Here is a 52767-nt window from a genome sequence, read left to right on the forward strand (position 1 = left end):
CCTCCAGTACCAGGCGCCGAACCTGGCACCCGCGAGCAGGCCCGCGGCGACGGCGATCGGGGCCACGAAGCCGGCGACACCGAGGATCGGGTTGGGAAACCCGAGCACGGATGCCTGCCAGCGCTCGAAGAGAGCGCCGCACGAAACGAATGGGCTGAGGTCGCAGCTGAGAGCCTCGCCGGGGTTCTGAAGGTTGCGCAGACGCTCGACGAGCAAGATCACGGACGCTACCCAGCCGATCACACCCGTGACGAGCAGGACGATCGCGAGCGATGACATCGACCGGCGTGCCGGGAAGCCATCCTTGGTGGTATTCATTCGCCCTCCAGCTCTCGAGTACCGCTACCCCCGAGCCTACGGAATCGATTGCCGAGGAGGCGTCGTTCGCCGGTCAGAGGTGCATCTGCAATACTGTTCATATGTGCAATCAAACAGATGCCGGGAACTGCTGATGGGTGCCGGTCACACTCACTCACCCTCCAGCGCGGGCGGGAAGCATCGCCGCCCGCTGATCATCGCATTCGCGTTGACCGGCAGTTACATGCTGGTCGAGTTCATCGTCGGCTTCGCCGTCAACTCGCTCGCGCTGATTTCCGACGCCGCGCATATGGGCACCGATGTTCTCGGGCTCGGGATGGCGCTAGCGGCGATCACCCTGGCGAGCCGGCCCGCCACGTCACAGCGCACCTACGGGCTGTATCGCCTCGAAGTGTTGGCGGCGCTGGCTAACGGAATCCTGCTGTTCGCCGTGGCCGGCTATGTCCTCTTTGAGGCGGTGCAGCGGTTCAGTGAGCCACCGCAGATCCCCGGCGTGCCGTTGCTGGTGGTGTCGAGCATCGGGCTGGTCATCAACCTCGTCAGCTTCCGATTGCTGATGGCGGGGTCCAAGGAGAGTCTGAACGTGAAGGGCGCCTACCTCGAGGTTCTCGCCGACCTATTGGGGTCGGTCGGGGTGATCGTGGCGGCGATCGTGTTGCTGACGACCGGGTGGGCCTACGCCGATCCGATCATCGGCGTGGGCATCGGATTGTTCATCCTGCCGCGTACCTGGAAGCTGACCCGGCAGGCGTTGCGGATTCTGCTCGAGGTCGCCCCACCCGGCATCGACATGGAGGAGCTGCGCGCCGCGGTGCTCGCCGTCGACGGCGTGGTCGAGGTTCACGATCTTCACGTGTGGACGATCACCTCCGGGATGGAATCCGCGAGCGGTCACGTCGTCGTCGCCGATCGTGACTATCGGAGCGTCCTTGAGGAGGTGCGGATCGTGCTGCGGGACCGGTACCACATCGAGCATGTGACGATCCAGTGCGAGCCGGCAGCCTTCGACGAGCCCACCAACCTGGTTTGATCAGGTAGAACGAGTAGCGTGAGGATCATGGACAAGATCGGCTCGGGGGGGCGAGACAGCGCAGCGTTGCGGGGTGTTCATCCGGAACAGGTCGAGGAGGTCCGCGCGAGCATGCCGGGCATCGCCGACATCACCGATCTGGCCGACGTGTTCAGCCTTCTCGGCGACCCTGGCCGCGTTCGCATCCTGATCGCCCTGTTGGCCGGGCGGATGGCGGTGCGGGACATCGCCGCCGTGGTCGACCTGAGTGAGTCGGCCGTCTCGCACGCTCTGCGTCTGCTGCGCGCCCACCGGGTCGTCGATGTCACGCGTGACGGCCGGAACGCGTATTACGCGCTGGCCGACTCGCATGTGCGGATCCTGCTCGAGCTGGGCCTGGAGCACGTGGGACACACGGTGCTGCTGCATCCGGCGAACGAGCCCGGCCTCGACGAGCGTTCGGGACACGACGGCCCGCACTCGGCCCATTAGGTTGAGTCCGGTGACCCCGACCCTCATGTTGCGCGTCGCGACCGTTCCGCGGCCTGCTGTGCTGATTCGACTGGTCACCATCGGCGTGACGCTCGTGCTGGTGATGCTGGTGGTGCTGGGCGTGCACCACGTGCAAACCTCCCAGGGTGAAAGCGGCCACCCGGTTCTCACGGAATTCGGCACCGCGCATCAACCGGTCGCCGAACCCGACGCCGACGCACCCGAGATCGCACTCGCCGAGCAGACCGCGATGGGCCAGGCTGGCGGTTGCACGGCGCTGATCATCTGCGGGGTGTCGGGCCTTGCTCTGCTGGTGGTCGGTGCCTGGCGGGCGGACCTATTTCGACGTCTCGGCATTGCGGCTCCGCCCCTGCGCGCCATCGTCATCGCCGCTGCGCCCACCGCGCTCGGAGTCGGCGCGCCTCCCGGCCTGATCGCTCTCTCCATCAGTCGCACTTAGGCCGGCCCCGGCACACAAAGGCTCGCGGCGCTGTGCCGCCGTCGTGCTCGTGCCGCTGTCCCCCGCGCCCCGATCACGCTCGGGTGCGCTCGACCTGATGTCCGAATGAGCTTGGAGAGAGCCCGCATGAACACCAATGTCAAAGTCGCCATCGCTTTCAGTGGCGCGATCGTCCTTATCGTGGTCGGCTTCCTTGTCGCCGCGATCCTGCAAGCACCACAATCCCGCGATCCCGAAACGGGCTCTACCCCGGGGGCCGCGCCTGCCGCCGCGATCCGGGACGACACTCACATCCTGGATGACGCCGGCGACGGCGCGGTCACGGTGGTGGAGTTCCTTGATTTCGAATGCGAGGCGTGCGGCGCCTTCTACCCGGTGGTGGAGGACCTTCGCGAGGAGTTCTCCGGCCGGGTGACCTTCGCCTTCCGCTACTTCCCGCTGCCCGGGCACGGCAACTCAAAGAACGCCGCGATCGCCGTCGAGGCCGCCGCGCAACAGGGGCAGCTGGAGGCGATGTACACCCGGATGTTCGAGACGCAATCCGAGTGGGGCGAGGCGCAGGAATCACGGGCACCGCTCTTCCGGCAGTTCGCCGACGAGCTCGGGCTGGACCTTGCCGAATTTGACGCCGCCGTTGCGGACCCGGCGACCCTGGAACGGGTGGAGTCCGACTTCGACGAGGGGGTCGCACTGGGCGTGGGTTCCACCCCGACCTTCTTCGTCAACGACCGAATGGTGCAGCTGACCTCCTTCGAGGACCTGCGCGCGGCGATCGAAGCGGAGCTGGGCCGGTGACACCGCCGCGAGACATCGCCGCTGGAGACGCTCTGGATGAAGCGAGTGATCGTCGTGGGCGTCGACCATGACGCGGAGCGGTCTGGCGGGCGGAGCGGCAGGGGTTGTCGTGGCAGCTTCTGTACTGCTATCGCCCACCGGGTGTTCGCGGTCGACGACGGAGGCGAGCCGATCGGCTTCACGGGGCAGACCGACACCGAGGAGACGATCAGCGCGGCGCAGTATCGCGGTGAGTTGCTCGTCGTGAACTTCACCGTCTCATCGGCTCCTTCACAACGGTGATCTGAACGTGATCGCCCCACCAGAGCAGCCCCGGGCGCCCTTCGGCGCGCGTCTGGACGTCTGCGCCGACCAAGGATGCCGTCTGGCAGAAGGAGAACGCCGGATGAAGAAAGTCTCCCCGTCGTGAATGAGGACTGGGCGATCATTCCCGATGCTCCACCGGACATCGGGGAATTCCTCGCGCTGAATCTCCAGCCGCTCCCCGTCATCCCCGTGATCGGGGTGGTGCTGGCTGGACTGTATTTGCTGGGCGCCGTCCGGCTCTGGTCGACCGGCCGGCGCTGGTCGATAGGCCGGGCGGTCATCTTCCTGCTCGGGTGCGTGGTGATGGTCCTGGTCACCGGCCTCGGGGTCGAAGGCTACGGGTACGTGATGTTCTCGGTGTTCATGTTCCAGCAGCTGACCCTGATGATGCTGATCCCTCCGCTGTTGGTGCTCGGCTCCCCGGGAACCCTGTTGCTGCGCGCGACGCCGCACCTGGGCTGGGGACGCGTGGCGTTGCGGCTGGCCCTCTGGGGGCTTCGCAGCCGGGTGGGCAGATGGCTGCTGCATCCGGCCTTCGCCGTCCCGCTGTTCCTGTTCTTCTTCTACGGGCTCTACCTGGCCGGCCTGGCGGACCCGATCCTCGCGCTCCCGCTGGGCCATCTCGGTTTGGAACTCGGCTTCCTCGCCGCGGGCGTGCTGTTCACCATCCCTATCCTCAGTAGTGACCCCCTTCCGATCCGAATGTCCTACCCGGCGCGGATCATCGACCTCGCGGCCGAGGTCGCCCTGCACGCATTCTTCGGGGTGTTCATCATGGTCAGCCCCTCGCTCATCCTGGACTCTTTTGCGAGCCCGCCGCTCTCGCTCGGTATCGACCCCCTCGCCGATCAGGGCGTTGCCGGCGGGCTTGCCTGGTCCTACGGCGAGGGTCCCACTGTGCTCATGCTGCTCTACATCCTGCACCGCTGGTTCCGCGACGACACTTCGAAAGCCGCCGCCGCCGACCGGCGGGCCGCCCGGGAGGGCGATCCCGACCTGGACGCCTACAACGAGTACCTAACGCAACTGCGACAACGCGATCAGCAACGGCCCCCATCGGGCACGCCGTGATAAGGCCGCGCCCCGTCAAAGAGGATATCCACCCTCTGCCCCGCGATCTTCCGCGCCGACCGGGCCGACCGTCCCGCCCGCAGTCCGGTCGAGATCGCTCACGATGAGAGAGAGTAATCAGAAGATTTGGAGATCCAATGAATGTCCCATCCGCTCGTCCCCGTCGCCGCACCATCGTGGGCGTCGCCCTGGTCATCGGCCTGGTCCTCGCGGTTCCGGCCCCGGCGGCAGCACACGAGGGCCTCGTGTCCAGCTCTCCGGCGGCGGGCAGCACCGTTATCGCACCGCCGGAGACCGTGTCGTTGGGCTTCAGTGACGAACTGCTCGACATCGGCGACTCCAATGGGGCGTTCGCCATCCAGGTGATCGGACCGGATGAGCTCTTCTACAACCGGGGCTGCGTGCAACGGCAGGGGTCGACCGCTTCGACAGCGACCGTCATGGGAGAGTCGGGCACCTATCGGGTCATCTGGCAGGTCATCTCTGCGGACGGCCATCCCACTTCCGACTCCTTCGACTTCGTGTACCAGAAGCCCACCGACGAGATCCCGACCGAGGGTGCTGCCACCGCGCCGTGTCGACCCGGCGACAGCATCCCTCCCGGCGATGGTGCGGACGACGCGGCTGGAAGGGAGAGTTCGGAGCAGGGTGGCGAGGACCTTACGTTCACGGGCATCTGGATCGTCGGCGGCGGACTGGTCGCCTTCCTCGTCCTGTGCGCCATCGTTGTGGCCGTGATCGGTGCCCGCAGTCGCCGCCGACACCAACCCTTCGATCAGCGGTCGCTCGATGAGCGGCAGCCCGAATGACGCGGACGACGGCGGCCATCCGGGGCAACGGCCCGGTCGGCCCTTCCACCACGAGGCCCCGTCATCGGAGCAGCGACGGATGAATGGTGATTTCGAACCGCCCACGACCGGCGAACGCCCACCTAGAACCGCGAGCCGGGGTGCGACCCGGGTGATATTGGCTGCCGCTGCGGTCCTCGTCTTCGTCGCAGGGCTCGCCGCGGACCAGCTCAGCAAGTCATGGGCGCTTACAGCATTGGTGGACGGCGCGACGATCCCGCTTCTGCCGACCGTCAGCTTGCGACTCGCCTTCAACCCCGGAGTCGCCTTCGGCCTCGGTGCCGACCAGGGCCCGGTAGCCGCGGTATTCATCCTCGTGATCCTCATCGTGCTTGGCTTCTGGATCTGCTGGAACCTGGTGCGCGGCACAGCACGACCCCACATCCTTCTGCTCGTCGCGGTCGCCGCGGGAGGGTCGGGGAACATGTACGACCGTCTCAGCCGCGCTGATGGCGCGCCCTTCACCGGCGCGGTCGTCGACTTCATTGCAGTCGACTGGTTCGCCGTGTTCAACGTCGGCGACATCCTCACGGTGGTCGGCATCCTGGCGTGGGTTGTCACGGGCCCGCTGCTGCACTCGAGAGAGACGACGGCGGCATAGCGATCGCGTCAGTCGTCGAGCGATGCCAAGGGTGCGGAAGGAACTGACCCCGCCACCGGCGCGTGAGTCTGTGAATCTGCCCGCCCGGATTACTTCCATCGTTGCCGATTTGTTACCCTGGGTGGATCGAGGCGGCAAGTATGCGCCGCCAGCCCGAGTAGTCCGGTTGCGTTTCGTGGTCGGTCGCCCCCCGAGGAGTTCTGCCCGTATGACCGCGGATCCACCGTTCTCGGCTTCCCGTGAGGTCGTCTCGCCACCGTTGACGAGGCGTGAGCTGCGGGAACGGGAGCTGCGGGGGCGTGAGCGTTCCGCCGAGGTCGCTGCGCCTACGGCGTCGCGTCGGGAATCGGCGTCGCCGACAGCTCGTGCGAAGCCGCGTCGCCGGGACAAGAGCACCCCCAGACGGGACGCCGTTCGGGTCGCCGCGGTCAACAAGACGCTCGGCAAACGTCTGCTCTCCTTCGGCGCGATGCTCTTCGCCGGCACTCTCGCTTTCGGCATGACCGTGCCGGCCAACGCGTTCAACACCCGTCCTGACGAGACCGCCCTCGCCGAGTCGCTCGAGCTGGAGGCACAGACCGTCGAGGTTGACCCCACCCTCGTGTCGTTCGCACAGCGCGACGCCTGGACCGTGACGTCGTGGGCTGAAATGCTCCGCCTGCGCTACGGCAACCGCAGCTTCGACTACACCATCGGCACCGGCCCGATCCGCTGGCCGTTCCCGTACGCCGTACCCATCTCGAGCGGATTCGGTGCACGAGCCGCTCCCTGCCGCGGATGCTCGACCGATCATTCCGGGCTCGACTTCGGCACCGGCTACGGAGCGGCGATCTTCTCCGTCGCTGACGGTGTCGTCGTCGAGCGCAGCACCGGCGGCGGCACCTGGGGCAACTTCATCGTCATCGAAAGCACCACCCCCGACGGTCAGGTATTCCAGGCCGGATACGCGCACATGGCCAGCGACTCCTCCGCCCTGGTGCTCGGCGACCAAGTCAAAGTCGGCGACTTCATCGGACTCACCGGCGCCACCGGACAGGTCAGCGGCGCGCACCTGCACTTCACGATCAAGATCGACGGCTCATTCGTCGACCCTTTCACCTTCCTCAAACGCTACGCAGGCTAGCCTCACGCTGGGCCCGACACGAACGTGGGGGTCGTCCTGGCAGACTGGAAAGCGTGTCGAAGCGCAAGAAGAGAACACTGGGCAACCCTGCCCGTTCCCGACCGCACGTGGGAGCGCAGGCCGTCATCCGCGGGTTCGCCCACTGGATGGGCGACTCCCCGGAGACGTTCACCGATCCTGCGGCCGCGCGCGCCGGGCTTGAAGCCCTGCTCGCGGTGACCGCGAGGTCGGGGCTCGACCTCCACGATCCGGATGAGACCGAGAACATCCTCGATCTGCTCATCGAAGGCGGCCATGAAGGCGGCCTGTTCGACGTTTTACACGACTACCTGCATTTCCGCCTGGACACGTCACCCGAGGGCGGATGGGTCGATGCACACGAGTTGCTCGAAGCGGCGCTCTCCTCCTCCGACGACGTGCTTCCCGACGTCGTTGCCGCCGCCCTGGAAGACGCGGGCCGGCTTGATCCCGACCAGCGCCGTCACGCGCTCGCCGAGGTTCCGATCGTCGCGCGCGTTCGGGACATGCTGGAATGGATCGGGTCAGGCCGAGCTATCACCGCATCGGGAGCGCTGCGTCGGGCCGATATCGCGCCGGTCGCCGCACTTCTGGGTATCGCGGCGCGTGGCGTCGCGAAGTCACCGCATTGGGGCGAGTTCCGCGACGGCGCGGTGGTGGTGGAGGGCGAAGCGCACGTGCAGTCGATGTGGGAGCTTCCGACCCTGGCGGCATGGTGGGAAGCGTTGAGGGTGGCCGATCTCATCGAGATCACCCGCACGCGCGTGCGGCGGGGGTCGGCGGCATCCGACTGGCTCGACGAAGCGATGCCGCAGCTCGACGACGCCACCGCGGTCGTGGCGGTCTTCGTCGCGCAGGAGCTCACCGGCGCGCTTCAGAGCGATCCGGATGACTGGAACACCACGATCTTGCGTCTCACCCTGGCCCACGCCGTCGCAGCGCTCGACCCCGACGAAGCGGTAGACCTCGCCGGGGGGCACACCGCGCTCGATGAGCTACTGCGGCCGCGTGCTGAGCGCACCCTCGAGCATCTGGCCGGGGCAGGCCTCGTGATCGTCGATGATGCCGGGCGATACCGTGTTCCCGACCTGTTGCGCGGTGCCTTCGCGCGAGGTGTGGTTCTTGCGATGACGTTCATTGCGGGACTGGTCGACGACGACCAGGAGGCCTTCGATCCTGGGGACGACGATGACTCCTCCCCGTTCGACGACCCCGAGGTGAGAGCGACGATGGCCAGGCTCGGCATCGTTCACACCCCGGGCATGGCCGCCGAAGTGATGAGCGAATTGGCCCCACTGCTGGCCGAGGAGGGAATCGACCTTGACAACCTCGTCGTCGAGGACCTGGATGTCGTCAACGCGGCGCTCGCGCGAGCGACGGAACGCCGCAACCTCGATCGGTTCACACCGGTCGGGCAGCATCGCGCGATGGCTCTGACCGTGCATCGATTGGTGACCGAGGCGCTCGCCGAGAACGGCGTCGAGCTGGCACGTGCCGTCATGGACGGCGTGCAGCCCGACCCGGTCGGGAACCTGCCGTCGGTGGCCCAGGTGATCGGCGTGGGACTGGGGACCCTCGACGAATGGCATCGCGACCCCGCCGTCGCTCGGGTGGTCGTGCGGGCGCAGGTGCCCGAGTGGGATGCGGCGGAAGTCCGCGCGGCGCGCGACATCCTCAAGGCGGCACGCAACGGCGCCGCGTTCGATCAGCTGGGCGCCTTGATCGGTCGCCATCGCGGCAAGTCGGTGTTGGAAGGCACCCTGCTGGCGGTTGCGGGGGCGGCCATCGCGCGTGCCGAGCACGAGGGCGTCACCGTGCGCGACCTCGTCGGTCGAGTGCTCACCGACGACTGACTCTTCGTCAGAGTCGGCTGTAGAGCTGCGCCGGATGCTCGATCGCATCGACGATCGTGCGCAGGAAGCCGGCCGCATAGCCGCCGTCGCAGACGCGGTGATCGAACACGAGCGACAGCTGCACGATCCGGCGCGGCACGATCTCGCCGCTGACCACCCACGGGCGCTCGAGCATGCGCCCGACCCCGAGGATGGCGACCTCGGGGTGGTTGATGATCGCGGCGGAGCCGTCGACCCCGAGGGAGCCGTAGTTGTTGAGGGTGAAGGTCGACCCGGCGAGCTGCTCCGGGGTCGCGGAGCCGGAGCGCGCCGACTCGGCGACCCGGCGTAGCTCGGCGTCGAGGTCCGCGATGCTCATCTCGTGGGCGTTGCGCACGACCGGCACCATGAGACCGCGCGGGGTGTCGGTGGCGACGCCGAGGTTCACGCCGGCGAACTCGATCAGCTCGGCGCCGTCGTCGCTCAGCCGGCCGCCGAGCGCGGGGTAGGCGGCGAGGGCGATGAGCACGTACTTCGCGAGGATCGCGGTGAACGACGGGCTCTTACCGTCGACGGCCATCGCGGCGCGCAGGGTCCAGAGGTCGGTGGCGTCGACATCCACCCACACCGTCGCCTCGGGGATCTCGGCGCGGCTGCGGCTGAGCTTCGCGCTCACCGCTTTGCGCAGCATGCCGAGCGGCTCCCGCTTGGCGACCGCGAGGCCGGCGATGAGTTCGCCCGACGCGGCGGGCTGCCGCACCGAGAGGGCGCGCAGCACGTCGCCACGGGTCACGGCGCCGTCGGCTCCGGTGGCCGGGATGCTGCGCAGGTCGAGCCCTTCGGCCTGCGCGAGGCGACGCACGATGGGCGACCGCACGGCGACCGGCCCGGTGCGGGTGGGAGGGGAGGCGACAGCGGATGCCGCGACAGCTGCGCGCACCGACTTGCGTCGCCGGGTCCCACCGGAGTGTCCACTCGTGCCGTAGCCGATGAGCACGTTGCCCGAGCCGCCCCTCTCATCCGTCACTTCCAGCAGCGGGGCGCCGACGGCGAGGGTGTCGCCCTCTGCGCCGTGCAACGCCGCAACGGTGCCGGCATACGGGGAGGGCAGCTCGACGACGCTCTTTGCGGTCTCGACCTCGGCGATCGGCTGGTCGACCCGCACGGTGTCGCCGGGCGCGACGAGCCAGCGGATGAGCGCGGCCTCGGTGAGCCCTTCGCCGAGGTCGGGTAGCCGGAAGACCTGGTTCCCCATCAGTCGTCACGCTCCATCAGTCAACCCAGTGGAGCGAGTCGACGGCGTCGAGTACGCGGTCGACGTCGGGGAGGTAGAACTTCTCGAGCTTCGGCGGCGCGAATGGAACGTCGAATCCGGTGACCCGGCGCACGGGGGCTTCGAGGTACTCGAAGCAGCGCTCTCCGACGCGGGCGGCGATCTCGGCGGCGACGCTCGCGAAGCCCGAGGCCTCGGCGATGACGACGGCACGTCCCGTCGACTTCACGGCGGCCATCACGGTCGCGTCGTCGAACGGGGTGAGGGTGCGCACATCCACGACCTGCAGGCTGCGACCCTCCTCCTCGGCGGCCGTCGCGGCGTCGAGGGCGACCTGCACCGACGTGCCGTACGCGATGAGGGTCCCATCCGTGCCTTCGCGCACGACGCGGGCCTGACCGATCTCGGCCGTCAGGCTGGTGTCGACCTCGCCCTTCGACCAGTACAGCTTCTTCGGCTCGAGCACGACGACCGGGTCGGGGAACTCGATTGCGGCCCGCAGCAGCGAGTAGGCGTCTTGCGGCGTCGCGGGGGCGACCACCGTGAGGCCGGGAGTGTGCACGTAGTACGCCTCCGACGAGTCGCAGTGGTGCTCGACCCCGCCGATGCCGCCGCCGTAGGGGATGCGGATGACGATCGGCAGCCGCACGGCGCCTTGCGTGCGGTTGCCCATCTTGGCGACGTGACTCACCACCTGCTCGAAGGCGGGGTAGGCGAACGCGTCGAACTGCATCTCGACGACCGGAATCATGCCGTTCATCGCCATGCCGACGGCCATGCCGACGATGCCCGACTCCGCGAGCGGGGTGTCGAAGCAGCGAGTCTCGCCGAACCGGGCGGTGAGCCCGTCGGTGATGCGGAACACTCCACCCAACGCGCCGACGTCTTCGCCGAACATCAGCACGCGCTCGTCGGCCGCCATCGCGTCGGCGAGCGCGCGGTTGAACGCCGCCGCCATCGACAGGGTCTGGGTGGTGCCGGTGGGGGTGGGTGCGGCCTCGAGCAGCGTCATTCGGATGCCTCCCTCGCGAGTTCGGCGGAGAGCGACTGCCACTGCTCCTCGAGCTGCGACGTTCGGGTCGCGTAGACGTGGCGGAACAGGTCTTCGGGGTCGGGGGTCTTCTCGGTGTTGAGGGCGTCGCGCAGGGCGGTGGCGACGACCTCGGCTTCGCCGGCGAACTGCTCCTCGGCAGACGCGGTGAGCGCCTTGCGGCCGACGAGGTGGGCGCGCAGCCGAAGCAGCGGGTCGCGGTCGAGCCAGTCGGTGACCTCGGCGCTGTCGCGATAGCGGGTGTCGTCGTCGGCGTTGGTGTGCGCCTGCATCCGATAGGTGTGGGCCTCGACCAGGCTCGGACCGCCACCAGTCCGAGCCCGGCCGACCGCCTCACCGAGAACCGCGAGGAGTGCGGCGAGGTCGTTGCCGTCCACCTGTTCGCCCGGCATCCCGTAGCCGATCGCCTTGTGGGCGAGCGACGGGGCGGCGGACTGGCGGGAGAGCGGAACCGAGATCGCCCAGGCGTTGTTCTGCACGAAGAACACGACGGGCAGGTGGAACACGGCGGCGAAGTTGAGGGCCTCGTGGAAGTCGCCTTCACTCGAGGCGCCGTCGCCGCACATCGCGATCACGACGGTGTCTTCGCCGCGGAGCTTGGCGGCGTGCGCGAACCCGACGGCGTGCAGCAACTGGGTCGCGAGCGGCGTCGCCTGCGGGGCGACCTTGTACTGGGTCGGGTCGTAGCCGGAGTGCCAGTCGCCCTTGAGCAGCACCATGGCATCCGCCGCCGGCACCCCGCGGGTGATGAGGGCGACCGAGTCGCGGTAGGTGGGGAACATCCAGTCGCCGTCACCGAGCACCATCGCCGCGGCGACCTGACAAGCCTCCTGCCCGTGCGACGACGGGTAGACGGCGAGGCGACCCTGGCGCACGAGGGCGTTGCACTGGTCGTTGATGCGGCGACCGATCACGAGCCCGCGATAACCCTCGCGCAGGCGGTCGACCGTTGGGGGCCGGTATCTCGCGTCAGTCACCTTGGCGCCGGCGGCATCGATCAGCTGCACCGGCTCTTCGCGCGGCAACAGCTCGACATCGTCGCGGGTCATCGGCGGCCCTTCATTGGGTGGCGTTCCGTCTTACCAGGATCGGCCAGTTGCGACACTTGGTGCAACGAATTCCCGTCGGTCGAGACAGGATGCCGTGCAGAGCCGTGATCGGTTACGATTCGTCTACACGGCAGCGGTGTCTGAGGAGGCGGCATGGATCTCGACGAGACCGATCGACGCATCCTCGCGGAACTGCAACGCGACGGCCGCACCTCCATGAGCGCGCTCGCCGAAGCAGTGCACATCTCGCGGGCGAACGCCTACGCGCGCGTCAACCGGCTGGTCGACGCCGGCGTCATCTCCGGCTTCGGCGCTCGGGTCGACCCGGTGAAGGCCGGGTGGCACTCGTCGGCCTACGTGACGCTGTCGATCGAACAGTCGTCGTGGCAGCTCGTGCGAACGCGCCTGCTCGAGATTCCCGAGGTCGAGCACATCGCGCTCGTCGGCGGCGACTACGACGTCATCCTGCTCGTGCGCGCCCACGACAACAGCGAGCTGCGGCGCGTCGTGCTGGAGCGGCTGCAGGCGATCCCCGAGGTGCGCACGACGAAGACGGCCCTCATCTTCGAGGACTTCGACCCCGTGCGAGCCGATGCGTGATGTGTGATGCTTGATGCATGCGCACCACCGCCAATATCGATGACGACGTCCTGGCGGCCGCGCGCCAGTACGCCGATGTACGCGGCCTCACACTCGGCGAGGCGTTGTCACAACTCGCGCGGAGCGCCCTCAGCGAGCGAGCGCCCGGTGGCACGCGAAACGGTATCGTTTTGCTGCCGACGCGCCCGGGTGCACGTTCCGCAACTCTCGAAGATGTGAACGCACTGCGCGACGAGTTGCCGTGACTCGACATCTGCTCGACGTCAACGTCGTGATCGCGCTGATCGATCCTCTTCACGTGCATCACGAGCGCGCACATCGATGGTTCGCCGCGCGCGGTGCAGACTCCTGGCACACCAGCCCGACGGTGCAGAACGGTGTTCTGCGCATCGTCGGCCACGCGAAGTACCCGACTTCGCAGCCCACTCCGGTGGTCATGGCCAGCGTAGAGAGTCTCGTCGCCCATCCGGGCCACGTGTTCCTACCCGACGCGGTCAGCCTGCTCGACAGCGCGGTGAATGCCGAGCGGTTGTTGTCGAGCGGACAAATCACTGACACTTACCTGCTGCACCTCGCGTCGTCGAACGGCGCACAGCTCGCGACTTTCGACGCCCGCCTGGTCACTTCGGCCGTGGCCGACGGTGACGCTGCCTTGTTCCTGATTCCGTGAACGACCCCGAAGGCTACTCGCGCCCGGTGAACACCGGCGGACGCTTCTGCTGGAAGGCCGCGAAGCCCTCCCGGTAATCGTCGGTATCGCACAGATCGGCCTGGGCGCGGTTCTCGTCGCTCATGCTCTGCCAGAGCCCGAGCCGCTCGTCGCGCAGCGCCGCGACCAGCTTCTTGCTCGCGAGGAACGCGAGGGTCGCCCCGGATGCCGCGGTACGCGCGGCGGTCATCGTCGCCTCCCCGACGTCGGCTGCGGGGAAGACCCGGCTGAACAGCCCGGACTGCACGGCCTCCTCGCCCGACATGAGCCGGGCGGTGTAGATGAGGTCGAGCGTGCGGTGCGCGCCGAGCCGTTCGACGAAGAGCGCGTGACCCCCGGAGTCGAGGGTCGCGCCGAGGTTCGCGAACGGCGATCCGATCTTGGCGGTGTCGGCGACGTAGACGACGTCGGTGGCGATGAGCAGCCCGAGGCCGACGCCGAGGCACGCGCCGTGCGCGGCAGCGAAGGTCGGCGCGGGGAACGCGCTCATCTTCTTGAGCAGCGGCTCGACGCGACCGCCGAGGAAGCCGAGCACGTCGTCGTCGCGCGGGTCGACCCCGGCGATGTCGCGGCCGGCACAGAACGCCCGGCCCTCGCCGCGGAGCACGAGGGCCCGCACGCCCGCCGCGGCGGCCTCGTCATAGGCGGCGTCGAGTTCGTCAAGGGCTGACTCGTCGAGGGCGTTGAGCTTGTCGGGCCGGTCGAGGGTGACGACGGCCACCCCGTCGTCGATCGTCAGGTTCGGCATCGTCGCTCCTCTGCGGCAGCTCGGTCGGTCAGAAGTCGTAGTCGACGGCGACGGCGTCGCTCGTCGGGTGGGACTGGCAGGTCAGCACGTAGCCGGCATCCAGCTCGTCGGGTTCGAGCGCGAAGTTCTCGGTCATGCGCACGGTGCCGTCGACAAGCTTCGCGCGGCACGTTCCGCACACGCCGCCGGCGCAGGCGAACGGCACGTCGGTGCGCACCCGCAGGGCGGCATTGAGGATGCTCTCCGCCTGTCGCTCCGGCAGCACGACGGTCGAGGTGCGGCCGTCGAGGGTGAACTTCACCGTCGACGCGTGGATGCCGGCCTCGCGGTCGACCGGACGACCCACCGCTCCGGCGGAGCCGTACTCGGGGCGATCGGTGGTGAACAACTCGAAGTGCACGGCAGATCGGTCGACCCCCGCGTCGCCGAGCTTGCTGCGGCACAGCTCGACGAGATCGAAGGGTCCGCAGAGGAACCATTCGTCGACATCCGCCGGGGGCACCAGGTATTCGAGGATGCCGTCGATCTTGGCCTCGTCGATGCGGCCCGAGAGCAGCTCCGAGGTGCGCTCCTCGCGCGACAGCACGTGGTGCAGGGCGAGGCGCTCGCGGTAGCGGTCTTTGAGGTCGGCGAGCTCTTCGAGGAACATCACGTCGAGCGACGTGCGGTTCGTGTACACGAGGCTGAAGCGCGCGTGCTCGGTCGCGCCGAGGATCGTGCGGATGAGCGCCATCAGCGGCGTGATGCCCGAGCCCGCGGCGATCGCGGCGAAGTGCTTATGCTCCGCAGCGGTGAGGTCGGTGGTGAAGGTGCCCTGCGGGCTCATCACGTCGATCTGCATCCCGGGCTCGAGGTGCTCGTTCGCCCACGACGAGAAGACGCCGCCGACATCTCGCTTGATCGCGACGCGCAGCTCACCGCGCACGGGCGGTTGGCAGATCGAGTAACTGCGACGTAGCTCGGCGCCATCGGGGCTGGCGAGACCCGACCGCAGGGCGACGTACTGGCCGGGCGCGTAGTCATAGTCGTCGGCGAGGTCCTCGGGCACCGCGAAGGTGACCTCGATGCTGTCGGCGGTGAGTCGACGCACCTCGCGCACGGCGAGGGAGTGGAAGCGGGCGCGCCGCCGCGTGCCGATGTTCAGGGCTGCCATGGTCAGAGCACCTTGAAGTAGTCGAACGGCTCGAGGCAGGCCCGGCACTCGTAGAGGGCCTTGCAGGAGGTCGAGCCGAAGCGCGAGACCTCGACGGTGTCGGCCGAGCCGCAGCGCGGGCATCTGGTCGCAAGGGTCAGCCGCACCGGCCCGCGGGTGACGCTCGAGTGGCCGCTCGGCGGGGCGATTCCGTACTGGGCGAGCTTCCGCTTGCCGTCGTCGCTCATCCAGTCGGTGGTCCAGGCCGGCGAGAGCACGAGGCGCACGTTGACATCCTCGATGCCTTCCCGGCGGAAGACGCCCCGCAGGTCGTCGCGGATGGCATCCATCGCGGGGCAGCCCGAGTAGGTCGGGGTGATCGTGACCGTCACGCCGGCGTCGGTCGCCGAGACGTCGCGCAGGATGCCGAGGTCTTCGATCGTGAGCACGGGGATCTCGGGGTCGACGACGGTCGCGGCGAGTTCCCAGAGCCGCCGCTCGTCGGTGAGTACGGCGCTCACCATGTCGCCCCCGGATGCTCGCGCGCGAGCACCTGCATCTCGGCGAGCAGCAGCGAGAGGTTCTCGGTGTGCATGCCGCGGCGTCCGCCGCCCCGGGCGGTGTCGGCCGCCGGGAAGACGATGCCGGTCTCGTCGGCGAGGGCGTCGATGACCGCGTCGAACCCCGGTAGAAGCGTCGAGGGCCGCACGGCGATGCCCTCGAGCCGGTCGAGCAGCGCCTCGTCGCGGAACAGGTCGCCGACGTACGGCCAGACGTGGTCGAGGGCGACCTCGAGGCGGCGCCGCGACTCGTCGGTGCCGAGCGCGAGTCGGCGGAACCACTCGACGCAGTGCTCGCGGTGGTACTCCACTTCTTTGACCGCTTTCGCGGCGATCGCGGCGAGGGTGGCATCCGTCGAGGTCTGCAGGCGTGAGTACAGGTCGTACATGTAGACGGCCGCCGCGAGTTGTCGCACAATCGTGTGCGCGTAGTCGCCGTTGGGCTGCTCGGCGAGCTGGCTCGAGCGAAAGTCGCGCTCGCCGCGCCAGTAGGCGAGGTCGTCTTCGGATTGACCGCTCGCGCTGCCCGCGTACGACAGCAGTGAGCGCGCATGCCCGAGCAGATCGAGGGCGATGTTGCCCAGGGCGATGTCTTCTTCGAGTTCGGGGGCGCGCGAGATCCACCAACCGAGCTGCTGGGCGAGCACGAGGGCGTCATCGCCGAGCCAGAGCGCGTACTCCGCGATGTCGGAGGTCGCGACGCCTTCACGACGAACGATCTCGTCGTCGAGGGTCAGCTCGTCGAGTTGGATGTCGCCGTGGTCGCCGTGTTGTCTAGAGGCTGTAGTCACAGGTGCTTCACGCCCTCGGACTTCGTGTAGTAGATCGCGTGCCGGTAGTTCTTGCCCGCGGGCGATTCGAAGTAGGCGCCCTTGGCATCCGGGTCGGAGGTCGTGATGAACTCGGCCGGCACGACCCAGATCGACACGCCCTCATTGCGGCGGGTGTACAGGTCGCGGGCGTTCTTGACCGCCATCGTGGCGTCGGGGGCGTGCAGCGAGCCGGCGTGCACGTGCGAGAGGCCGCGGTTGGCGCGCACGAAGACCTCCCACATGGGCCATTCCTCGCGGTCGTCGGCCGCTCCGGGAGTCGTCATGACGCGACCTTCTCGAGCGTGGCCTGCTTGCGGGCGTAAGCGGCGGCGGCCTCGCGCACCCAGGCTCCCTCTTCGAACGCCTGGCGCCGGTGGGCGAGGCGCTGGCCGTTGCACGGGCCGCGGCCGGCGAGCACCTCGTGGAACTCGTGCCAGTCGAGCTGCCCGTAGTCGTAGTGGCCGGTCTCGTCGTTGAAGCGCAGGTCGGGGTCGGGCAGCGTGACGCCGAGCGCCTCCGCTTGCGGCACGAGCATGTCGACAAAGCGCTGCCGCAAGTCGTCGTTGCTGAAGCGCTTGATGTTCCACGCCATCGACTGTTGCGAGTTGGGCGAGTCGCCATCCGGCGGCCCGAACATCATGAGGCTTGGCGCGTACCAGCGGTCGACGGCATCCTGCGCCATCGCCTTCTGCGCGTCGGTGCCGTTCATCAGCTCGAGCAGGATCTCGAAGCCCTGCCGTTGGTGGAACGACTCCTCCTTGCAGATGCGCACCATCGCGCGACCATAGGGGCCGTACGACGCGCGGCACAGCGGCACCTGGTTGCAGATCGCGGCACCGTCGACGAGCCAGCCGATCGCGCCCATGTCGGCCCAGGTGAGCGTCGGGTAGTTGAAGATCGACGAGTACTTGGCCTTGCCGTCGACGAGCGCCTGGAACATCTCGTCGCGCGGGGTGCCGAGCGTCTGCGCCGCGGAGTAGAGGTAGAGCCCGTGGCCGGCCTCGTCTTGCACCTTCGCCATGAGGATCGCCTTGCGCTTGAGGCTCGGGGCGCGGCTGATCCAGTTGGCTTCGGGCTGCATGCCGATGATCTCGGAGTGCGCGTGCTGCGAGATCTGCCGCACGAGCGTCTTGCGGTAGGCATCCGGCATCCAGTCGCGGGGCTCGATGCGCGAGTCGGCGGCGATCAGTTCGTCGAAGCGCTGCTCTTCGAGCGTCGGCATCGGTGCCTCCCTAGATGCGGCGGTTGCTGGAATACTTACCGGGCGTTCGGTTAGTATATCGACATGATGGATGGCGCGGTACCCCTCCGGCCCATGCTGCGAACCGACCGCGCATCCGAAGCGCTCGGAATGCGGGTGCTCGTCGATGACCCCGGGCACGCCGTCGTCGAGATGCCCATCCGGGCCGACATGCTCAACGGATTCGCGATCACCCACGGCGGGCTCGTCTTCGCGCTCGCCGACACCGCCTTCGCGATCGCCTGCAACGAAGACGACCGGGTGGCCGTCGCAGCCGGAGCCGACGTGACCTTCCTGAAGTCGACCACCGAGGGTGACCTGCTCACCGCGACGGCCGACCGCCGCATCCGCTCGGGCCGCACCGGTCTGTACGACGTCACCGTGCGCGACCAGACCGGGGATGTGGTCGCCGAGTTCCGTGGACGCAGCATTGCGACCGACCGCCCGGCGCCGTCGGGGATGCGACACTGATCGGATGACGACGGTCGGCGAGAGCAGGCGAGGTCGCCCCGGATACGACCAGGGCGGCATCCTCGAGATCGCGGTCGCCGCGTTCAACCAGTACGGCTACGAGGCCACCTCGATGGGTCTGCTCGCGGAACGCCTCGGCCTGTCGAAGGCCGCGATCTACCACCACGTCTCGTCGAAGGAAGAGCTGCTCTCCCTCGCCCTCGACCGCGCGCTCGGCGCCCTCGAAGGCGTGCTCGACGAGGAGGGCGCCCGCACCGGATCCGCCGTCGACCGCCTCAGCCACGTGATCGACCGCGCCGTGCACGTGCTCGTCGCCGAGCTGCCCTCGGTGACCCTGCTGCTGCGTCTGCGCGGCAACACCGAGGTGGAACGTCAAGCGCTCACCCGGCGCCGCGAGTTCGACCGTGCTGTCACCGCCCTCGTCGTTGCTGCCCGCGACGAGGGGTCGCTGCGCTCCGACATCGACCCGCGCATCGCCGAACGCCTCGTCTTCGGAATGATCAACTCGATCGCCGAGTGGTACCGCCCCGACGGCTCCGAAGATGTCGACCGCCTCGCCGCCGACGTCATCGCGGTCGCCCTCGACGGCCTCCGCAGCTAGGGCGCGCACTCAGCTCAGGGTCGGCCGGGGGCGTTCACCGGATGTTTCACTACGGACGACCGCAGCGGCGAGGTCGAGCCACTCGCGACGCAGCCGATCGAGCCACTTGCGATCCTCGCGATTCGTCGACCCGCGTTCGGCGACGAGCCTGAATGCGTCTTCGATCTGGGCCGGCAAGTCCCCATGGGGTCCATCGGCCGCCTCGGCGAGCACCTGCACTGCGGCGGCGGCATCCACTCCCTTTCGGAGGAGAGCGAGGATCTCGTTGGCGTCCTTGATGCCCTTCACACTCGACCAGCGGTCGAGCAGAGCGGCGATCTTCGAGACCGTGTGCGCTTCGATCGTGAGGAGGAGCCACCGCTGCGATTCGTCATCTGCCGGCTCGACGTAGCGGGCCAGCACCTCGACGCGGAGACGCAGCCGAGCGCCGAGCATCGATTGGTACGGGATGTAGATGTCCAGGTGAACGCCCTCGACTTCGCCGCTCCACTTCGTACCCTGCAGATGGGAGTTCGCGTTCAGCTCATCGAGGCGCTCGCGCAGCTTGGTGCGCACCGTGTCGTCGCCGATGATGAGGTCGATATCGTGGCTGATCTCTCCGCCGACCCGGAGGTACGTCGCCCAGCCCCCGATGAGGATGGATGGCTCGAGGTCGTGGCCGAGGTGGTCGACCAAGGCCCGAAGCGTTCCGTCGGGGTCTTCGACGAGGCTAGCCACGGAGGGCCTCCACGTTCTGTCCCCGGCTCTCGGGCGGGAACAGAACGCGGTGCAGAGCGCGCCGGAACTCTTCTGCCTGCCAGCCGGGGAGCGCGAACAGGTCGGCGTAGGTCTGCGCACGTGATGTGTAGCCGTCGTACCAGTCGAGCTGCGCGCGCTTGTCCATTCGCAGGATGATGACCTCGTCGCCTGCCGGCAGGTCGTGAGCGAGCGGTTCGTCCTTCACGTAGACCAGACGAGTGGGATGGGTCGCGATCGTGTTGCGTCCGGAGGCGCCAGAGACGTAGGTGATGGCGGCATTGGACCCGCCGAGGGCGTAGTGGCCGTTCGCACGCTCGATGAGCATCGTCGCCCCCCCGAGCGTGGTGCGGCCGATCTCGTCGGCCTTGAGGTTCCGCCATGCGGCGAGGACGAGAAGGATCTTCTCTGGGTTGACGGCGATCACGCCGCCGTTGCGCCGTCGCTCCGTAGCGCCGATGTCGTGCATCCTCTGGAGCGCGAGCGAGGCCGTGGATACCGGAGTTCCGGATGCGTGCGCGAGGTCGGCGACGCTGCTCCAGTCGCGGCGCCCGGTCAGGGCGGCGTCCGCGAGCGCGCGCCAAACGAGTTCGTTGCCCTTCACTTCTTGCCTCCCAGGATTTCCTGAGATCGATGCTACAGGTATTCCCGTGCTAGGCATCCAGGAATACCTGGCAGGGGCGCTACGTCGCCCTTTCGCGACGCCGCGCCGGACGGAGCGCGAGCCACTCCCGCGGCGTTGTGATCGCGATGCCCTGGTATTCCCCGAGAACGAGCAGATCCTTGTCCACGGAGACGATGGCGGCGGCCTCACCGAGGACCGCGGTTTCGAGCACGCGGTTGTCGTCGGGGTCGCGACAGACGTCGATCGTGATCGAACCGAGCGAGACGGAGTCGAGGTGATCTTGCATCACCCCGATGAGGGCTTCGACGTCATCGACGAAGCCCGGAAACTTCACCGCGACGACGCGACGGACTTCGGTGAGGATCTCGGCGCTCACGACGAGACGTGCCCCGTCGTGCACGATCCCCTCGAAAACGTGCCGAGGTGCTCCGCCGAAGACGAGGCCCGAGATCCAGACGTTCGAATCGACGACCAGCCGGCTGGGAGTGTCAGCGGTCGATGGCGTCATACACCTGCTGCTCGGATCCGTAGCCGAGGCGGCGACCCTTCTCATTCGCCCGATCCAACACGGCAGAGAGTGCCTGTTCGGTGCGTAGCTGCTTCACGACCGCGCGACGGATGTACTCGCTGCGCGACGAGAACTCGCGCCGCGCCTGATCGTCGATCTGCTCGACGAGCTCCTGCGGGAGTGAGATGTTGAAGGTCTGCGAGGCCATACAAGAAGTGTATGTAATCGGAGCAGGTCGCGCGAGCCCTCGACTAAGCCGCTTCCAGCTCCTTAGCAACCAGGGTGAGCACGTCGTAGGTGGCGACCACGGCATCCTCTTGGTTCTTCAGCACCGCATCCCATCGCACCTCGCCATACTCGTCGGTCTCGCGCGGGGTGATCTGCTTCGCCGTCAACTCGACGCGGATGCTGTCGCCCGGGGAGACGGGGGTGAGGAACCGCAGGTTCTCGAGGCCGTAGTTGGCGAGCACCGGCCCCGGCTCGGGGTCGACGAAGAGGCCCGCGGCCCACGACACCAGCAGGTAGCCGTGCGCGACGCGACCCGGGAAGAACGGGTTCGCCGCTGCGGCCTCCTCGTTCATGTGCGCGTAGAAGGTGTCGCCGGTGAACTCCGCGAAGGTCTCGATGTCTTGCAGCGAGACGGTGCGCGACTGCGAGATCACCTGGTCGCCGAGGCGCAGCTCCGCGAGGCTCTTGCGGAACGGATGCCGCCCGCCCGGTTGCGACGCGGCGCCCGTGTGCCAGACGCCGGTGAGGGCGGTGAGCATCTCGGGCGAGCCCTGCACCGCCGTGCGCTGCATGTGGTGCAGCACGGCGCGCATCCCGCCGAGCTCCTCGCCGCCGCCGGCGCGACCGGGCCCGCCGTGCACGAGGCCCGGCAACGGCGAACCGTGCCCGGTCGACGAGCGCGCGTCGTCGCGGTCGAGCAGCAAGATGCGCCCGTTGTACGCGGCGGCGCGGTTCACGAGGGCGACCGCAAAGGCGGGGTCGTGCGTCGCGACGCTCGTCACGAGCGACCCGCCGCCGCGCGCGATGAGGTCGGCCGCCTGGTCGACGGTGTCGTAGGTGAGCAGCGACGAGACCGGCCCGAAGGCTTCGGTCGAGTGCACGACGGCGTCGGGTCCGGGCGCGAAGCGCAACAGCAACGGGGCGACGAATGCACCCTCCGGCGAGAGGCCGCACGACCCGTCGGCGTGCGTCACCTCGGGGGCGTCGGTCGAGCCGAGCACGATCTCGCCGCCCGCGGCTTCGAGCTTCGCCACCTGGCGCAGCACCTCGTCGCGCTGCTCGAGCGACGCGAGCGGACCCATCGTGACGCCTTCGCCGCGCGGGTCGCCGAGCACGGTGCGCTCCGCGATGCGGGCGGCGACCGCGTCGACGACGGCGTCCGCGGATGCCGTGGGCACGATCGCGCGCCGGATCGCGGTGCACTTCTGGCCGGCTTTCGAGGTCATCTCGGCGACCAGTTGCTTGACGTACGCCTCGAACTCCGGAGTGCCGGCCACGGCATCCGGACCGAGCACCGAGGCGTTGATCGAGTCGGTCTCGCTCGTGAACCGCACGCCGCCGGTCTGCACGGAGTCATGCGAGCGGAGTCGCTCGGCCGTGGAGGCCGAGCCGGTGAAGGCGACGAGATCGCCGAGGCGCAGGTGATCGAACAGCGTCGGCACACTGCCCGACACCAGCGACAGGGTGCCGGCCGGTAGCAACCCCGACTCGACGAGGATGCGCACCCAGGCCTCGGCGAGGTACCCGGTCGGCGTCGCAGGCTTCACCACGGTCGGCACGCCGGCGAGGAACGCGGGCGCGAACTTTTCGAGCGATCCCCACACCGGAAAGTTGAAGGCGTTGATCTGCACGGCGACGCCGGGCAGGCGGGTGTAGATGTGACGGCCGAGGAAAGTCCCGTCTTTCGAGAGCACCTCGGTGGGTCCGTCGACGTACACCGTCGTGTTCGGCAGCTCGCGACGGCCCTTCGAGGCGTAGGTGAACAGCACGCCGATGCCGCCGTCGATGTCGACCCACGAGTCGGTCTTCGTCGCGCCCGTGCGAGCCGAGATCGCGTACAGCTCCTCCTTGCGCTCGGTGAGCGCGAGCGCCAGCTGCTTCAGCAGCAGGGCGCGCTGGTGGAAGGTCAGCGCGCCGAGGCTGGCCTGCCCGACGGTGCGGGCGTGGTCGAGCGCGACGCCGAGGTCGAGACCTTCCGTGCTGACGTGCGCCACCGTTTCGCCGGTCGAGGCGTCGCGCACCGCGGCGGTCTCGACGCCGGCGGCGGGCGTCCACCACGAATCAGAAACGTAGCTCGGCAGAATGGTGGTCATCGGGGCACTCCTCAGACGCAAGGCGGAACATGACGGACAAGTGGACGATCGAACTCGGCGAGCTCGACGTGAAGATGGGCGTGACGGTGCTCGAGCAGAGCGCCGAGCGCGTCGTGGCGACGATGCCCGTCGAGGGCAACCGCCAGTCGTTCGGCCTGCTGCACGGCGGCGCGTCGGTGGCGTTCGCCGAGGCCCTCGGGTCGTGGGCGGCGGTCATTCACGCCGGCCCCGGCCGCACGGCGGTGGGCGTCGACATCAACGCCACGCATCACGCGAGCGCCCGGTCGGGCATCGTCACCGGGGTTGCGACGGCGATCCGGCTCGGCCGCACGATGACCTCGCACGAGGTGGTCGTGACGGATGAAGACGGCCGGCGGCTCTGCACGGCGCGGCTGACGAACCTCATCCTCGACAAGCCTCACGGCTGATCCCGATCCCAGACGAAGAACCCTTCGCCCGTCTTGCGGCCGAGCTTCCCCGCCGCGACCATCTCCCGCAGCAGCGCGGGCGGCTCGAACCGCTCCCCGAGCTGCGCGTGCAGGTATTCGGCGATGCCGAGCCGCACGTCGAGGCCGACGACATCCGTCGTGCGCAACGGACCGGTCGCGTGCTTGTAGCCGAGCACCATCGCGGCGTCGATGTCTTCCGCACTCGCGACGCCCTGCTCGAGCATCCGGATCGCTTCGAGCGCGATCGCAACCCCGAGCCGGGATGACGCGAAGCCGGGAGCATCCCGCACCGTCACCGGCGTCTTGCCGAGCGCGCGCACCCAGTCACCCGCAGCCTCGACGAGCGCGGGGTCGGTCGCGGCGCCGGCAACGACCTCGACGAGGGTCGAGACGGGCACGGGGTTGAAGAAGTGCAGCCCGAGGAAGCGCTCGGGGCGTGCCAGGGGTGCGGCAAGGTCGTCGATCGACAACGACGACGTGTTGGTCGCGAGCACGGCGTCCGCACCGAGCAGCGCCTCGACCTCGGGCAGAGTCGCGGCCTTCAGCTCGGGGATCTCTGGGATCGCCTCGACGACGAGGTCGCGATCGGCCAGCACCGTGCGGTCGCTCGAGACCCGCAGCCCGTCGTCGAGCTCCGCCCGCGAGCGGGTGGCGGTGCCGCGTTCGACACTCGTGGCGACCGCCCGTCGGATGCCGGCCTCGGCCGCCCCGAGCGCGTGCGGCTGGTCGATCACGACGACCTCCGACCCGGCGAGCAGGAAGGCATGCGCGATGCCGCCGCCCATCCGGCCGCCGCCGAGTACCCCGACCTTCTGCGGCACGCTCACGACTTCTTCTTTCCCTCAAGGAACGCGGTCATCCGCCGGTGTTTCTCGGGGGAATCGAACAGCAGCGCCTGAGTCTGCTCGTCGATCGCCGGGTGCGCGCTCCGCGGTGCAGCGAGCACCGCCTTGGTGAGGCGGGTGGCGAGCGGGTCGTTGCGGGCGATGCGGTCGGCGATCTCGTGGGCCGCCCCGAGCAGCTCCGCCGAGGGCACCACCCGACTGACGAGGCCGGCCGCGAGCGCCTCGGCGGCATCCAGCGTGCGCCCGGTGAGCAGCAGTTCGGCGGCAAGCGCCGGCCCGACGATCGCCGGCAGTCGCCAGGTCGCGCCGGCGGCGGCGATGATGCCGAGCCCCGTCTCGGGGTTGCCGATCTTCAACCCCTCGCCGGCGATGCGGATGTCGGCGGCGTAGGCGAGTTCGCCACCCCCGCCGAGGCACCAGCCGTCGATCGCGGCGATGACGGGCATCGGGAGTTTCGCGATGCGGTCGAAGGCCCGGGAGTTGATTCCTTCGAGAGCGTCGGCTGCGGTGCGGTCGCGCAGCTCGGCGATGTCGGCACCCGACGCGAACACCTCCGGGCTGCCGGCGATGATGAGGATGCGGGGGTCGGCTTCGAGGTCGGCGCAGACGGCGTGCAGCTCGGCCGCCATCGCGCGCGAGATGGCATTGCGCGTCTCGGGCCGGTCGAGAATGACCTCGACGCGGTCCGCTGACGCGGTGACGCGTAGCTCGCTCATGACGCCCGCTCCACGATGAGGGCCTGCCCTTGGCCAACGCCGATGCACATCGTGGCGAGCCCGCGCGTCGTGCCGGCGCGCTCCATGCGGCCGAGCAGCGTGATGACGAGGCGGCTGCCGCTTGACCCGAGCGGATGCCCGAGCGCGATCGCGCCGCCGTCGGAGTTGACGATCGCGGGATCGAGCCCGAGGCGGCGCATGCTGGCGAGCGACTGCGTCGCAAACGCTTCGTTGAGTTCGACGGTTTCGATGTCGTCGATGCTCAGCCCCGCCTTGGCAAGCGCCTTCTGCGTCGCCGGCACCGGCCCGAGGCCCATGATCTCGGGCGCGAGCCCGGCGGCGGCTCCCGCGACGATGCGGGCGCGGGGGACCAGCCCGTACTTCTCGACGGCCGCGGCACTCGCGACGATGATCGCCGAGGCGCCGTCGTTGAGCGGGCTCGCGTTGCCGGCCGTGACGACCGTTCCGCCCGTGACCACGGGCTTCAGCCTTCCGAGGGCTTCGAGGTTCGTGTCGCGGCGGGGCCCTTCGTCGACGGTCACCTCGCCCGCCGGCGTCGACACCGCGACGATCTCCGCGTCGAACCGACCCGCGTCGATGGCGGCAGCGGCAAGTTGGTGCGAGCGCAGCGCGAAGGCGTCGGCATCCTCTCGGCTGATCCCGTCGAGCCGGGCGACCTCCTCGGCGGTCTCCGACATCGAGTACGTCGCCTTGTCGCGGGCGAGCAGCCGCGGGTTGGCGAACCGCCAGCCGATCGAGGTGTCGAACGACGCGCCGGGTTTCCCCCACGCCTTCTCGGGCTTGGCTTGCACCCACGGCGCCCGGGTCATCGACTCGACGCCGCCGGCGACGATGAGGTCGGCATCCCCGGCCCGCACCGACAGGGCAGCCTGGGTGATCGCCGTCATGCCCGAGGCGCAGAGCCGGTTCACGGTGTAGGCCGGGATGTCGTCAGGGAGCCCGGCCAACAGCACCGCCATGCGGGCGACGTTTCGGTTGTCTTCTCCGGCCTGATTCGCGGCGCCGAGCACGACCTCGTCGAGGTCAGCGGGGTCGATCCCTGCGCGAGCGACTGCCTCGGAGACGACGAGTGCGGCGAGGTCATCGGGTCGCACCGCGGCGAGGGCGCCTCCGTAGCGACCGACCGGGGTGCGCGCGCCACCGACGAGAAAGGCCTCTGCCACGTCGTATCGCCCTTCGAATTACTTACTTACCGTTCGGTCAGCATACCGATAGCCTCGGGGTGGCGCTACAGCGACCGATCCGCGTTCCGTGAAAGATGAAGACATGCCCGACCTCGACGGCACCGCCGCTCACTCCGTCTCGGCGCACGTCGCGCACGCGCTCGCCGGCCAGGTCGACCACGTGTTCGGCGTGATGGGAAACGGCAATGCCGCCTTCCTCGACGCCCTGATCCGCTCGACGTCGGCGGGTTTCACCGCGGTGCGGCACGAGGCCGGCGGAGTCGTCGCCGCCGACGCCTACTTCCGCGCCTCCGGACGGCTCGCCGCGGCGACGACCACATACGGCGCCGGCTTCACAAATACCCTCACCGCGCTCGCCGAGGCCGTGCAGGCCCGGGTGCCGCTCGTGCTCGTGGTCGGCGACGAGCCCACCTCGGGATCGCGGCCGTGGGGTGTCGACCAGATCGCCATCGCCTCCGCCGTCGGCGCGCGCACCTACACGGTGGGCCGAGCGGATGCCGCCGCCACGACCGTCATCGCGATCGAGCACGCCCTCGTCTACGCCGTTCCGGTCGTGCTCGCGATCCCCTACGACGTCGGCGGTCGTGACGCCGGCCCGTTTCCGCAGCTGCCTGCGCCGCATGCCCCGGAACCGTTGGCGCCGAGCGGACCCTTCGCCGACGGGGCGATCGACGACATCGCCGCGGCCCTCGCCGGCGCTCAGCGACCGTTCCTGCTCGCCGGTCGCGGCGCGTGGCTCGCGGATGCCGGCGGGGCGCTCAGCGAGATCGCGGATGCCGTGGGCGCCGTCACGGCGTCGACCGCACTTGCGCGGGGGATCTTCCGGCGCAGCGCGTTCGATCTCGGCGTCACCGGTGGGTTCGGCGCCGACGGCGCGATGGAACTGATTCGGCAAGCGGATGTCGCGGTCGTCTTCGGGGCGTCGCTCAACCAGTTCACCATGCGGTTCGGTGAGCTCTTCGCCCCCGGCACGAAGGTGTTCCAGGTCGATGTCGCTGCCTCGGCGACGCATCCCTATGTCGCCGGCTACGTGCGGGGCGACGTTGCTCTGGTCGCGCGTGCTGTCGTCGAGCGACTCGACCGGCACGCGACAGCACCGAGCCGGTGGCGCGACAGCATCGACCTCGCCACGGCGTTGAGCCGCGACACCGGCGACGCGCTGGCACCCGACGGTCGCCTCGATCCCCGGGCGGTCGCCCACCGCATCGGGCAGCTGCTTCCCGACGACCGCGTCGTGGTCTCCGACGGCGGCCACTTCATCGGCTGGGCCAACATGTACTGGCCCGTCGCCTCACCCGACCGCATGATCATGGTGGGCACGGCCTACCAGTCGATCGGCCTCGGCTGGCCGTCGGTGCCCGGTGCCGCCCTCGCGCAGCCCGATGCGACGGTCGTGCTGACGACGGGCGACGGGGGTGGGCTGATGGCGCTCGCCGATCTCGAAAGCGCCGTGCGAGTCGCCGCCGGCCGCGGAATCGCGGTCGTCTGGAACGACGCCGCCTATAGCGCCGAGGTGAACGTGTACGGGCGCAACGGCCTGGCTCTCGAGCCGATGCTCATCCCCGAGGTCGACTTCGCCGCGCTCGCGACGGGCGTCGGCGCCGAGGGCGTCGTCGTGCGCGAGCTCGCCGACCTCGACCGGTTGGCGTCGTGGGCAACCGAGGATCCCGGCATCCGTCGCTTCCTCGTGCTCGACTGCCGCGTCTCGGGCGACATCGTCGCGCCGTACCAGGAGGAGATCGCCCGGGCCAACGCCCGCTGACTTCTGGCCGGCCGGAGCGCTGATATAGTCGTCAGGTTGACCGCCGATCCTCAAGATCACAGTCGACCAGCCACGCGCCCGTAGCTCAACGGATAGAGCATCTGACTACGGATCAGAAGGTTGGGGGTTCGAATCCCTCCGGGCGCACTCTTCGAAGCGGCGCTACGTCGTCGCCTTGACGCGAGCTGCCGGATTGGGCTTCCCGATGTTCCTCCCGGAGGCGACATCGGCGTCAGTGGCATTCCCGACGCTGGTGCCTTCGCGCATGACGAGCAGCCCGCGCGGGCTGTTCGCCGACAGCGTGAGTTCTTCGAGCCAGTCGGTGTTGATGCTCGGCACCTTGCTGCCGGCGAACTTGAAGTAGAGGTTCTGCGCGGGGTGAATCCAGATCGCGCTGTGGCCGTCGCCGGTCTCTGCGGCGTCCCGCCACGACATGAGGAAGCTTTCGCCGCGGCGGATCTTCTGCACGATGACGATCTGCAGGTGCGCGAGCAGACGGTCTTCGAATTCGACCAGAACTCCGTCGTACTGAAGTGTCCCCACGCTGTCCAGCCCTTCACTCGGGCCTTCGCGTCGTGAAGGCCGCCCTCCCCGGGGAAGAATCGCCAGGACAAGTGTGGCACGTTGTCCCCCCGTTTGGGGGGCAGATTGTCGAGAGGCGTACTCCGTGCTACAGGGCGGGGTCGCCCCCCGGCTCCGGCCACGACAACGCGGCCGCCTCTTCGGGCGTGAAGGCGTGCGCTCGTCGCCAGGACACGGCGTGCGCCTTGGCGTCGAGCGCGAACGTCGTGCCGACTTCGACGAGCTCCTCGCCGTCGGAGATGCAGGTCACGGAGCGGGCCTCGTAGCGCCAGCCGATCGTGAAGAGGGCGCGCCGCACCCCACCGTCGCCCACGAACGGGATGTCGACGAGATCGATGTCACGACGCCTGGCGAGCGCGAGGCCGTAGCGCACGACCGCGTCGGCGATCTCGGAGCCGGTGAGGTAGGACCCTCCGCCGGCGGTCAACAGTTTCATAGCAGGCGTCCCCGGAGTCGGTGCGGCGGTCGCGCCACCGGGGTCCGGGGTGACGGAATGACTCTAGCTCTCGAATCCTCGCTCGTTCCAGGGGTGGACTTCCACGCCGTCGGCGTTCAAAATGAGCGTTCGCGCCACGAGCCGGGCTGCCACAACGCTGATGCCGAGGCGATGCGAGCGGGCGTAGCCGCGGATGATGTCGAACGACTCGTCGATCGACACCCCCGCCCCGTGGGCGACGACGCCCTTCGCCTGTTCGATCACGATGCGGCTGTTGAGCGCCGACTGCAGCTGCTCCCTGACGACGACGTTCTCGCGCATCGCCCGCTCGTGCAGGATGCTGATGGTCGCCACGTCGGCGAACGCCTGGGCTGTGACGAGGTCGCGGGCCGACAGTTCGCCAGGAGCCGTGCGAAAGAGGTTGAGCGTGCCGATGGTCGTCTCGCGAAGTCGCAGCGGCACCGCGTGGGTGGAGGCATACCCCTGCGCGAGGGCCGCGTCGCGGAACGTCGACCACTCCGTCGGGAGCCCGTCAAGGACGGGAACGGTGACCAGCCTTCCGGTGCGGAGGCTTTCGATGCCCGGCCCGGCCTCGGCGCCGACCTGCATCATCTCGACGAGTCTGCCGGCCTCGCTGGTCGAGGCCACGACCTCGAGCACTCCGGAGTCGTCGGCGAGCAGGATGCCGGCCGCATCGGCGTCGAGCAGCTCGCGGCACACCTCGACGAGCATCTGCAGCAGGTCGACGACGTCGTAACCGGCGACGAGGGTATCGGCGAGTTTCGCGAACGTCTGCAGCACGCGTTCTTCACGGGGGGTCTCGGTCATCCGATCGCCTCGATTCCCGCGTCGCCCTTCGCGAACGACAGCCGCCCGTCGAGAACGTCCTGGGCGACCTCCTCCATCGTCGTGCCGACGGCGAAGGCGTGGCCGTGGATGACGAGGCGCGCGTCGTCGGCCGAAAGTTCGAGCTGCGCGAGCACCATGCCGGTCGCCTGGTGGATGAGCCGGCGCGAGTACGCACTCACCGGGTGTTCGTCGACATCCACCGCGGCGAGCGCATCCCGCAGCACCTTCCGGCCGATGACATCCGCCATCGCCGTCGCCTGCCGGGCATGGGTTTCGTGCAGGGTCACCGGCTCGAGCGAGTACAGGTCGATCGCTCCGATGCGCAGCGACCCGACCTGCAGCGGGAACGCGAAGATCGACCTGACCTGATGCTCGCGAAGGGCGGGCGAGAACGCCGGCCAGAAGATCTGCGGGTGGTTCACGTCGGGCTCGAGCACGGGCCGCGAGGAGCGCAGCGCATCCCAGCACGGCCCTTCGCCCAGGTCGAATTGCAACTCGTCGAGACGCGCCGCCCGATCGTCGGTCGCCGACAGCGTCTCGCTGCCGAGGAGATCCCCCAGTGTCGAGACCGCCGCACCGGTGACCGGTAAGACGTCGAGGAAGGGCTCTGAGAGTTGTTGCGGGCCGCCGACGCCGCTCCGCAGCCGCGCCATCGCACCCGAGAATGCGTCACTCATGGAAAGCCCCCACCGTTCGAAGCTAGCCCCCGCGGCTGAGCCATACAACCGAGTCCGGTTCGACGCAAGGCCCTGTGGCGGCGCTGCGGGCCTCCTAGCGTGGCGTGCATGAAGCGACTGAGCGTCGGCAGCCAAGTACTCGTGACGGGCAACAACGTGGCCGAAGCGTTGGCGATCTACGTCCCGAGCGTCGAACGCATGAACACCTCGGTCACCATCGAAATTCCGGTGCTCGAAGACAACGGAGATATCGTCACACACACCCTGCTGATCGGCAGGAGCAACGACCTGGAGATCACCGACATCGACGGAGCCGACCCGGCTCTCGAGGGCCGCTTTCGGGTGCCCGACCTTCCGGCGGTGGGCGGAAAGGCGAAAGCAGCCGAGACCTCGGAGATCCCGATCATCAGCCCCGCGCTGCCGGACTGAAAGGACGACGCAGATGACCGAGCAGGACACCACGGGGCGCGCCGACGCTCTCGATGCCGACAGCAATGCCAGCGGCGACCAGGCCGGAAACTCGGCACAGACCGAGGATGTCGTCGACTCCGGGCAATCGGAAGACATCGAGAACAGCCTGACCGGTCAGGGAGTTTCCGACGACGAACTGTCGACGGCACAGATTAGTACGGCCGCCCTTGAAGGGGAAGCCCCTTGCCCGGATGCGGCATCGGTGCTTGAGGAGCCTAATATCTGCATGTGGGGACTTCGCTCTGGCCGATTGTCATCGCTGCCTCCGGGTTGCGGGTGGGATGACGCATGCCCGAACGCGAAGATTTCGAGGAGCTCTACCACGATGCTCCCTTCGGCTACTTCACGACCAGAATGGACGACAGAATCACCCGAGTGAATCGTCGGTTTCTGGAGTGGACGGGGTATAACGAAGCGGATGTCGTCGGTCGCCGATTCGTCGACCTGCTCGACCCGAACACCCGCGTGTTCTACGAGACCCGCCACGTGCCGATACTGCACCGCGAAGGCGAGACCCGCGAGGTTCTGCTGGGTCTGCGGTTGAACGACGGCGCCCTGTTGCCGATTCTGCTGAACTCCGTACTCGTGCTCGGGGATGACGACCAGCCGCGCCTCGTGCGATCGGCGGTCTTCGACGCCACGGAGCGCAGCCAGTACGAACGTGAGCTGCTCGCCGAACGTCGCCTCGCCGAGTCGGCGGCCGCGCGCGTACAGGTGCTGCAGAACGCATCCGTGCAGTTCGCTGGGGCGCAGGCCGAGCACGACCTCGCCGACGCCCTCAACCAGATGGTGGGGGATGCCCTCGAGGCCACCGTCTCGTGCGTCGCGACCGTCGACGCCGAAGGCGAGCTCGAGGTCATCGCCGGCGCCAACCCCCTCGAAGGCCTGTACGCCCAGGCCGATCCTCGTCCGGGCCCCGACTCGTTGCGTGACGGCACCCCGATAGTCTTCGCCGATACCGGCGAGCTAGAGGGGGGCTACCCCGAGATCGCCGCCGCGATGCGGCAGGCCGGGTTCGAGGGGCTCGCCTCCTTCCCGTTGCTGCGCGACGGCTCCCCGTTCGGAGTGGTCGCCGCCCTCTTCGAGCAGCGTCGGGAGCTCGAGCCGACCGCCATCGAACTGGTGCAGGCGATCTGTCGTCAGGCCGCCCAGGCCTTTGCCCGCATCCGCTTGCAGGAAGAGTTGGCGCACCTCGCGCTCTACGATCAGCTCACCGGCCTCGCCAACCGGTCGCTGCTTCGCGAGCACATCGACTCGGCGCTGGCCGCCAGCGCGCGCACGACTCAGCCGGTCGCGATGATGTTCCTCGATCTCGACGGATTCAAGCCTGTCAACGATCGACTCGGCCATACCACGGGCGATGACGTGCTGCGGGAGGTGGCGAAACGTCTTCGCGCAGTCGTGCGCGACAGTGATGTCATCGGCCGGTTCGGCGGCGACGAGTTCATCGTGCTCTGCCCCGAGACCGACGACGCGCAGGCGATCGTAATCGCCGAGCGGTTGCGGGAGGCGGTAGCCAGGCCGATGGAGTGGCTGCCCGCCGGTTTCGCCGTTTCGGCGAGCGTCGGCGTCGTCATCCACTGCGCCATCGACGGCCAGAAGACGACCGACGAACTGCTGGAGATCGCCGACGCCGAGATGTACCGGGCGAAGAACGGCGGGCGCAACCGGGTGAGCGTCGCCGAGACCGCGACGGCCGAGGCGAGCTAGGCCGAGACGGTCTCTTCCGAGAGCGGTACGGCGTCGGGGGTGCCTTCGCCCTCGGCCGAGATGCCGCGCTTGTCGAGCGCGCTCTCGACGATCGTGAGCCCCTCCATGCCGGGAAGCTTCGCGATGTGCGAGTCGATGCTGCGAATGAGCTTGCGCCCCTCGGCACCGGCGAACAGGTGACCCATGACGTAGGTGACCTCGCTGTCGGGGGAGATCGTCGACCCGACGGGAGCCCAGAACTTGCTCAACGCGAAGCGCGCGATCACCTGCGCCTTCTTGCTCTTCTCCAGGCGGTCGCGGGCCTGGGACGCGTAGAAGGCGACGTGCTTGGTCTCTTGCGCCGCGATGCGCTTGAGCAGTTCGGCGAGCACCGGGTGGTTCTCCTGGCGGGCCATGCGCAGGTAGGCGGCGTTGGCCGACCACTCGTTGGCGGCCCCCCACGCCATGTGCACGGCGACGAAGTCATGCCCGACGAGCCCGCCGAGCAGCGACTGCTTGATCGGGTCGAGCCGGTCTTTCCAGCCGAGCTTGAGGCGGGATGCCTTGAGCTGGTCGAAATCGACGGTGATGCCGTGCTTGCCGAGAACCGCGGCGAGGGCCTCGCCGTGCCAGAACTCCTCGCGATTCCACATCGTCATGAACGAGCCGACCTCGGGCTCCTTGTGCGACGGAGTGGTCAACAGATCGCGCAGGTAGCAGACCGTGTGGTACTCGACGTCGCACATGTAGCGCAGCACCCGCAGGCTCGACGCCGGCAGGGGGTGCTCGTCGAAGGCCTCGAGGTCGAGGTCTGTCCAGGTCACCGGCTCGGAATTGGCGGTGTACTTGTCGATGTCGAACGCCACGGGTTGCCTTCCTACGCGGGATTGCCGTCCATCAAAGCACGCTTCGGTGACCGAACGCCGCGCTTCCAGTGCTGCACAGCCCAGTGGCGGCGCTGGGCTTCCTTCGCCAGCTGGGGGTCGGCGTTGATCGCGGTCGGATGTCCGAGCATCTCGAGCCAGCCGAGGTCGGCGTGGCTGTCGCCGTATCCGTACGACGCGGCGAGGTCGGCGTTGTGCTCTTTCGCGTATCGGGTGAGCCACGCGGCGCGGGATTCGTCGACGATCGGGGGCTTCGTGAGGTAGCCGGTGAGCACCCCGTCGCGTTCGTGCATCGTCGTCGCGACGACCTCGTCGAAGAGGTTCTCGAACGGCTTCGCGAGCAGCCCGATCGATCCCGAGACGAGCACGGTGCGGTGCCCGGCCTCCTTGTGCAGGCGGATCTGTTCAAGAGCCTCGTGGCTGGTGTGCCGACGCATCGTGGCGGCGTAGCCGCCTGCGACGATCTTCTCCAGCCGGGCGACCGGCATCCCCTCGTACCGACGCAGAAATGAGCGGATGAACTCACCACGATTGCGACGCTCGGCGCGCAGGTAGCCGGGCACGGATCCGAGGATGCGCAGCACCTCGCCCGGCCACGCGGCCTTGCGAAGCCCGGCGGAACGAACCCAGAGGTACTGCTGCACGATGTTGGAGTCGACGACCGTGCCCTCCATGTCGAACACCGCGAGCACGTCGCCACGCGCGGGCAGATCGGCCTTGCGGGTGGGCTGGGCGGCGGCGCGCTCGGCCTGACGGGCCCGCGAAAACGCCTTCGTCAGTTTGGTGATGGCCGGGAAGTGCACGTTCTGCAGGTAGTCGTCCCAGTCGATCGCCGCGATGTCGAAGCCCTTGTCGGCCTTCTCCTCGGCCGGCAGCGCGTCGTGAAGGGCCCGCAGGTTGGTGTCGTCGAAGATCAGCTCGGTCTCGACGTAGACGCGGTAAAGCGAGACGAAGTTGCGCAGGGTCGCCAGGTCGGCGACCCCCTTCTGCAGCTTCGCGAGCGTCGCCTGGGAGCCCTTCGTCTTCGGCAGCAGGCGCAGCGCCCGCTCTCCGGCGCGCACCCGGCGCTCGAGCCGGTTGATGCCGCGCTCGACCTTGTCGGGGCCGGGAAACTTCCATACCGGCGCGACGATGGGCTTGCCGTTGCGGTCGGTGAGCGGGTTCTTCACGAAGAACTCGTGCACGTTCTCGTGCATCTGGTGGAACGGCACGGGATTCGAGGCGCCCGACGCGACGTGGAAGTACTCGGGCTCGCCCTTCTTCGCGGGGTTGGCCGCGGCGGCGATGATCGTGTTGACGACGTAGTCGACGGGGATGAGGTCGAGGATGCTGTCGGGCAGCCCGGGGAATTCGGGCAGCTGACCCTTGCCGTAGGCCATGATCAGCGGGTCGGCGACCTTGAAGCCGTCGATCCAACCGGGGTAAGGATGCTTGAGGGCGCTCTCGATGATCGCTGGGCGCACGATCGACAGGCGGTGATCGTTCCCCCACAGCTCTTCGGCGGCACGCTCCGAGAACGCCTTCGACAGGGTGTACACGTCGGTCCAGCCGAGGCTCTGCGCGCGGGTGCGGCCGGCATCCACCAGTTCGTTCCGTACCCAGGCCAGCCGAGCGAGCTCGCTCCACTTCGCGACGGCCTGCGGACCCTCCTTGCCGTGCTCGTCCTGCGCGACCTCCATGAAGCTGCGCAGCCGGTGCGGCTCGCGCGACTCGGTCTCGATGCGTCGGTGCGCGTCGAAGGCCGAGGCGTATTCGGCGCGCCAGTCGATGTCGTGCTTGAGGCTCGTCTCGGGGGCAACGCCCTTGCGCAGCCCCTGCACGTAGCAGGTGGAGACGTGCACGACCCGGGGGTCGCCGCCCGCCGCACGCAGGCTCTCGTAGAGGTTGACGACGCCGCCGATGTTGGCTTCGAACGACTCGTTGATGGGATCATCGAACGACACGCTCGCGGCGCTGTGGATGACGAGGTCGAGGTCCTTCGGCAGCGTCAGCGACGAGGTCAGTCCGCCCTCGACGACCTTGATGCGGTTCTTGACGGCATCCTCGACGCCGTCGGCCCCGACCTTGTCGCGCCAGGCGGCGAAGACGGGTTTCTTGAGCAGGTTGCGCACGCGGTCTTCGGCGCTCGCGCTTCCCTTGACCCGCACCAGGATCGTGACCGTGGTGCCGGGGTGGTCGTTGAGCAGTCGCTCGAGCACGGCCTGGCCGACGAAGCCGGTGGCGCCGGTGAGGAATACGCGAGCGCTGCCGAGATCGGTGGTCGCCTTCTTGGGGGTCACGGAACCAGTCTCGCAGCCACGACGGGCGCGACGGCACCGAGCCCCGGAAGCGCAGCGATCTGAGCGGCGATCTCGGCGCCGCGGGCGGCGCCCTCGGTTCCGCCGAACACGACCGTCTCGAAGGCGAAACGATCGTCGGCCGAGCGGTCGATCGCACCGAGGGGCCACGCGGAGCGCTTGACCTCCTTGAGCGCGAGCCGCCGGGCGCGAGCCGACCCGGTGAGGCGGCGTTCGGCATCCTCGGCGAGGAAGAGGATGTGGCGTTCCTTGAGTTCGACGATGAGGTCGGCGGTCGGGCGCAGGGCGGGAGCGATCTCGCCCAGGCGGCGGTAGGCGGCCGTCGTGACCCATTCGTCGATGAGTCCGGTCGTCACGTGGGCCGCGACGAGCTCCGGTCCGGCGATGTTGCCGACGATGGCCCGCGCAATCGGGCCGCGACGCTCGACGCGCTCAAGCCGCGACCGGCGGCGAGCGCCCGCTGGTGACGTGAGGTCGTAGCCGGTGGCCTCGAGCACGGCGTCGAGGGCGTCGGCGATCCAGAACTTCTCGAACGCCCAGGTGGTGAGGAACGCGGTGACGCGGGCATCCTTGTGCGTCGCGGTCACCAGCACGTTGCGCATCCGCTCCATCGTGTGGCGCTCGAGGTCGCGCATCGTGCGGATGAGGCGCGCGGCGTCGGGGTCGACGTCGGCGGCAGTGAGCGAGTCGAGGTCGAGTTCGCCGCGGTGGTTTCCCCGGGCGGTGCGGGCGAACTCACGGATGTCGAAAGTCATGGCGGGTCCTTCGGAACGGGTGGGAGGGCCCGTGCGCGGAGCGTTGTGCCCCGCACCGTATCGTAAAGCACATGGCTATCGCGCTCATCACGGGAGGCACGGCGGGCATCGGCGCCACCTTCGCCCGCCACCTGGCAGCCAAGGGCTACGACATCGTGCTCGTCGCCCGCGACCGGGAACGCCTCGACCAGATGGCCCATGAACTTCGGGGCATGGGTCGCGAGGTCGAGATTCTGGCCGCCGACCTGGCGAAGCGAGCGGATGCCGCCAAGGTCGTCAAGCGCCTGGAAGACTCGAAGAAGCCCATCGAGGTGTTGGTGAACAATGCCGGCTTCGGCATGCATCGCAGACTTTCGGATGCCGACTCCAGCGGTCACGACCTCGCGTTCGAGGTGATGGTGCGCTCCGTACGCGAACTCGGGGCGGCATCCGCTCGTGCGATGCGGGAGCGGGGAGCCGGGCGCATCATCAACGTCTCGAGCACCGCGGGGTTCGTAGCGATGGCGAGCGGCTACTCCTCGATCAAGGCCTGGGTGACCAACTTCAGCGAGAGCCTCGCGAACGAACTGCACGGCACGGGCGTCACGGTGATGGCGCTCTGCCCGGGATGGGTGCACACCGAGTTCCACGAGCGCGCGGGCATCTCAAAGAGCAGCATCCCGAATTGGCTGTGGCTCGACGCCGACACTCTCGTGCGCATCGCGCTGCGGGACGCCGAGAAGGGGAAGGTCATCTCGATCCCGACCGTTCGGTACAAAGTGCTCATGGGGATCCTGCGCCATCTGCCGAGATCGACCGTGCGGGCGATCTCCCGGGCCATCAGTTCCAGTCGCACAGCGTCGAGTCCAGTAGTACCGTGACCACGTGACCGAAGACGAGCGCGCGGAGAAGGAGCGATCCATGTCCGCGAGGGCGAAGCCCTTCACGTCACGCAGTCGAGCCGCCGCTCGCTTCATCGCCCAGCGCGGGTTGCTGGTGCCGGTCGCCTGGTCGACCGTGAAGGTCGAAGTGCACGGCGCGAAGAATCTGAGATCAGTCGGCAAGGCGTTCATCGTCATCGCGAACCACTCCAGTCACCTCGACGCACCCCTCATCCTGGGCTCGCTCCCGATGCGCATGTCGCGCTACCTCGCCGCCGGCGCCGCGGCCGACTACTTCTTCGACGTCTGGTGGCGGCGCGGCCTCACCGGACTGTTCTTCAACGCGTTCCCCGTCGACCGCAGCGGCGTCAACCCGCGCAGCGTCAGCGCGAAGGTGCTGTTGCAGAGGGGTGTTCCGCTGCTGGTGTTTCCGGAAGGGACCCGCGCGAAGGACTACCGCAAGCGCGGCCACTTCAAGCCCGGCGCCGCTGCGCTCGCGATCTCCACCGGCGTGCCGATCGTGCCGGTCGCTCTCGTCGGAGCCGGTCGCGCGCATCCCCGGGGCAGCAAGTGGCCCAAGCCCGGGCGCCTGGCGGTCGGCGTCGTCTACGGCGAGCCGATGTTCGCGCGCGAGGGCGAAGTGCCGAACGACTTCATGGCACGCATCAAGGCCGAGATCGAACGCCTGCTCGCCGAGCACAGTCCCCGTATCCTGGGGTCCGACAGCTCCCCCGCACCCGAAGAAGGACGTAAGTGATGACCGACGCCAGCAACAAGCAGGTGAGCCACATGAAGTGGTGGGGCTGGGGCCTGGAAGGTGTGGGGTTCCATTGGGAGGACAAGCCCGGCTTCGCGCCGTTCGTGCTGAAGGCCGTCGGCCTCGACCTGCATACCGCCCAGCCGGTGCCCGAGCCGTCGTTCGCCGACCTGAAGGTGCCGAAGTCGAAGGCCACCGCCACATTCACGGGAGCCCTCGCCGGCATCGTCGGTGAAGACGACGTCACGACCGACGACCTGGAACGCGTCGTACACACGTACGGCAAGAGCCTGCGCGACCTGGTGCGGATCCGCACGCAGAAGATCGAGCGGCTGCCGGATGTCGTGGTCTACCCCGACGACGAAGCCGAGATCCAGAGGATCGTCGACGCGGTGGTCGCGGCGGATGCCGTGCTCATCCCGTTCGGCGGCGGCAGCAACATCGCGGGTTCGCTCGAGCCGCGCGCCGATGAGAAGCGCACCGTCGTGTCGCTCGACCTCGGGCGCCTCAACAAGGTGCTCGACATCGACGAGGAGTCGGGGATCGCCCGCATCCAGGCCGGTGCCCTCGGGCCGCACCTCGAAAAGCAGTTGAACGACAAGGGCTGGACGATCGGGCACTTCCCCGACTCCTTCACGCACTCCTCGATCGGCGGCTGGGTCGCCACCCGGTCCTCGGGCATGCAGAGCGACAAATACGGCGACATCTCCGAGATCGCCCGCGGGATGCGCGTGGTGCGCCCCGGTGGCACCCTCGTCATCCGCGCCCTGCCGTCGACCTCGTCGGGCCCGAGCGTGCGCGAGATGATCCTCGGCAGCGAGGGTCGCCTCGGCGTCATCACCGAGGTGACCGCCCAGGTGCACCGCACCCCCGCCAAGCGCGACGTCTACGCCTACTTCTTCCCGAACATCGAGGCCGGCTTCGCCGCGATGCAGGAGATCGCCGAGTCGGATGCGACCCCGTCGATCACGCGCGTCTCTGACGCCCGCGAGACCGGCTTCTCGCTCGCGACGAGCAAAGACCGCAAGGGCATGGCCAAGTTCCTCGCCGGCACGGTGTTGCCGCAGATGATGAAGAGCAAGGGCTGGGCGAAGCAGCCCGGGGGGCTCGAGAACATCTGCCTCTCGTTCATCGGCTTCGAGGGCTCGGTCGAGCACGCGAAGCGCCAGAAGAAGCTCGTCGACGCGATCATCAAGAAGCACAACGGCATGGGCGTCGGCACCGGGCCGGGCGTGCTCTACGACCAGAAGAAGTTCGACACCCCGTACCTGCGCGACTTCCTGCTCGACCGGGGTGCGGCGGGCGACGTCTCGGAGACGGCCGGGCCGTGGTCGAAGCTCGCGGGACTGCACGCCGGCGCCTACGCGGCTGCCGAAGCGGCGTACGAGCAGATCGGCCGCAAGGGCTGGATCATGTCGCACCTCTCGCACTCGTACCACTCGGGAGCGTGCCTGTACTTCACCTTCGCCTTCGTCGGCGGTGACGACATGCTCGCCGAGTACGACGTGGTCAAGTCGGCCATCCAGCAGTCGTTCATCGACAACGGAGGAACCCTGTCGCACCACCACGGTGTCGGCCTCGAACATGCGCCCTGGTTGGAGGAGGACATCTCGCCGGAGGGAGTCAAGGTCATGCGCGGGCTGTTCGCCGTGACCGATCCGGGCGATAACCTCAACCCCCGCAAGATCGTCGCCGACGTGCGGGAGTCCATTTCTCGGTGACGTTCCTGCGCGTGCTCAGTCAGACCCGCGCGGACGCGATGGCGAGCGACCTGCGCGACATCCGTGCCGTGCTCGATCGGTTCGCCATCGCATCCCTGCTCGTTCGCGGTGACGACGATCGACCCGTGATCGCGGTCGATCGGGCCCGGCGCGCCGACCTCGAAGCCGCGTTCGCCGAAGGTTTCGCCGACGAGCCGTTCTACGCCCGGGTCGACGACGGCGGCAAGCGTTCCGAGCGACGACTGGGCACCGGGCGCCTCCCCGGTGACGACGCCGAGCTGTTCCTGCTCTACCGCCGCCGTCCCCGGGAGTCCCGCGCCGGGTGGAAGATCGCCGAAGCCGCCGTGCGCCTCGAGATGTGGGCCTTCGGTGAGGACGAGATCGTCGCGCCGCGACCCAACGCCCTGACCCGCAGCCGCATCCCTCGGGCCGACGCGGTCGAGACCTCCGTCGTGCGGGGCGGTCAGGAGTGGCCGACCCTCGCCGGCATGTTCGACGACCACGCCGACGATGTCGACTTCGACATCGACATGGTCTTCTCGTGGGTCGACGGCAGCGAGCCCGGGTACATCGAGGAGCGGCAGCGCTGGGGCGCCCTGAGCGGCCTCACCTCCGACTCGCCGCCGGCGCGCTATCGGCAGATCGACGAGCTGCGCTACGCCCTCCGCAGCGTGCATGCGTTCGCGCCGTGGGTGCGCCGCATCTTCGTCGCGAGCGACTCCCCGGCACCCGACTGGCTCGATCCCCGCCACCCCCAGGTGACGTTTGTGCGCAGTGAGGAGTTCTTCGCCGATCCCTCCGTGCTGCCGACGTTCAACTCGCATGCCATCGAGAGTCAGGTGCATCGCATCCCCGGGCTCGCCGAGCACTTCCTGTACTCGAACGACGACATGTTCTTCGGGCGGCCGGTGACGCCCGCGATGTTCTTCTCGCCGGGCGGCATCTCCCGGTTCGTCGAGGCCACCGTGCGGATCGGGCTGGGCGAGTCCGATCCGATACGCACCGGCCACGACAACGCGATGCGGGTGAACCGGGCGCTGCTGCGGCAACGTTTCGGGCGCACCATCACCCGGCACCTCGAGCACACGGCCGCCCCGCTGCGCCGCAGCGTGCTCGCCGAACTGGAGCGGGAGTTTCCCGACGACTTCGCCCGCACCGCGGCCTCGAGGTTCCGGTCGCCCGCCGACATCTCGGTCACCAACTCGCTGTACCACTACTACGCGCTGCTCACCGGGCGCGCGGTCACCCAGACCGCGCTCCGGGTGCTGTACGTCGAGACGACGCTGGCGCGCAGCGCCGACCTGTTGCGGAGTCTGGAACGACGTCGGCGCTACGAGATGTTCTGCCTCAACGACGGCATCGAACCCGAGATCCCGGAGGACGCGCGCGTGACGACGGTCACGTCGTTCCTCGATCGCTACTTCCCGGTGCCGGGCCCGTGGGAGCTGACCGAGACGCCTTAGGCGCCGACCAGCTCGATCGGCCGGGTGTTCGTGTCGTTGTTGGCCGAACCGCGCTCACGGGGTATCTCGATGCCGAGATCGGCAAGGACGCGGGCCGCCTCGGCGGGGGCGACATCCGCGAGTGTCTCGGTGGGTTCCAGCGGCACGACCGAGTGCAACACGGTCGTCGGGTAGACGTGCACGAAGTTGAAAGCCCGAGCCCCGTCCCGTGGCCGACTTCCCCCCGAGGGGGCGAGCAGGTCTTGGGTATAGCAACTCGCCGAGGCGACTGACACCGGGATGCCGGCGAACGTCGCGGTGGAGGAGTAGTGCAGGTGTCCGCCGAGGATCGCGCGCACGTCGCTGCCCCTGAGTACGTCGGCGAGCCGGGCCTGGCCGCGCAGTTCGACCGACACGGCGAGATCGAGCAGGCTCGGGATGGGCGGGTGGTGGAGCGCGAGGATGGTGCCGTCGATGGCCGGCTTCGCGAGTTCGGCGGCGAGCCAGACGAGTTGGGCATCGTCGAGCTCGCCGTGGTGCGCGCCCGGCACCGTGGTGTCGAGCGTGACAACGCGCAGCCCGTTGAACCAGTAGACCCGGTCGACCGGGGTCCCGTCGCCGGCCTCCCCGAGCAGGCCGCTGCGGAACGCTGCGCGATCGTCGTGGTTGCCCATCGCCCACACGATCTGCGCGCCGAGCCGGGCCGCCACGGGTTCCACGATCTCGCAGAGCTCGGCGTACGCGGCCGGCTCGCCGTGGTCGGCGAGATCGCCGGTGAACACGATCGCCTCCGCGCGTCGGCCGGTGCGCTCGAGTGCGGCGAGCAATTCGCGCAACCGCTCGCTGGCGTCAACACGGTCATACAGCCGACCCTCCTGCGCCAGCAGGTGGGTGTCGCTGATGTGAACGAGAACATGATCGGGCTGCGGGTACTCAGCCTCGAGCCGGGACATGTCTCCATGCAAGCAGATCTGGTGACGCGACACCGTGAAATCGCGCGGAACGTCACGCGAATGTTGTGCCACGTCAGATCGCTATCGTTGACCCGATGCCTTCCCCGATCCTCACGCCCGAGGTCGATGCGGCGCTCTCCACCGGTCGCCCGGTGGTCGCGCTGGAGTCGACGATCATCTCGCACGGCCTGCCCCGCCCCCGCAATCACGAGGCGGCGCTCGAGTTCGAGCAGATCCTGCGAGAGCGCGACGTCGTGCCGGCGACGATCGCGGTTCTCGACGGCATCCCGCGGATCGGGCTCGACGCCGACGGTGTGCGGCGCATCGCGGAGGAGGATCTCGCGAAGGCGAGTGTGCGTGACCTCCCCGTGCTGGCCGCGCTCGCGTTGTCCGGCGCCACCACCGTCGCCGCAACGGCTCGCCTGGCCGCGCTCGCCGGCATCCGGGTGTTCGCGACCGGGGGCCTGGGCGGCGTCCATCGCGGCGCGACGACGACGTTCGACGAGTCGGCCGATCTACCGACCCTCGCCGAGAACCCGGTCACCGTCGTGAGCGCCGGGGTGAAGAGCGTGCTCGACATCGCGGCGACCCTCGAGCGACTCGAGACCCTCAGCATCCCGGTCGTCGGCTACGGCACCCGGGAGTTTCCGGCGTTCTGGCTGCGGGAGTCGGGTTTCCAGCTCGACTGGGCGGTCGAGGCTGCCGCGCAGGTCGCCGCGATCATGCGGGCGCGTGATGAGCTGGGTGCTCGACAGGGGATCGTCGTGGCCAACCCCATCCCGCTCGAGCAGCAGTGGGACCCGGCGGAACACGATCGGGTGCTCGCCGAGGCGTTCGCGGCGGCCGAGTCGGCGGGGGTACGGGGCAAGGCGGTCACGCCGTTCCTGCTCGGCTACATCGTGGACGCCTCCGGTGGTCGCAGCCTCGAGGTCAACCTCGATCTCGCCCGCAACAACGTGCGCGTGGCGGCCGAGATCGCGCGGGCTTGGTCGTCGGGCGCGTGAGCGGCGACCGCATCGTGGTCATCGGCGATCTCATGAACGATATCGTCGTCGTGCCGCGCGGGCCGATCGTTCCCGACACCGACACCGAGGCGCTCGTGCGCCCGAGGCCGGGCGGCTCGGCGGCGAACACCGCCGCGTGGCTGGGGTCGCTCGGTGCGCCCGTCGACTTCGCCGGGGCGGTCGGCGACGCAGATGCCGAGCATCATGCCGAACTCTTCCGTGAGGGTGGGGTCACCCCGCACCTTCAGATCGAGCCCGGCCTGCCGACCGGCACCATCGTCATCCTGGTGCGGGGCGAGGAACGCTCGATGCTCACCGAGCGCGGCGCCAACGCGACGTTCAGCGGCGTGACCGTCACCGACCAGGTGCTCGACGACGCCGCGGTCGTGCACATGAGCGGCTACACGATCGTGAAGGACTACGGCCTAGGTTCACCGCAGCGCATTCTTCAGCGCGTCCGCGACCGCGGCATCCCGTTCGCGGTCACGCCGGGGTCGTACGGTTACCTCACGCAATATGGGGCGACGCGCTTCCTCGACGACATCCGCGGTGCCGAGATCCTCATTCCCAACCTGGCCGAGGGGCGTCTGCTGTCGGGCAAAGAGCGGCCGGCGGATGTCGGCAAGGCACTGCTCAAGCACGCGCCGATCGTGCTGCTCACGCGCGGTTCGCTCGGCGTCATTCTTTTTCGCCGCGATCACCCTGCGCTCGAGGTGCCCCCACCACCGGTCGCGAAACTCGTCGACCCCACCGGCGCTGGCGACGCCCTCGCGGCGGGCTTCCTCGCCCACTGGGTGGGCTCGCGTGACGCCGAGGCCGCCGTGCGCGCCGCGGTTCTCGTCGCGGCTCGTGCCGTGATGCTGTACGGCGGCCGGCCGCCCGTCTAGTCCGGCCGCCCCCGCATCGTCGCGTACGCGTCGAGTGCTTCGCGTCGCGACTCGGCGAGGTCCACGATCGGTGCAGGCAGTTCGTCATCGGGCACCCAACGCCGCACGTAGTCCCCGTCGGGGTCGAACTTCTTCGCTTGCAGCTCGGGGTTGAAGACGCGGAAGTACGGAGCCGCATCGGCGCCGCTACCCGCGACCCACTGCCAGTTGCCCGGATTGCTCGCCTCGTCGGCGTCGACGAGGGTGTCCCAGAACCACTCCTCACCGATGCGCCAGTGCCGCAGCAGGTTCTTGACGAGGAACGAGGCGACGACCATCCGCACCCGGTTGTGCATCGTGCCGGTGGCCATGAGTTCGCGCATCCCGGCATCCACGAGCGGGACGCCGGTGCGGCCCTGCTGCCACGCCTCGACCTCGGGGCCGCGGTCCCAGCTCCACGGGAACTCGTCGTACGCGGCGCGGTAGTTGCGCGTCGCGAGGTCGGGGTGGGCAAACAGGATGCTCCAGTTGAAGTCGCGCCAGCCCAGCTCGGAGAGGAACTTCGGCACATTGCGTCGGGCCCCGGGCGAGAGGTCGCCGTGCATCCGTTGCCAGATCAGCGCGGGCGAGACTTCGCCGAATCGCAAGTGCGGGCTCAGGCTCGAGGTGCCGATCGCCGGCTCGTCCCGGCGGTGGTACTCGGCGAGGCCCTCTTCTGCGAAACGCTCCAGCGTGCGCAGGGCGGAGGCCTCACCGGGTTCCCACGTCGCACGCAGTCCCGCCGCCCAGTCGGGACGGGTCGGCAGAAGCCCCCACGTATCGAGGGCATCGGATGCGACCGTTGGACCCGCCGGCAGCTCACGCGGCTCGGGTAGCGGCTCGCGCATCGGACGCTCCCGAGCCGCCCGCCAGAACGGCGTGAACACCTGGTACGGCGTGCCGGCATCCGTTGTGACCTCCCACGGCTCGACCAGCAGGTTGGCGGCGAAGCTGGCTACCTCGACGCCCGCGTCGCGCAGGACGATCTTGAGCCGAGCATCCACCTCGCGGCTCGCCCCGTAGCGGCGGTTCCAGAGCACGGCCCCGGTACCCGTCTCGGCGACAAGCCTGGGTATCTCAACCTCAGCGGCACCCCGTCGCAGCACGAGCCGTCCGCCCCGCCGCTCGGCCTCGCGGGCGTGCGCGGTCAGGCTGTGATGCAGCCACCACCGGGTCGCCCCGCCGAGTGGTCGGATGCCGGGGCTCTGCTCGTCGAGCAGGTACAGCAGCACGACGGGCCCGCCGCGCTCGAGCGCTGCGTGCAACGCGGGATGGTCGGCCAGTCGTAGATCGTCGCGGAACCAGACGATCGAGGTCACGCGATGAGCCTAGATCGGGGAGCGGAGAGAACGCCCGGACAGGATTGAAGGCCGGCCGCAGAGGCGAGCGGCCGGCCTTCTCCCTTGCACCAAGAGTGTCCTGCAATCACATTCCGCACCCTCCGCCACAGCAAACGGTGGGCGCTGGTATGAATGTATAACGGGAAGGTAACGGTGTCTAGTTACCAATCCGTTATTTTTCTGAGACTTCGCCTTGAGCGGTCGCCGGATCGTGCGGGGCGCCCGGCAGCGCGACCTGGATCTGCCGCGGCGACTCCCCGCGGCGCACCAGCCGGGCTCGACCCGGAACGCCCGGCGCAGCCCAGGTACCCGGCCAGAGCTGGCCTTCGCTGCGCTCACCCGAGAGCAGCACTCCGGTCGCGCCGAGATCCTTGAGCGCCTGAAGAGCGGGCTCGAACAGCGCTCGCGCACTGCCGGCTACCGGGCGGGTCACCACGAGGTGCAGTCGCAGGTCACGGGCCTGGGGCAGGTAGGGCACGAGTGGGTCGAGGGGGGAGGCGCCCCCCGCCGACAGGATGTCGAGGTCGTCGGCGATCACGACGATGCGCGGGCCGACATCCTCGCCCCCCTGTCGCGTTCGGGATGCCGGACGCGAGTCGGCCGCGCGACTCCATGAGGGCGATCACCAGCTCGTCGGAGGTATGCCGCGCGATGAGCCCGCGTATGAGCAGTTCCAGAAGCGAGCTCTTGCCGCTCGCGGGGTCGCCGAGCACGAGCAGGTTGCAGAGCCGCTGGGCTACGTATGGTTCTCTGAACTCGAATCCGCGGCTGGATACGTGGCGAATCAGGCCTTGAGCCCGGAGAGCGACAACCTCGGAATGGTGTGGATCGAGCATCTCGCTCGCGCCAAGGCCGAGGGCGCTGCCCCCTCCGCCGCTGTGCTGTCCTTCTGCACGCTGCCGGACGGACCCGGAGGGCATGTGAAGCTTGCGGAGCAGGCGACCGCCCCATCGTTGCGGGATCTCGCAATGCCGCTCGGGTCCGCGCACCGCCCGGCTTGCCCGCAAGTACGCGCCGGTGATCGAGGTATTGCGTGAGCGCGTCGCGGCTCAGGACGTTCGCGATGTGATGAGTGCCGACGGCCACCGCGACGTCACCGAGGCCCTCGCCGGAGGGATGCGCGGGACGGATGCCGCGGAAGTGCATCCATCCGGGGATGTCGGCGTTACGATGTAGACAATTGTCTAGGAGGTCGCGATGGCAAACATCATCAGCGTTGGCGAGCTGCGGCAAAACCCGACTCCTATGTTGCGTGAGGTCAGAGGCGGCGCAACCTACATCGTCACCGACCACGGTGAGCCGGTGGCCGAGATCTCCCCACGGCGGCGACAGCCGTGGGTTCGGGCCGCCGAAGTTGACACCTTGTTGCGCGAGCTGGGTCCCGATCCAACCTGGGAGCGCGAGATCGGCGACGCCCGTGCCGCCGAAGGCGCCGATGACCCGTGGGAGCGCACTCGGTGAAGGCCCTGCTCGACACTAGCCTGCTGGTTGCCGAATCCTTGTCGCATCCCGGGTACGAGGTGGCAGTGGCCTCGCTCTCGTGGGCGGAGCTGGGCTATGGGGTCCGCAAGGCGATCGACCCGGTGGAGCGCGCCCGGCGCGAGGCGAGGGTGTCGCGGCTACGCGCAGTCCTCGGAGCGGGTCTCCCCTTCGACGACGCGGCCGCCGGTGCCTACGAGACGGTGTGCGGGCTCGTGCTCTCCAACGGCCGCGAAGTGCGCGGTCGGGCGATCGACTTGATGATCGCGGCGACGGCTGCGGCGCACGGTGCCGCCATCATCACCCGGAATCCCGCAGACTTCGCCGGACTCGAGGCGCTGGTCCCGGTCGTTGCCGCCTGATCGCCCACGCAGCGAAGTCCTAGCGCTTGGTGGCCTTGGTCACGGCATCCGTGTTCTGGGCGGCGCGATCGGTCGCGGCGCGCTTGTCGGCCTTCGCGGTGCGCTTCTCTTTCAGCGTCTTCGAGGCCGCGGTCTTGCCGGATTCTTTACGTGCTGACTTCTCGCCCATGGGTCGTGCTCCTTACGAAGAGCCGAGGTGACCCTGTGGGCCTGAGGTTACACGGGTGCGTCAGGATGGAGCCATGACGGCCTACTGGGTGAACACGGTTCGAGAACTCAAGGATGCCGACAAGCTGGCGCGATACGCGGAGCTGGCGACCCCGGCGATCGCCGCACACGGCGGCCGGTTCATCGCCCGCGGACTGCCGGAGGCCGCCTTCGAGGAGGGCACGCTCGACCGCACCGCGATCATCGAGTTCCCGAGCGTCGAAGCCGCCGTCGCGGCGTACGAGAGTGAGGGCTACCAGGCCGCACTCGCCGCACTCGACGGTGGCGCAGTGCGCGACATCCGCATCATTCCCGCGGCGTAGCCACGTGCCTCAGAAGACGTCGGGTGACGGCGTCGAGGCGTAGCGGATGGTCACGTCGGCGTGCCGGTCGAACCGGTAGCCGGCCCCGCGCACGGTGCGCACGATGTCCTCGTAGGCGCCGAGCTTCGACCGCAGCCTCCGCACGTGCACATCGATCGTGCGCTCGTTCGGCGTCTCCTCGTCGTCGGTCTCGCCCCACAGCGTCGAGATGATCTCGGCGCGGTCGATGGTGCGGCCCTCGCGCAGCACGAGGAACTGCAGCAGCTCGAACTCCTTGTAGGTGAGCGGTGCGGTGTCGCCGTCGAGCAACACCCGCTTGCGCGAGATGTCGATCACGACGCCCCCCTTCGGCTCGGGCTTCTCGGCGACGGTCGCCTGACGATGCTTCGCGAGCGCCGCCGGATCCTGCAGGGCCAGGCGCACGACATCCACATCACGGCCGCCCGCGCCGACCGGGGCGAGCGCGACCGAGGCATAGGTCTCGGCGCCCGGCACGGTCTCGGCGAGAAGGCGTTTGACCGCTTCGACGATGCGAGGCAGGTCGGTTCCGGCGGCTTCGGCCTTCGCCTCGTCGATGCCGACGTAGAGCGCGAAGCCGCGGGCCTCGGTGCCTTCGGGCACGGCCCGGATGCGCGTGACCGGTGGGGTGGGCTCGGGCGTCGCTGCGGCGGGCGCTGGGCGCACGGCCGGGTGGAGTTGAGAGAGAGTGGCAAGAGACATGGTGTCGAATCCTTGGTCGGAAGGAGGCGGCGTGGGGTCATCCATCGCGATACCGCCTCGTGAAGTGGGAGTCAGAGCGAGAGCCACGGAACGGGCTCACGGGCGCTAGAAGCGCAGGGGCGTCTGTCACGCACACATTCGACAACACATGACCGCGCGCACATCCATCACCTCGGCGGAGGTCAGAGCACGCGTAGAACCGGTCATGCGCAGAAGTCTGACGCACCGCCGTAACGATTCGCAACCTTGCGACGTTGCGTTACGTCGTCAGACGAGCCCGTAGAGGCGATCGCCGGCGTCGCCGAGGCCCGGAACGATGTAGCCGAGCTCGTTGAGCTTTTCGTCGAGCGCGCCCAGCACGACGGTCACGTCACGCCCCTCGGTCGCCTGCCGCACGCGCTCGACACCCTCGGGGGCGCCGAGCAGGCAGATCGCCGTCACGTCGACGGCGCCGCGATCGAACAGGAACTGGATGGCGGCGCTCAACGATCCGCCGGTGGCGAGCATCGGGTCGAGCACGAAGCACTGCCGGTCGGAGAGGTCGTCGGGCAGGCGGTTCGCGTAGGTCGTCGGTTGGAGCGTCTCTTCGTCGCGCATCATGCCGAGGAAGCCGACCTCCGCGGTCGGGACCAGCTTCGTCATGCCCTCCAGCATCCCGAGGCCGGCGCGCAGGATCGGCACGACGAGCGGGCGGGGTTCGCTGATCGCCAGACCCGTCGTGGGCGCGACGGGAGTGGTCACCTCGACGGCGTGAGTACGCACGTTGCGGGTCGCCTCGTAGGCGAGCAGCGTCACCAGCTCTTCGACGAGCGCGCGGAACACCGGCGACGGCGTCTTCACGTCGCGCAGCACGGTGAGCTTGTGAGTGATGAGCGGGTGGTCGGCCACGTGCAAACGCATAGGGTCGATGCTATCGACCAGGCCCCGAACCCCGACCAGGCCGCGATGCGTCTCGCCCTCGCGGAGGCCGAACTCGCCCTCGCGACGGGGGATGTGCCGGTCGGGGCGGTGATTCTGGATGCCGACGGCACGGTACTCGCGCACGGTCGCAACGAGCGCGAGAAGCAGCAGGATCCGACCGCGCACGCCGAGATCGTCGCGATCCGCCGGGCCGCCGAGGTGCGGGGCGACTGGCAGCTCACCGGCACGACGCTCGTGGTGACCCTGGAGCCGTGCGTGCTGTGCGCCGGGGCGATCGTCGCCGCCCGCATCCCCCGCGTCGTCTTCGGCGCGTGGGACGAGAAGGCGGGGGCCGCCGGCAGCGTCTACGACCTGCTGCGCGACCGGCGCCTCACCCACCGGGTCGAAGTCGTACCCGACGTGCTCGCCGAGGAGAGCTCCGCGCTGCTGCGCGAGTTCTTCGCTACTGCCAGAGCACCGCGACCAGAACGTTGACGACCGCGAGCCCGCCTGCGGTGTGGAAGGCCGGCTTGACCTTGCCCCCGCGCCGACTTCGCACGTGCGCGATGATCGCCGCGACCAACACGACGACCGCGATGCCGAGCTTCACGGCGATCTTGACGTTGTTCACCCCGTGGTCGCTTGCCTGGCGCACGCCGACGAGCGCGAGGCCGGTGACCAGCTGCGTGATCGCACCGGCGAGCACGACACCGGTCGCGAAGCCGTCCTTCGCGCGCAGCTGAACGAAGAAGGCTCCGACGATGGCGGCGAGGCCGAGGATGTGCACGGCGAGCAGAACGAGGCGGATGATCTCGAGGGGTTCCATGAGGCGATTCTGGCAGGTAGGCCGTCAGTCGTGGCCGGGAATCACGATCGCATCGGTCGAGGTCTTCGTCCCGGCGACGTAGATGTCGGGCTCGATGTAGATCACCCGAGCGACGGGCACCGCCGCGCGCACGGCATCCTCGATCTCGTTGATCGCCTTCGCCAGCTCGGTCGCCTTCGTCGTCTTCGGCACCGCGACCTTCGCGGCGACCATCAGCTCATCCGGGCCCAGGTAGAGGGTCTTCATGTGGATGATCGCCTCGACGCTGGTGTGCGCTTCGAAGGCGGCGCGGATTTTCGTAACGTCCGCGCGGGAGGCACCCTCGCCGACCAGCAGGCTCTTCGTCTCGATGCCGAGGATGACGGCCACGCCGATCAGCAGCACGCCGATCGCGATCGTGCCGATGGCATCCCAGATCACGTCGCCGGTGAGCAGCGAGAGCCCGACGCCGGCGAACGCGAACACCAGGCCGGTGAGCGCCGCGATGTCTTCGAGCAGGATGACCGGCAGCTCAGGCTGCTTCGCATGCCGGATGAACGCGATCAGGCTTTCTGTGCCGCGCGCCTTATTCGCCTCGATGACGGCCGTGCGTAGCGAGAAGCTCTCCAACACGATCGCGACGCTCAGCACGATGAGGGGAATCCACGGCAGCTTGAGCTCTTCGTGCGACTCCAGCTTGTTGACGCCCTCGTAGAGCGAGAACATACCGCCGACCGAGAACAGGATGATCGCGACGACGAAGGCGAAGACGTACCGTTCCCGGCCGTAGCCGAACGGGTGGGTCTCGGTGGCTTCCTTCCTCGCGCGACGCCCCCCGACGAGCAGCAGCACCTGGTTGCCGGCGTCGGCCACGGAGTGCACGCCCTCCGCGAGCATCGACGCCGAACCCGACAGGGCGGCGGCCACGAACTTCGTGACCGCGATTCCGCTGTTCGCCAACAGTGCCGCGATGACGGCCTTCGTGCCGCCCTCAGTGCTCATGGGTTCAAACCTACACTCGGGGTATGAGCCGAAATCTTCCGCGCATCGCCATCCTCGGGGCCGGATCGATGGGCGGCGCGATCCTCGCCGGACTCGTCGAATCGGGGCTCGCGACCGAGGGGATCGCGGTCACGAATCGCACTCCCGCGAAGGCCGACGCGGTGCGGATGCCGGGGGTCGACTCGTACGCGTTGCAGGCGACTCCCGACGCCAACCGCCGCGCGCTCGAGGGTGCCCGGGTGGTCATCGTCGGGGTGAAGCCCGGGATGGTGCCCGACCTGCTGACCGAGGTCGCATCCGCCCTTCCCGCGGACGCGATCGTGGTGAGCGTCGCCGCGGGGGTCACGACGGCGACGATGGAAGCGCTCGTGCCGAATGCGGTCGCGCGCACGATGCCGAACACCCCGTCGCTCGTGCGCCGCGGGGTCACCGGTCTCGCGGCGGGGTCGCGCATCTCCGCCGAAGAGCTCGCGCTCGTGCGGGCGGTGTTCGAGACCGTCGGCGCCGTCATCGAACTCGAGGAAGACCGCATCGATGCGCTCAGCACGATCTCCGGCTCGGGCCCGGCCTACGTGTTCTTCCTCATGGAGCAGCTCACCGGCACGGCCCTGCGCCTCGGGTTCACGCCCGAGGAGGCGCGGCTCATGGTCGAGCAGACCTTCCTCGGCGCCTCGGAGCTGCTGGCGGCATCCGATGTCGACCCCGCCGAACTGCGCCGTCGCGTCACGAGCCCCAACGGCACGACGATGCAGGCGATCGCCGTCATGGAGCAGGCCGACCTCCCCGGCGTATTCGACCGCGCCACCGCCGCGGCCCTCGCGCGCGCTACAGAGATGTCCCTCGGAGGGTGAGGGTCCTTTCCGTTTTCAGGAAGTCTTGTGCCTGGAGTGGCTGAAGTCACCTACTGAGACCCCAAGCGTCACAGTGGGCGACTTCTGCCCCAGGAATTCCTGAAAACGGAAAGCCACCGGGGCCTCAAGACACCTAAGACTGAAGAGCAGAGAACTTGTCGAGGTCGTGGGTGTTGCCCGAGGCGATGATGAGGTCGTGGTTCGAGACCAC

Annotated in this window: 66 protein-coding genes and 1 tRNA gene (2 of these 67 running past the window's edge); 33 read left to right on the forward strand and 34 right to left on the reverse strand. The window is 68.7% G+C overall.

From position 1 onward, the window contains the following. Positions 1–318, reverse strand: partial view of a vitamin K epoxide reductase family protein gene (locus tag WBL06_RS04985; protein ID WP_424454868.1) — the 5' portion only. 291 nt of this gene lie to the left of the window's left edge; the window shows 318 of its 609 coding nt (coding positions 1–318); the start codon lies at positions 316–318; its stop codon lies beyond the left edge, outside the window. Between the two features lie 133 nt (positions 319–451). Between WBL06_RS04985 and WBL06_RS04990 the strand changes: the two genes are divergently transcribed. From WBL06_RS04990 to WBL06_RS05035, 10 genes are all read left to right on the forward strand, one after another. Next, on the forward strand, positions 452–1348 hold the full coding sequence (locus WBL06_RS04990; protein WP_424454953.1) for a cation diffusion facilitator family transporter: 897 nt from the start codon (positions 452–454) through the stop codon (positions 1346–1348). Positions 1349–1375: 27 nt separating this feature from the next. Continuing rightward, positions 1376–1819 carry an ArsR/SmtB family transcription factor gene (locus WBL06_RS04995; protein WP_424454869.1) on the forward strand — a complete coding sequence of 148 codons (444 nt, stop codon included), beginning with the start codon at positions 1376–1378 and terminating at the stop codon, positions 1817–1819. Positions 1820–1829: 10 nt separating this feature from the next. Next, a complete protein-coding gene (locus WBL06_RS05000; RefSeq protein ID WP_424454870.1) occupies positions 1830–2279 on the forward strand; it encodes a hypothetical protein in 450 nt (149 codons plus the stop codon). A gap of 126 nt (positions 2280–2405) precedes the next feature. Then, positions 2406–3074: a DsbA family protein gene (locus tag WBL06_RS05005; RefSeq protein WP_424454871.1), complete on the forward strand. Its 669-nt coding sequence runs from the start codon at positions 2406–2408 to the stop codon at positions 3072–3074. 141 nt (positions 3075–3215) lie between these two features. After that, a complete protein-coding gene (locus tag WBL06_RS05010) occupies positions 3216–3356 on the forward strand; it encodes a hypothetical protein (RefSeq protein ID WP_424454872.1) in 141 nt (46 codons plus the stop codon). Positions 3357–3479: 123 nt separating this feature from the next. After that, positions 3480–4451: a cytochrome c oxidase assembly protein gene (locus WBL06_RS05015; protein ID WP_424454873.1), complete on the forward strand. Its 972-nt coding sequence runs from the start codon at positions 3480–3482 to the stop codon at positions 4449–4451. A 137-nt stretch (positions 4452–4588) separates the two neighbouring features. Beyond that, complete coding sequence (locus WBL06_RS05020; RefSeq protein ID WP_424454874.1) at positions 4589–5260, forward strand: copper resistance CopC family protein; 672 nt, start codon at positions 4589–4591, stop codon at positions 5258–5260. A gap of 157 nt (positions 5261–5417) precedes the next feature. Beyond that, positions 5418–5900 carry a signal peptidase II gene (locus WBL06_RS05025; RefSeq protein ID WP_424454875.1) on the forward strand — a complete coding sequence of 161 codons (483 nt, stop codon included), beginning with the start codon at positions 5418–5420 and terminating at the stop codon, positions 5898–5900. Between the two features lie 259 nt (positions 5901–6159). Further along, positions 6160–7023: a M23 family metallopeptidase gene (locus tag WBL06_RS05030; RefSeq protein ID WP_424454876.1), complete on the forward strand. Its 864-nt coding sequence runs from the start codon at positions 6160–6162 to the stop codon at positions 7021–7023. A 53-nt stretch (positions 7024–7076) separates the two neighbouring features. Continuing rightward, positions 7077–8894 (forward strand): hypothetical protein, encoded by a 1818-nt coding sequence (locus WBL06_RS05035; RefSeq protein WP_424454877.1) that lies wholly within the window; start codon positions 7077–7079, stop codon positions 8892–8894. A 7-nt stretch (positions 8895–8901) separates the two neighbouring features. Here WBL06_RS05035 and WBL06_RS05040 read toward each other — a convergent pair whose 3' ends face one another. From WBL06_RS05040 to pdhA, 3 genes are read right to left on the reverse strand one after another with little or no spacing between them, the layout of a single operon-like run. Then, positions 8902–10128 carry a dihydrolipoamide acetyltransferase family protein gene (locus WBL06_RS05040; RefSeq protein WP_424454878.1) on the reverse strand — a complete coding sequence of 409 codons (1227 nt, stop codon included), beginning with the start codon at positions 10126–10128 and terminating at the stop codon, positions 8902–8904. A 16-nt stretch (positions 10129–10144) separates the two neighbouring features. Continuing rightward, positions 10145–11158, reverse strand: a complete 1014-nt coding sequence (locus WBL06_RS05045; RefSeq protein WP_424454879.1) for an alpha-ketoacid dehydrogenase subunit beta — start codon at positions 11156–11158, stop codon at positions 10145–10147. After that, the gene (gene pdhA / locus WBL06_RS05050) at positions 11155–12246 is read right to left on the reverse strand and encodes a pyruvate dehydrogenase (acetyl-transferring) E1 component subunit alpha (protein ID WP_424454880.1); all 1092 of its coding nucleotides are present in this window, start codon (positions 12244–12246) and stop codon (positions 11155–11157) included. Before pdhA ends, WBL06_RS05045 begins: the two co-directional genes overlap by 4 nt. 153 nt (positions 12247–12399) lie before the next feature. Between pdhA and WBL06_RS05055 the strand changes: the two genes are divergently transcribed. The 3 genes from WBL06_RS05055 to WBL06_RS05065 are packed head-to-tail and all read left to right on the forward strand — an operon-like array spanning position 12400 to position 13516. After that, on the forward strand, positions 12400–12846 hold the full coding sequence (locus tag WBL06_RS05055; RefSeq protein ID WP_424454881.1) for an Lrp/AsnC family transcriptional regulator: 447 nt from the start codon (positions 12400–12402) through the stop codon (positions 12844–12846). A gap of 17 nt (positions 12847–12863) precedes the next feature. Beyond that, positions 12864–13091, forward strand: a complete 228-nt coding sequence (locus WBL06_RS05060; RefSeq protein ID WP_424454882.1) for a hypothetical protein — start codon at positions 12864–12866, stop codon at positions 13089–13091. Next, positions 13088–13516, forward strand: coding sequence for a TA system VapC family ribonuclease toxin (locus WBL06_RS05065; RefSeq protein ID WP_424454883.1), 429 nt, complete (start codon positions 13088–13090; stop codon positions 13514–13516). The genes WBL06_RS05060 and WBL06_RS05065 overlap by 4 nt, the downstream gene beginning before the upstream one ends. 13 nt (positions 13517–13529) lie before the next feature. Here the strand turns inward: WBL06_RS05065 and WBL06_RS05070 are convergent, their stop codons facing one another. From WBL06_RS05070 to paaA, 6 genes are read right to left on the reverse strand one after another with little or no spacing between them, the layout of a single operon-like run. After that, positions 13530–14303, reverse strand: a complete 774-nt coding sequence (locus tag WBL06_RS05070) for an enoyl-CoA hydratase/isomerase family protein (protein ID WP_424454884.1) — start codon at positions 14301–14303, stop codon at positions 13530–13532. Between the two features lie 28 nt (positions 14304–14331). Next, complete coding sequence (gene paaE, locus WBL06_RS05075; protein ID WP_424454885.1) at positions 14332–15456, reverse strand: 1,2-phenylacetyl-CoA epoxidase subunit PaaE; 1125 nt, start codon at positions 15454–15456, stop codon at positions 14332–14334. A 2-nt stretch (positions 15457–15458) separates the two neighbouring features. Then, positions 15459–15959, reverse strand: coding sequence for a 1,2-phenylacetyl-CoA epoxidase subunit PaaD (paaD, locus tag WBL06_RS05080; protein ID WP_424454886.1), 501 nt, complete (start codon positions 15957–15959; stop codon positions 15459–15461). Continuing rightward, the gene (paaC, locus tag WBL06_RS05085) at positions 15953–16786 is read right to left on the reverse strand and encodes a 1,2-phenylacetyl-CoA epoxidase subunit PaaC (protein ID WP_424454887.1); all 834 of its coding nucleotides are present in this window, start codon (positions 16784–16786) and stop codon (positions 15953–15955) included. The genes paaD and paaC overlap by 7 nt, the downstream gene beginning before the upstream one ends. After that, positions 16783–17091 (reverse strand): 1,2-phenylacetyl-CoA epoxidase subunit PaaB, encoded by a 309-nt coding sequence (gene paaB / locus WBL06_RS05090; protein WP_424454888.1) that lies wholly within the window; start codon positions 17089–17091, stop codon positions 16783–16785. Before paaB ends, paaC begins: the two co-directional genes overlap by 4 nt. Then, complete coding sequence (gene paaA / locus WBL06_RS05095) at positions 17088–18029, reverse strand: 1,2-phenylacetyl-CoA epoxidase subunit PaaA (RefSeq protein WP_424454889.1); 942 nt, start codon at positions 18027–18029, stop codon at positions 17088–17090. Before paaA ends, paaB begins: the two co-directional genes overlap by 4 nt. Before the next feature lie 93 nt (positions 18030–18122). On the opposite strand from paaA, the gene paaI reads away from it, so the two are divergent. After that, on the forward strand, positions 18123–18518 hold the full coding sequence (gene paaI, locus WBL06_RS05100) for a hydroxyphenylacetyl-CoA thioesterase PaaI (protein ID WP_424454890.1): 396 nt from the start codon (positions 18123–18125) through the stop codon (positions 18516–18518). Positions 18519–18522: 4 nt separating this feature from the next. Beyond that, on the forward strand, positions 18523–19119 hold the full coding sequence (locus WBL06_RS05105) for a TetR/AcrR family transcriptional regulator (RefSeq protein ID WP_424454891.1): 597 nt from the start codon (positions 18523–18525) through the stop codon (positions 19117–19119). A 9-nt stretch (positions 19120–19128) separates the two neighbouring features. Here WBL06_RS05105 and WBL06_RS05110 read toward each other — a convergent pair whose 3' ends face one another. The 5 genes from WBL06_RS05110 to paaZ all read right to left on the reverse strand — a co-directional run bounded on the left by WBL06_RS05110 (position 19129) and on the right by paaZ (position 23308). Then, positions 19129–19836, reverse strand: coding sequence for a nucleotidyl transferase AbiEii/AbiGii toxin family protein (locus WBL06_RS05110; RefSeq protein ID WP_424454892.1), 708 nt, complete (start codon positions 19834–19836; stop codon positions 19129–19131). Next, the gene (locus tag WBL06_RS05115; RefSeq protein ID WP_424454893.1) at positions 19829–20458 is read right to left on the reverse strand and encodes a hypothetical protein; all 630 of its coding nucleotides are present in this window, start codon (positions 20456–20458) and stop codon (positions 19829–19831) included. The genes WBL06_RS05110 and WBL06_RS05115 overlap by 8 nt, the downstream gene beginning before the upstream one ends. A 79-nt stretch (positions 20459–20537) precedes the next feature. Further along, positions 20538–20987 (reverse strand): putative toxin-antitoxin system toxin component, PIN family, encoded by a 450-nt coding sequence (locus WBL06_RS05120; protein WP_424454894.1) that lies wholly within the window; start codon positions 20985–20987, stop codon positions 20538–20540. Further along, positions 20968–21195, reverse strand: a complete 228-nt coding sequence (locus tag WBL06_RS05125) for a ribbon-helix-helix domain-containing protein (protein WP_424454895.1) — start codon at positions 21193–21195, stop codon at positions 20968–20970. The genes WBL06_RS05120 and WBL06_RS05125 overlap by 20 nt, the downstream gene beginning before the upstream one ends. Positions 21196–21238: 43 nt before the next feature. Continuing rightward, positions 21239–23308, reverse strand: coding sequence for a phenylacetic acid degradation bifunctional protein PaaZ (paaZ, locus tag WBL06_RS05130; RefSeq protein ID WP_424454896.1), 2070 nt, complete (start codon positions 23306–23308; stop codon positions 21239–21241). 29 nt (positions 23309–23337) lie between these two features. Between paaZ and WBL06_RS05135 the strand changes: the two genes are divergently transcribed. After that, positions 23338–23736 (forward strand): PaaI family thioesterase, encoded by a 399-nt coding sequence (locus tag WBL06_RS05135; RefSeq protein WP_424454897.1) that lies wholly within the window; start codon positions 23338–23340, stop codon positions 23734–23736. On the opposite strand, the gene WBL06_RS05140 is transcribed toward WBL06_RS05135, so the two are convergent. From WBL06_RS05140 to WBL06_RS05150, 3 genes are read right to left on the reverse strand one after another with little or no spacing between them, the layout of a single operon-like run. Beyond that, a complete protein-coding gene (locus tag WBL06_RS05140) occupies positions 23727–24584 on the reverse strand; it encodes a 3-hydroxyacyl-CoA dehydrogenase family protein (protein WP_424454898.1) in 858 nt (285 codons plus the stop codon). The two genes, WBL06_RS05135 and WBL06_RS05140, sit on opposite strands and share 10 nt — an antisense overlap. After that, positions 24581–25318 (reverse strand): enoyl-CoA hydratase/isomerase family protein, encoded by a 738-nt coding sequence (locus tag WBL06_RS05145; RefSeq protein WP_424454899.1) that lies wholly within the window; start codon positions 25316–25318, stop codon positions 24581–24583. Before WBL06_RS05145 ends, WBL06_RS05140 begins: the two co-directional genes overlap by 4 nt. Beyond that, complete coding sequence (locus tag WBL06_RS05150; protein ID WP_424454900.1) at positions 25315–26502, reverse strand: thiolase family protein; 1188 nt, start codon at positions 26500–26502, stop codon at positions 25315–25317. The genes WBL06_RS05145 and WBL06_RS05150 overlap by 4 nt, the downstream gene beginning before the upstream one ends. A 103-nt stretch (positions 26503–26605) precedes the next feature. On the opposite strand from WBL06_RS05150, the gene WBL06_RS05155 reads away from it, so the two are divergent. Together WBL06_RS05155 and WBL06_RS05160 are read left to right on the forward strand one after the other, a co-directional pair. Next, complete coding sequence (locus WBL06_RS05155; protein WP_424454901.1) at positions 26606–28285, forward strand: thiamine pyrophosphate-binding protein; 1680 nt, start codon at positions 26606–26608, stop codon at positions 28283–28285. 74 nt (positions 28286–28359) lie between these two features. After that, positions 28360–28432 (forward strand) — tRNA-Arg (locus tag WBL06_RS05160). Between the two features lie 15 nt (positions 28433–28447). Here WBL06_RS05160 and WBL06_RS05165 read toward each other — a convergent pair. From WBL06_RS05165 to WBL06_RS05180, 4 genes are all read right to left on the reverse strand, one after another. Beyond that, positions 28448–28828 (reverse strand): ATP-dependent DNA ligase, encoded by a 381-nt coding sequence (locus WBL06_RS05165; protein WP_424454902.1) that lies wholly within the window; start codon positions 28826–28828, stop codon positions 28448–28450. A gap of 127 nt (positions 28829–28955) precedes the next feature. Next, positions 28956–29303 (reverse strand): hypothetical protein, encoded by a 348-nt coding sequence (locus tag WBL06_RS05170; protein ID WP_424454903.1) that lies wholly within the window; start codon positions 29301–29303, stop codon positions 28956–28958. 63 nt (positions 29304–29366) lie between these two features. Next, a complete protein-coding gene (locus tag WBL06_RS05175; RefSeq protein ID WP_424454904.1) occupies positions 29367–30131 on the reverse strand; it encodes a GAF and ANTAR domain-containing protein in 765 nt (254 codons plus the stop codon). Then, a complete protein-coding gene (locus tag WBL06_RS05180; protein WP_424454905.1) occupies positions 30128–30829 on the reverse strand; it encodes a GAF and ANTAR domain-containing protein in 702 nt (233 codons plus the stop codon). The genes WBL06_RS05175 and WBL06_RS05180 overlap by 4 nt, the downstream gene beginning before the upstream one ends. Before the next feature lie 108 nt (positions 30830–30937). Here WBL06_RS05180 and WBL06_RS05185 point away from each other — a divergent pair, with 108 nt between their 5' ends. From WBL06_RS05185 to WBL06_RS05195, 3 genes are read left to right on the forward strand one after another with little or no spacing between them, the layout of a single operon-like run. Beyond that, positions 30938–31258, forward strand: a complete 321-nt coding sequence (locus tag WBL06_RS05185) for a hypothetical protein (RefSeq protein WP_424454906.1) — start codon at positions 30938–30940, stop codon at positions 31256–31258. A gap of 13 nt (positions 31259–31271) precedes the next feature. Next, positions 31272–31679, forward strand: a complete 408-nt coding sequence (locus WBL06_RS05190) for a hypothetical protein (protein ID WP_424454907.1) — start codon at positions 31272–31274, stop codon at positions 31677–31679. Then, positions 31655–33010, forward strand: a complete 1356-nt coding sequence (locus tag WBL06_RS05195; RefSeq protein WP_424454908.1) for a diguanylate cyclase — start codon at positions 31655–31657, stop codon at positions 33008–33010. The genes WBL06_RS05190 and WBL06_RS05195 overlap by 25 nt, the downstream gene beginning before the upstream one ends. Here WBL06_RS05195 and WBL06_RS05200 read toward each other — a convergent pair. The 3 genes from WBL06_RS05200 to WBL06_RS05210 are packed head-to-tail and all read right to left on the reverse strand — an operon-like array spanning position 33007 to position 36925. Further along, positions 33007–33855 (reverse strand): ferritin-like domain-containing protein, encoded by an 849-nt coding sequence (locus WBL06_RS05200; RefSeq protein WP_424454909.1) that lies wholly within the window; start codon positions 33853–33855, stop codon positions 33007–33009. The two genes, WBL06_RS05195 and WBL06_RS05200, sit on opposite strands and share 4 nt — an antisense overlap. Positions 33856–33866: 11 nt before the next feature. Then, positions 33867–36152 (reverse strand): SDR family oxidoreductase, encoded by a 2286-nt coding sequence (locus WBL06_RS05205; protein ID WP_424454910.1) that lies wholly within the window; start codon positions 36150–36152, stop codon positions 33867–33869. After that, positions 36149–36925 carry a hypothetical protein gene (locus tag WBL06_RS05210; RefSeq protein ID WP_424454911.1) on the reverse strand — a complete coding sequence of 259 codons (777 nt, stop codon included), beginning with the start codon at positions 36923–36925 and terminating at the stop codon, positions 36149–36151. The genes WBL06_RS05205 and WBL06_RS05210 overlap by 4 nt, the downstream gene beginning before the upstream one ends. Before the next feature lie 71 nt (positions 36926–36996). Between WBL06_RS05210 and WBL06_RS05215 the strand changes: the two genes are divergently transcribed. The 4 genes from WBL06_RS05215 to WBL06_RS05230 are packed head-to-tail and all read left to right on the forward strand — an operon-like array spanning position 36997 to position 41726. Next, positions 36997–37785, forward strand: coding sequence for an SDR family NAD(P)-dependent oxidoreductase (locus WBL06_RS05215; protein WP_424454912.1), 789 nt, complete (start codon positions 36997–36999; stop codon positions 37783–37785). A gap of 40 nt (positions 37786–37825) precedes the next feature. Continuing rightward, positions 37826–38542 (forward strand): lysophospholipid acyltransferase family protein, encoded by a 717-nt coding sequence (locus WBL06_RS05220; protein ID WP_424454913.1) that lies wholly within the window; start codon positions 37826–37828, stop codon positions 38540–38542. Then, entirely contained in the window at positions 38542–40263 is a 1722-nt protein-coding gene (locus tag WBL06_RS05225) for an FAD-binding oxidoreductase (RefSeq protein WP_424454914.1), read from the forward strand. Before WBL06_RS05220 ends, WBL06_RS05225 begins: the two co-directional genes overlap by 1 nt. Further along, the gene (locus tag WBL06_RS05230) at positions 40260–41726 is read left to right on the forward strand and encodes a stealth conserved region 3 domain-containing protein (protein WP_424454915.1); all 1467 of its coding nucleotides are present in this window, start codon (positions 40260–40262) and stop codon (positions 41724–41726) included. The genes WBL06_RS05225 and WBL06_RS05230 overlap by 4 nt, the downstream gene beginning before the upstream one ends. Here the strand turns inward: WBL06_RS05230 and WBL06_RS05235 are convergent. Continuing rightward, positions 41723–42658 (reverse strand): phosphodiesterase, encoded by a 936-nt coding sequence (locus WBL06_RS05235; protein ID WP_424454916.1) that lies wholly within the window; start codon positions 42656–42658, stop codon positions 41723–41725. The genes WBL06_RS05230 and WBL06_RS05235 overlap by 4 nt on opposite strands. Positions 42659–42753: 95 nt before the next feature. Here WBL06_RS05235 and WBL06_RS05240 point away from each other — a divergent pair, with 95 nt between their 5' ends. Further along, positions 42754–43662, forward strand: a complete 909-nt coding sequence (locus WBL06_RS05240) for a pseudouridine-5'-phosphate glycosidase (RefSeq protein WP_424454917.1) — start codon at positions 42754–42756, stop codon at positions 43660–43662. Further along, positions 43659–44549: a carbohydrate kinase family protein gene (locus tag WBL06_RS05245; protein ID WP_424454918.1), complete on the forward strand. Its 891-nt coding sequence runs from the start codon at positions 43659–43661 to the stop codon at positions 44547–44549. Before WBL06_RS05240 ends, WBL06_RS05245 begins: the two co-directional genes overlap by 4 nt. Here the strand turns inward: WBL06_RS05245 and WBL06_RS05250 are convergent. Together WBL06_RS05250 and WBL06_RS05255 are read right to left on the reverse strand one after the other, a co-directional pair. Beyond that, on the reverse strand, positions 44546–45886 hold the full coding sequence (locus tag WBL06_RS05250; protein ID WP_424454919.1) for a cryptochrome/photolyase family protein: 1341 nt from the start codon (positions 45884–45886) through the stop codon (positions 44546–44548). The genes WBL06_RS05245 and WBL06_RS05250 overlap by 4 nt on opposite strands. A 193-nt stretch (positions 45887–46079) precedes the next feature. Continuing rightward, positions 46080–46445, reverse strand: coding sequence for a hypothetical protein (locus WBL06_RS05255; RefSeq protein ID WP_424454920.1), 366 nt, complete (start codon positions 46443–46445; stop codon positions 46080–46082). A gap of 103 nt (positions 46446–46548) precedes the next feature. Between WBL06_RS05255 and WBL06_RS05260 the strand changes: the two genes are divergently transcribed. From WBL06_RS05260 to WBL06_RS05270, 3 genes are all read left to right on the forward strand, one after another. Further along, positions 46549–46944 (forward strand): hypothetical protein, encoded by a 396-nt coding sequence (locus WBL06_RS05260; RefSeq protein WP_424454921.1) that lies wholly within the window; start codon positions 46549–46551, stop codon positions 46942–46944. A 160-nt stretch (positions 46945–47104) separates the two neighbouring features. Beyond that, positions 47105–47368, forward strand: a complete 264-nt coding sequence (locus WBL06_RS05265; protein ID WP_424454922.1) for a type II toxin-antitoxin system Phd/YefM family antitoxin — start codon at positions 47105–47107, stop codon at positions 47366–47368. Next, positions 47365–47748, forward strand: coding sequence for a PIN domain-containing protein (locus WBL06_RS05270; RefSeq protein WP_424454923.1), 384 nt, complete (start codon positions 47365–47367; stop codon positions 47746–47748). Before WBL06_RS05265 ends, WBL06_RS05270 begins: the two co-directional genes overlap by 4 nt. A 19-nt stretch (positions 47749–47767) precedes the next feature. Here WBL06_RS05270 and WBL06_RS05275 read toward each other — a convergent pair whose 3' ends face one another. Then, on the reverse strand, positions 47768–47917 hold the full coding sequence (locus tag WBL06_RS05275) for a hypothetical protein (RefSeq protein WP_191282639.1): 150 nt from the start codon (positions 47915–47917) through the stop codon (positions 47768–47770). A 73-nt stretch (positions 47918–47990) separates the two neighbouring features. Between WBL06_RS05275 and WBL06_RS05280 the strand changes: the two genes are divergently transcribed. Beyond that, positions 47991–48278, forward strand: coding sequence for a DUF1330 domain-containing protein (locus WBL06_RS05280; protein WP_424454924.1), 288 nt, complete (start codon positions 47991–47993; stop codon positions 48276–48278). 9 nt (positions 48279–48287) lie between these two features. Here WBL06_RS05280 and WBL06_RS05285 read toward each other — a convergent pair whose 3' ends face one another. Next, positions 48288–48998 (reverse strand): winged helix-turn-helix domain-containing protein, encoded by a 711-nt coding sequence (locus tag WBL06_RS05285; RefSeq protein WP_424454925.1) that lies wholly within the window; start codon positions 48996–48998, stop codon positions 48288–48290. A gap of 267 nt (positions 48999–49265) precedes the next feature. Continuing rightward, positions 49266–49898 (reverse strand): uracil phosphoribosyltransferase, encoded by a 633-nt coding sequence (upp, locus tag WBL06_RS05290; protein ID WP_424454926.1) that lies wholly within the window; start codon positions 49896–49898, stop codon positions 49266–49268. Between the two features lie 12 nt (positions 49899–49910). Between upp and tadA the strand changes: the two genes are divergently transcribed. Continuing rightward, the gene (gene tadA, locus WBL06_RS05295; protein WP_424454954.1) at positions 49911–50393 is read left to right on the forward strand and encodes a tRNA adenosine(34) deaminase TadA; all 483 of its coding nucleotides are present in this window, start codon (positions 49911–49913) and stop codon (positions 50391–50393) included. Here the strand turns inward: tadA and WBL06_RS05300 are convergent. Both WBL06_RS05300 and WBL06_RS05305 read right to left on the reverse strand, forming a co-directional pair. Continuing rightward, positions 50362–50724 carry a hypothetical protein gene (locus WBL06_RS05300; protein ID WP_424454927.1) on the reverse strand — a complete coding sequence of 121 codons (363 nt, stop codon included), beginning with the start codon at positions 50722–50724 and terminating at the stop codon, positions 50362–50364. The genes tadA and WBL06_RS05300 overlap by 32 nt on opposite strands. Before the next feature lie 24 nt (positions 50725–50748). After that, on the reverse strand, positions 50749–51705 hold the full coding sequence (locus WBL06_RS05305; RefSeq protein WP_424454928.1) for a cation diffusion facilitator family transporter: 957 nt from the start codon (positions 51703–51705) through the stop codon (positions 50749–50751). A 23-nt stretch (positions 51706–51728) separates the two neighbouring features. On the opposite strand from WBL06_RS05305, the gene proC reads away from it, so the two are divergent. Next, a complete protein-coding gene (gene proC / locus WBL06_RS05310; protein WP_424454929.1) occupies positions 51729–52556 on the forward strand; it encodes a pyrroline-5-carboxylate reductase in 828 nt (275 codons plus the stop codon). Between the two features lie 133 nt (positions 52557–52689). Here proC and WBL06_RS05315 read toward each other — a convergent pair whose 3' ends face one another. Further along, positions 52690–52767, reverse strand: the 3' end of a protein-coding gene (locus WBL06_RS05315) for a potassium channel family protein (protein WP_424454930.1). Its footprint extends 594 nt past the window's final position; the window shows 78 of its 672 coding nt (coding positions 595–672); the start codon falls outside the window, past its right edge; its stop codon occupies positions 52690–52692.

Origin of the sequence: Pseudolysinimonas sp. (assembly GCF_049651805.1) — a bacterium.
Lineage (GTDB): Bacteria > Actinomycetota > Actinomycetes > Actinomycetales > Microbacteriaceae > Pseudolysinimonas_A.

Excerpts from the sequence above, each read along its gene's own strand:
- paaD (WP_424454886.1), bottom strand. The coding sequence starts at position 15,959 with ATGGTGAGCGCCGTACTCACCGACGAGCGGCGGCTCTGGGAACTCGCC.
- WBL06_RS05045 (WP_424454879.1), bottom strand. The coding sequence starts at position 11,158 with ATGACGCTGCTCGAGGCCGCACCCACCCCCACCGGCACCACCCAGACC.
- WBL06_RS05275 (WP_191282639.1), bottom strand. The coding sequence starts at position 47,917 with ATGGGCGAGAAGTCAGCACGTAAAGAATCCGGCAAGACCGCGGCCTCG.
- WBL06_RS05155 (WP_424454901.1), top strand. The coding sequence starts at position 26,606 with ATGCCCGACCTCGACGGCACCGCCGCTCACTCCGTCTCGGCGCACGTC.
- WBL06_RS05260 (WP_424454921.1), top strand. The coding sequence starts at position 46,549 with ATGCCGCGCGATGAGCCCGCGTATGAGCAGTTCCAGAAGCGAGCTCTT.
- WBL06_RS05285 (WP_424454925.1), bottom strand. The coding sequence starts at position 48,998 with ATGTCTCTTGCCACTCTCTCTCAACTCCACCCGGCCGTGCGCCCAGCG.
- WBL06_RS05215 (WP_424454912.1), top strand. The coding sequence starts at position 36,997 with ATGGCTATCGCGCTCATCACGGGAGGCACGGCGGGCATCGGCGCCACC.
- WBL06_RS05265 (WP_424454922.1), top strand. The coding sequence starts at position 47,105 with ATGGCAAACATCATCAGCGTTGGCGAGCTGCGGCAAAACCCGACTCCT.
- pdhA (WP_424454880.1), bottom strand. The coding sequence starts at position 12,246 with ATGACCCGCGACGATGTCGAGCTGTTGCCGCGCGAAGAGCCGGTGCAG.
- WBL06_RS05145 (WP_424454899.1), bottom strand. The coding sequence starts at position 25,318 with ATGAGCGAGCTACGCGTCACCGCGTCAGCGGACCGCGTCGAGGTCATT.
- WBL06_RS05190 (WP_424454907.1), top strand. The coding sequence starts at position 31,272 with ATGACCGAGCAGGACACCACGGGGCGCGCCGACGCTCTCGATGCCGAC.
- WBL06_RS05305 (WP_424454928.1), bottom strand. The coding sequence starts at position 51,705 with ATGAGCACTGAGGGCGGCACGAAGGCCGTCATCGCGGCACTGTTGGCG.
- WBL06_RS05120 (WP_424454894.1), bottom strand. The coding sequence starts at position 20,987 with ATGACGCCATCGACCGCTGACACTCCCAGCCGGCTGGTCGTCGATTCG.
- WBL06_RS05185 (WP_424454906.1), top strand. The coding sequence starts at position 30,938 with ATGAAGCGACTGAGCGTCGGCAGCCAAGTACTCGTGACGGGCAACAAC.
- WBL06_RS05240 (WP_424454917.1), top strand. The coding sequence starts at position 42,754 with ATGCCTTCCCCGATCCTCACGCCCGAGGTCGATGCGGCGCTCTCCACC.
- WBL06_RS05300 (WP_424454927.1), bottom strand. The coding sequence starts at position 50,724 with ATGGAACCCCTCGAGATCATCCGCCTCGTTCTGCTCGCCGTGCACATC.
- WBL06_RS05105 (WP_424454891.1), top strand. The coding sequence starts at position 18,523 with ATGACGACGGTCGGCGAGAGCAGGCGAGGTCGCCCCGGATACGACCAG.
- WBL06_RS04990 (WP_424454953.1), top strand. The coding sequence starts at position 452 with ATGGGTGCCGGTCACACTCACTCACCCTCCAGCGCGGGCGGGAAGCAT.
- WBL06_RS05125 (WP_424454895.1), bottom strand. The coding sequence starts at position 21,195 with ATGGCCTCGCAGACCTTCAACATCTCACTCCCGCAGGAGCTCGTCGAG.
- paaB (WP_424454888.1), bottom strand. The coding sequence starts at position 17,091 with ATGACGACTCCCGGAGCGGCCGACGACCGCGAGGAATGGCCCATGTGG.
- WBL06_RS05225 (WP_424454914.1), top strand. The coding sequence starts at position 38,542 with ATGACCGACGCCAGCAACAAGCAGGTGAGCCACATGAAGTGGTGGGGC.
- upp (WP_424454926.1), bottom strand. The coding sequence starts at position 49,898 with ATGCGTTTGCACGTGGCCGACCACCCGCTCATCACTCACAAGCTCACC.
- paaZ (WP_424454896.1), bottom strand. The coding sequence starts at position 23,308 with ATGACCACCATTCTGCCGAGCTACGTTTCTGATTCGTGGTGGACGCCC.
- paaA (WP_424454889.1), bottom strand. The coding sequence starts at position 18,029 with ATGCCGACGCTCGAAGAGCAGCGCTTCGACGAACTGATCGCCGCCGAC.
- paaI (WP_424454890.1), top strand. The coding sequence starts at position 18,123 with ATGCTGCGAACCGACCGCGCATCCGAAGCGCTCGGAATGCGGGTGCTC.
- WBL06_RS05070 (WP_424454884.1), bottom strand. The coding sequence starts at position 14,303 with ATGCCGAACCTGACGATCGACGACGGGGTGGCCGTCGTCACCCTCGAC.
- WBL06_RS05135 (WP_424454897.1), top strand. The coding sequence starts at position 23,338 with ATGACGGACAAGTGGACGATCGAACTCGGCGAGCTCGACGTGAAGATG.
- WBL06_RS05060 (WP_424454882.1), top strand. The coding sequence starts at position 12,864 with ATGCGCACCACCGCCAATATCGATGACGACGTCCTGGCGGCCGCGCGC.
- WBL06_RS05280 (WP_424454924.1), top strand. The coding sequence starts at position 47,991 with ATGACGGCCTACTGGGTGAACACGGTTCGAGAACTCAAGGATGCCGAC.
- proC (WP_424454929.1), top strand. The coding sequence starts at position 51,729 with ATGAGCCGAAATCTTCCGCGCATCGCCATCCTCGGGGCCGGATCGATG.
- paaE (WP_424454885.1), bottom strand. The coding sequence starts at position 15,456 with ATGGCAGCCCTGAACATCGGCACGCGGCGGCGCGCCCGCTTCCACTCC.
- WBL06_RS05175 (WP_424454904.1), bottom strand. The coding sequence starts at position 30,131 with ATGACCGAGACCCCCCGTGAAGAACGCGTGCTGCAGACGTTCGCGAAA.
- WBL06_RS05220 (WP_424454913.1), top strand. The coding sequence starts at position 37,826 with ATGTCCGCGAGGGCGAAGCCCTTCACGTCACGCAGTCGAGCCGCCGCT.
- WBL06_RS05170 (WP_424454903.1), bottom strand. The coding sequence starts at position 29,303 with ATGAAACTGTTGACCGCCGGCGGAGGGTCCTACCTCACCGGCTCCGAG.
- WBL06_RS05020 (WP_424454874.1), top strand. The coding sequence starts at position 4,589 with ATGAATGTCCCATCCGCTCGTCCCCGTCGCCGCACCATCGTGGGCGTC.
- WBL06_RS05005 (WP_424454871.1), top strand. The coding sequence starts at position 2,406 with ATGAACACCAATGTCAAAGTCGCCATCGCTTTCAGTGGCGCGATCGTC.
- WBL06_RS04995 (WP_424454869.1), top strand. The coding sequence starts at position 1,376 with ATGGACAAGATCGGCTCGGGGGGGCGAGACAGCGCAGCGTTGCGGGGT.
- WBL06_RS05180 (WP_424454905.1), bottom strand. The coding sequence starts at position 30,829 with ATGAGTGACGCATTCTCGGGTGCGATGGCGCGGCTGCGGAGCGGCGTC.
- WBL06_RS05040 (WP_424454878.1), bottom strand. The coding sequence starts at position 10,128 with ATGGGGAACCAGGTCTTCCGGCTACCCGACCTCGGCGAAGGGCTCACC.
- WBL06_RS05210 (WP_424454911.1), bottom strand. The coding sequence starts at position 36,925 with ATGACTTTCGACATCCGTGAGTTCGCCCGCACCGCCCGGGGAAACCAC.
- WBL06_RS05055 (WP_424454881.1), top strand. The coding sequence starts at position 12,400 with ATGGATCTCGACGAGACCGATCGACGCATCCTCGCGGAACTGCAACGC.
- WBL06_RS05195 (WP_424454908.1), top strand. The coding sequence starts at position 31,655 with ATGGACGACAGAATCACCCGAGTGAATCGTCGGTTTCTGGAGTGGACG.
- WBL06_RS05235 (WP_424454916.1), bottom strand. The coding sequence starts at position 42,658 with ATGTCCCGGCTCGAGGCTGAGTACCCGCAGCCCGATCATGTTCTCGTT.